This is a genomic window from Vibrio cortegadensis, assembly GCF_024347395.1.
GTDB classification, from domain to species: Bacteria; Pseudomonadota; Gammaproteobacteria; order Enterobacterales; family Vibrionaceae; genus Vibrio; species Vibrio cortegadensis.
In genome coordinates this window covers 2,125,955-2,183,625 of sequence record NZ_AP025472.1, presented here as the reverse complement: position 1 = coordinate 2,183,625, position 57,671 = coordinate 2,125,955, and the positions used below count along the sequence as shown (strand labels likewise).

Here is a 57,671-nt window from a genome sequence, read left to right as displayed (position 1 = left end):
CTGTTACGAGCAAAGTTAAAATGCGCGGTTTGGTTCTCATTCTGTTGAGTTTCTCTTTTTCTATCTTCATTGCCCCGATTCTTTGGGTGAAATTTACCCTGATTGCTATGCTTGTGGTGCTGATCACTTGGTTTGTTCGTATCCCAGTGCACGAGCCAGTTGCTAACCGGCAAGAAAATCACTAGCATTACGTAGAAATGTGCCTGCTTTTCGAAGTGGGCGTTTGTTTTTTCAGCATTATGAATATTCAGCCTTATTGATAACTGTTGAGAACTAACCGTTCTTTACCCCTTGCGATAAAAAAATAATATTTAGGATGTAATGAGCCAATCTAAGTAAATTTATTATTATGACTACAGAAACAATTTCTCTGATCAAATCAAGTATCAAAAGCATCCAAGATTACCCAAAAGCGGGCATTTTATTCCGTGATGTAACAAGCTTGATGGAAGACCCAGCGGCATACCGCGCAACAATTCAATTGCTGGTAGAAAAATACCAAGGCATGGGCTTTACCAAAGTGGTAGGAACGGAAGCTCGTGGGTTCCTATTTGGTGCTCCTCTTGCTTTAGAATTAGGGGTTGGTTTTGTCCCAGTTCGTAAACCTGGAAAACTGCCTCGCAACACTATCGCGCAAACTTATGAGCTAGAGTATGGTGTTGATACACTAGAAATTCACACAGATGCGATTGTGGAAGGTGATAAAGTTCTTGTTGTTGATGACCTGCTGGCGACTGGTGGCACTATTGAAGCGACAACTAAGCTTATCCGCCAATTAGGTGGTGTAGTGGAGCATGCTGCTTTTGTTATCAACTTGCCAGAAATTGGTGGTGAGAAGCGCCTTCAAGGTTTAGACCTGAACGTATACAGCATTTGCGAATTTGAAGGGCATTAATCTGCCAATCGTAAGAATGAAAACGTTGTTATATACAAATTCGTTGGAAATTAGTTAATGAGTTATCTTGCCTTAGCGCGAAAATGGCGTCCAACCAAATTTAATGAAGTGGTTGGTCAAGCCCATGTTCTTACAGCATTGGAGAACGCACTTAGCCAGAATAGGTTGCACCATGCTTACCTGTTCAGTGGCACTCGAGGTGTGGGAAAAACCTCCATCGGTCGCCTCTTTGCTAAGGGGCTAAACTGTGAAACGGGAATTACTTCCGAACCTTGTGGTGAATGTTCTACATGCCGTGAAATTGATGAAGGGCGATTTGTTGATTTATTAGAGATTGATGCAGCGTCTCGTACTAAGGTTGAAGATACTCGAGAACTACTCGACAACGTTCAGTATAAACCGGCTCGTGGTCGATTTAAGGTTTACCTGATCGATGAAGTTCACATGCTCTCAAGGCACAGTTTTAACGCGCTTTTAAAGACGTTAGAAGAGCCGCCAGAATATGTGAAATTCCTTCTTGCGACCACAGACCCGCAAAAACTGCCGGTGACGATTTTATCTCGTTGTCTTCAATTCCATTTGAAGCCAATCAGCGTTGATAATATTCACCAGCAGTTAGACCGAATTTTAGAACAAGAGCAAGTCACAGCAGATGCTCGTGCTCTAGGCATGATCTCGCACGCTGCTGACGGCAGTATGCGTGATGCGTTGAGCTTGACTGATCAAGCGATTGCTTTGGGTAATGGCAGTATTATCACTGATACGGTTGCTCATATGTTAGGTACGCTTGATACCGATCAAGCGATCCATTTGTTAGAGGCGATTAGCAGCAAGCAAGCTCAAGTGGCAATGGATAGTATCCAAACGCTTGCGGAAAATGGTGTTGAGTGGGATGGCTTACTGCGCCAGTTGTCTACTCAGTTGCACCGTGTTGCTATGTACCAAGCTTTACCATCAACACTGGATCAAAGCCAACCTGATGCGGCTAAAATTGAGTTGTTGGCTAAAAGCTTAACGCCGCAAGACGTACAGCTCTATTATCAGATTGCACTTAAAGGTCGTGAGGATTTACCTCTCTCTCCAACTGAACGTGTTGGGTTAGAGATGATTGTCTTACGTATGATGGCATTTCGCCCCGCACAAAGCGTCGAAGCAAGTGCTATTACGAGCAGCGACAATACCGCAGCTTCTGTACTGGAAACTGCGCCAAGTCAGCAAGAGCTACGCAGCAAACCTGAGCCTCAGCCGAGTGCTTCTCAAAGAGCACCGTCTCAGTCTGTTGGTCAAGATCAGCCAGCTCCTGTTACTCCTGCGCCATCTAGTCCACGACAGGCTGTGCCAACGCCGCAATCGCAAGCTCAGTACAATCAAGCTTCGCAAGCCCCTGTCTCTGATCCGCATTATGATCAGATGGTTCCGCAGTATGATGATGTTCCTCCGAGTGACTACCATCATGGGAACGTACCACCAGAATATGGAAATAGTCCGTACCCTGATAGCTCGTATTCTGATGGCAAGCATGCGAATGAATCCTATGCGAACTCAGGTACAGCACAAGAGTCGCCTGTAACGAGACCGGCTGAACGACCTGTTCAAGCGCCCGCGAGCAATACGCCTGCGTCCCCTGTGAGTAGCCTTCGTCATCAGTTACGCTCTCAGCGTCGCAATCAAAGCGGCGACAAGCCAACGTCTGGTTCTCCAGTAAAAAAGGCTAAAGCGGCATCAGCAAAAACGTCAGTATTAGACCGTGTAGCGCAAAAGCACGGTAATTCTGAGTTGGTGTCGCCACTTTCTCAAACTCATGCGCCGCAAACAGATAAAAAACCAGATGATGAAGCATATCGCTGGCGTCCATCTAAACCTATTGTGGCTGAAGAGAAAAAAGAGCTTACACCGACTCAGATAAAAAATGCATTAGAGCATATTAAAACCCCAGAAATGGTGGAAAAATTACTGCAAGAATCTGTGGGGGAAGATGCTTGGTCTGCAACCATTCAAGGGTTAAACATTCCTAAATTGGTTGAGCAGCTCGCATTGAATTCGTCATTTAAGAAAACAGATTCGTCGATTGAACTTCACTTAAGGGCGACACAAGCCCACTTGAATACCGATCGTGCACAGAGTGAACTACTACAAGCACTGAACACTGCGTACGCTGAAGAGTGTCATCTAACGGTGACGATCAGTGACGAAGGTGAAACACCTTTGGAACTACGCGAAAAACTCTATCAAGCGAAGCTTCAACAAGCATTTCTCAGCTTAGAAAGTGATTCAGTCGTACAATTTATTGAAAAACGCTTTGCGGCAGAGCTTGATCGCGATAGTGTTCGACCAATTTAACGCAGAATGCGGGTTGAATAGTCGATGATTCAACCCCATCTATTTGAACATAACTCAATAAACCAGAGAGATTAACATGTTTGGTAAAGGCGGTATGGGCAACCTAATGAAGCAAGCCCAGCAAATGCAAGATCGCATGCAAAAGCTTCAAGAAGAAATTGCAAATATGGAAATAACAGGCGAGTCAGGTGCTGGTCTAGTTAAAGTTACTATCACTGGTAGCCACAGCGTTCGCCGTGTTGAAATCGACGAAAGCTTGATGGAAGACGACAAAGAGATGCTTGAAGATCTTATTGCTGCTGCATTTAACGATGCTGCTCGTCGCGTTGAAGAGACTCAAAAAGAAAAAATGGGCTCAGTAACTGGCGGTATGCAATTACCACCAGGCATGAAGATGCCATTCTAAGAGTAACGATATAAATAATGCGTACTAGCCATATGCTGGAGCATTTGATGGAGGCCTTACGCTGTCTACCTGGGGTTGGTCCCAAGTCGGCACAACGTATGGCCTTTCATTTGTTACAGCGAGACAGAAAAGGTGGTCTGCAACTCGCGGATGCACTTTCTCAAGCAATGACTGAAATAGGGCATTGCAATGAGTGTCGAACTTTTACAGAAGAAGAAACATGCCATATTTGTACGAATCCAAAGCGTCAAGAAAATGGACAGTTATGTGTGGTGGAAAGCCCTGCTGATATCGCAGCCATTGAAGCGACAGGCCAGTTCTCAGGCCGATTTTTTGTTTTAATGGGGCACCTATCTCCATTAGATGGGATTGGTCCGAGCGATATTGGTTTAGATACGCTGGATTATCGCTTACGTCGTGGAGATATCTCAGAAGTTATCTTAGCAACCAACCCAACGGTTGAAGGGGAAGCGACGGCTCACTACATTGCTGAGCTTTGCCATGCCCATGAAGTTGGCGCAAGTCGAATCGCTCACGGTGTTCCTGTTGGTGGTGAGTTAGAGTTGGTGGATGGCACAACATTGTCTCATTCGCTACTGGGTCGACAACGAATCTAAAAATGCCGCTCAACGAGAGCGGCATTTTTTTAGGTGATTCGTTCGAGTTCCGTGATGTTGTCTAGCGCTTGTTGATTGGTTTTCCCGCAAACATCCGGACAAGCTTTAAAAGCGTGACACACCTTTGGTCGTTCCGGCTTACCAAAGAGTTTGCACAAGTTGTCATCGTTAAGTTGAATACAACGAACTCCTGCCGGCTTTCCTTTTTCCATCCCTGGTATAGAAGAAGATATGCTAGGGGCGATACAACAAGCGCCACATCCGAGTCTGCAATCCATAATAAGTACTAGTTGAAATGATTAAGGGGCGCGATAGTAGCAGAAATTATCCATGCGCACAGCAAGGAGGATAACTTTTTATCCTTGCACTTTGTGTGTCATGGCGGTATAAATCGCCTCCCACGTAATAAGTAAAGAAGTAGACTGATGAGCACTCCATTCTGGCAAGAGAAAACCCTAGGACAAATGACTGAACAAGAGTGGGAATCTCTTTGTGACGGTTGTGGGAAGTGTTGCTTGCATAAATTAATGGATGAAGATAGCGATGATGTTTACTACACCAACGTTGCGTGCAGCTTACTCAATAGCAAAACCTGTTCATGTAAAGATTACCCAAACCGATTTGAATCTGGTGAAGAGTGCTTGAAGCTAACTCGCGATAAAGTTGACGAGTTTAACTGGTTGCCTGAAACCTGTTCTTACCGAGTGCTAGCGGAAGGAAAACCTTTACCTGCATGGCATCCACTGATCACAGGTTCAAAATCTGCAATGCACGCAGAGGGTGAAAGTGTACGAAATAAAGTAGTATACGAAATTGATGTGGTTGATTGGGAGGACCACATTTTGAATCACCCAAATCGTAACTAAAGACATGCACTAAGATATATCGTAGCCCAATAGATAGCCAAATTTCTAAAATAAAGCCAGCGGATAATTCCACTGGCTTTATTTTTTCGATTCATACCAGTTCTCGTCCACCCAAATACTATTCACTAAACTCTAACGAATATTCACCACTTATTTAGAACTCGTGGTGTACACTTAGACTATCTATATGAAACAAAGACTTGTCATAGGTGAGGTTGTCATGGAACCGTTTTTCCGTCGCTATTCAATTTTCTCTTTTTTTAGTTTGTTGGTGTTACTTGCCACTTTTGTTATGCCTAGAGCCTTAGCCGAGGAAGAGGTTGAGGTTGAGGTTGAGGCTCCGGTTTTATCGAAAGTGGAGCAAAATATTGCGCAAGTTAATCAGGATATTCAAGAGTTATCGAATGCATTAACTACCGCAACAGGTAATGAGAAAGACGCGATTCAACTTCAACTGTTCCAAAAAAATGATGATCTACGCTCTTTTTTGGCTGGAGCGGTTAGCCGAGGAACCATCCCTAAAGATAAACTGATTTCTCAAGTTAAAATGCAGCAAAAATACTCCCAAGGCGCTGCGATTTATTTAGAAGAGAAAATCCGAGCGCTTAATGACAAAATAAATGCCGCCACGGATGAACAACGGCTTGCAATGCTAAACGAGTCTCAAGAGTTGCAAACCTATCTTGATACGGTTGTGGAGGCTAATTGGCAAAATATCGAATGGCTTAAATCCCTCGGGGTGGACGAAAGCAAACCGGAGAAAATGTATCGGGAGTTGGTAGTAAAGCGGCTGAGGTTGACTTATGCATCTGTTGAATATTTTAACCAGCAGGTCAAAAGTGTCGGTAAACAGTTAGCGGTGAGCCCTGAATCAGAAAAAGCGTCGCTTCAATTGAGCCAGTTAGTCATCAATCAACGACTTGATATTGCGGTTGATAGTTTGCGCTCCATACTCTCTATTGCCGATAAACTTGATATTGATACTTCAGAATATAAGCGTTTGATGTTTGAAGTGACGGGAAGTATCACTCAGGATTTACTCGACAGTAAAGTGCTCTGGTCTTTGGTGACAAATTGGTCTTCGGACCTTTGGAGTTGGGTGGCGAACAATGCGCCTCAGCACGTCTTCCAGTTATTTGTGTTTGTATTCATTCTGTTTGCAAGCAGTGTTGCGGCAAAGTTAGTACGTAAGATCACTAGCAAAGCGGTTGTATCAAAAAACCTGAAATTATCGCAATTGATGCAGAACTTTTTTATCACCATATCGGGCAATGTGGTGTGGGTTCTCGGTATTTTAGTCGGGCTATCTCAATTAGGGCTTAATTTAACACCAGTTCTGACCGGTTTCGGTATCGCGGGTGTCATCATCGGTTTTGCATTGCAAGATACGTTATCGAACTTTGCAGCAGGTATGATGCTGCTGATTTATAAACCATTTGATGTTGGCGATTTTGTTTTTGCTGGTGGAGTCGATGGTAAGGTGAGCCATATGAGCTTGGTTAACACAACGATCAAAACCTTTGATAACCAAATTATTATTGTGCCCAATAGTAAGATATGGGGTGATGTGATTAAGAATGTGACGCATGAAAGAGTTCGCCGAGTCGATATGATTTTTGGTATTGGCTATGGCGATGACTTGCTAAAAGCGGAGTCTGTTTTGACTGACATTGTTACCACCCATCCTGCTGTGTTACGAACGCCTGAGCCCGCAATTAAAGTACATACGTTGAACACTTCTTCTGTGGATTTCATAGTCCGCCCTTGGGTGAAAACTGAGGATTATTGGGATGTGTATTGGGACGTAACGAAAGAGGTTAAACTGAGGTTTGATCGTGAGGGGATCTCGATTCCATTCCCACAGCAAGATGTTCATCTGCATATGGTGAAAGGTCAGCAAGAATCCTGAATAGGTGTGTAACAGACACTTTCTTCCATATGATCTGTATGACTACTTTATCGGTATGGCTACTCTAAAGTAAAAAGCGCTCCGTTCAGAGCGCTTTGACCTGATTATTTTACTTGGTCTTTAATATATTGCCCCAGTTCAGAGTGGTGCATAATTTTTGACACTGGGATAATGTTTTCTGCTGGTCCCCACGCAAAAACGTTCACTGGCGTGTGCGTATGAGTACCAGTACCCCAAACGGTGTTTTGGCCAGTTGCTTGTTCTCTTGCGAGTAAATTACCACGGTCGTTGTAAGGGAAAAATGCATCAAAGTCGTTTATCGCTGGTACATTCTCGGCATCTAAATATTTATGGCCAGCAAGTCTATATGGGTTGGGCTTACTCTTCATTACTTTTGCCGCTTGAGCTTCTGTAATTGGGAATTCACTATTTTGGTTCACTATCTCTGCCAGTTTTGCTGGTGTTTGCTGGGCTTTATCGAGTTTTTCAAATGCGCTGATCATGCCGTAATAACTCTGTTTTTGATTGTACAGGCCATCTAAAATTTCAAACTTTCCGAAATTGAAGTTAGGGGCATAACTGCGTTTCTCAAAAGCTTCGCCAGTGCGTTTTTCTGGTTTTGGTAACTTATCTGAAGAGTAACTAAAGCCGAATGAGCCTGTCTCATGGTCGGCAGTGACGATAATAATGGTATCTTCACGACCTTGAGCCCACTGGTAGACCGAGTTTACCGCCTCATCAAACTTAATCATTTCGTGCAGCATTGTTCCTGCATCATTGCTATGACCTGCCCAGTCGATCTGCCCACCTTCAACCATCAAGAAAAAACCATCCTCATCTTTTGATAAGACATTGAGTGCTTTTTCTGTCATCTCTTTAAGCGAAGGTTGAGTGCGGTTCGGATCGCGTTTCGAGTTGGTATAAGCGATGCCGTCATTCATTCCTGAATAGGCGAAAAGACCTAATAATTTATCGCCTTGAGCACTGTCTAACATGGTTTTGTTAAACGCTAAGCTGTAGCCATCAGTTTGGGCTTCAGCGAGTAGATTTCGCTCATCTTTGCGTTTTGATTTAAGGTATACATCACCGCCTGTCAGAGCTTGTAGATCTTTATAAGTTTGTTTTTTGTCATTCGTCGACTTCGGGATCCAGTGACGTAATCCGCCAGACAACATGACATCAACACCAGTATGTAGCATATCTGATGCAATATCATTCTCTAAAGAACGATGAGGTTGATGAGCCGCAAAAGAGGCTGGAGTGGCATGAGTTAGACGTGTATCTGACACCAACCCAGTCGCTTTCCCCATGCGTTTTGCCTGTTCTAATACGGTTTCAACATGATCGCCATTTGAGTTGATACCGATAACCTCTGAACCCGTATAGATACCCGTTGCTAGCATTGTAGCTGAACACGCGGAATCAACCACAATCGCATCTTCTGGATGAGTTAATGATGATCCAATTACGCCTTGTTGAGCGAGCTTATAGATAGCCGTTGTTTCTCCTTTATATACGGAGTGCGGCGCTCGATTAGCGTATGTTTCAAGTAAACCAACTTGTTGCGGTCCCATGCCATCACCAATCATTAGGATGACATTTTTTATCTCAGCAGATAGAGCAGAGAAGGAGAGCGTATAGGTTGCTGCGGCTAAGATAAGTGGTTTGATTAACGGCTTCATTTTCTATTCCTTATTGATAAAAGCGGGCTTAGTTAATCATTGATATGTGACAGTTTTAATAAACTAATAGAAAACTATTATGACAGAAAAGAAAATTCAAGGAGTGGGTTATCGGTTTGTGCTATTTACAAGTAAGGTGATGGCTGCCGTGTGAGATTGTTGTTTTTGAGGGAGGAAGCTAAGAAAAGGAAGAGTTTACGTTCACGGCAAATTCTGGGTGAGATACCCATTAACGAAATTAGCGTATAAGGTTGTGTAATAGATCGTTCGAATCAGTTAACCCGACTTAGCTGAGTTACGCTAAAGCTAAAATTATGCCGCCAACGGTTACCGCTGCGGAAAGATATTGCCCTGCCGAATATGAGCTGTCTTTCTCCTCTTCTATTTTTTCAGGACTATCCATACCAAGTGCGCCATGTGTGAATGCCTCCACTTTTTCTCCAACCGTTTTATCTTCTGCTGGTTTAGTGCTCTCTTTATCAATTTCTTGTAAAGCAGCAAGGAGAGCCTTACCTTCATTGGATAGCGTGACAGTATTTTTCTCTACTTTCAACGAGGTAGCAACGGCACTGGCTTTATCGCTGTCTATTTGAGGCTTGATCTGTTGCTGAGTGTTAACTGTTGCTGAACTCATACCTACAGGTGTCATGGTGCTCTCCTTTCCTAACCTTCAGATAATATATCGACAGGTTCGTGAAAAACTTGTGTAAATTAGATTCAATTTGGATAAAAAACGCTCGAAAGGTAATGTGCAAAAAATGAGCCACCTTGAACGTATGGGTATTAGGTAAGAGGAGGGGATTTGAGTTTTAGAAAGGAAATAGATGTATCTCTTGGCCCTGTTACTTATTAAGTGAATAGGCACCAAGAGAAATATCATTAAGGGCTAGTCACACTTCAGATCTTTGTTGCGTTGGCTGAGAGCTTTATAAGCTTTCATTCTATTTTCAGGTTTAACAAAACGGGTTGGGGGATCAAGAACAAGCAGTTGATAATCTGAACTGTTGGGTTGAAGCTGAGTAACTGGCGTGATCACCACAATGTTCAATGCTGAGTTACGATTGAGGATTGAAGTTGCGGTGCCCAATCCACCCTCAGTATGAAACTTTCCTGCAATGTGCATCACTTGTTTGTCAGGGTTTTGAGCTAAGTAATGGGTGATACTTTCTGCCATCGTTTCATCCCAGCTAATCTGTGCGGAGTACTGCTTTTCTGTCTGCTCTGGTGTTCCGTGGTGCAGTGATGCCATGAATTTTTCTTTATATTCAGACGCAGAATTATCGACCGTTTCGGCAATGTCGCGACGTTGTTGAACGGGAAGCGTTTCTAAATACTCTAGCCCAACTCTCCCTATGCACTGAACGATGGCTTTTGGCGCGTTTGCTGCGATCACATCGACCTGATTCGACTTAGCATATTCGATGAGAGGACGGTAATCACTTTCATAATTGGGCCATGCATTCGCTTGCTTCGTGAATGGTTGTTCGCCAATCTCTCCTGCAAGATACTGATTAAGTACAGGTTGTGAATCTCGTGAGAATTGCTCCATCGACAGAGTGATATTGGCCTTTTGAGTATTTAGCTGTTTGAGCAAATCGGTTTGAAAACGGTGTATCGCTGAGTGCGTATGCCACTCGCCAATTAAAATGACATCGGCGTCAGTAATGTGCTCAGTAAGCGCACTTATTGACAGTATTTGGCCAGTCGGAGTGGCAAGTTGATAGTCGTAAAATGTGTCGACTTGCTGATTTTGAACCGCAGAGACGGAAGCCGAGTGGAGCACGTTTTCAGATTGTGGGCTAAAAATAGACGCTGCCGAGCAACCTGTGAGTAGGGTGGTGAGAAAAATAAAAATAATACGCATATGCGCCGCCTCCAAAAAATAAGATGGTGATAATAATGGAGGCGATTATATTTATCAATAGTAATGAGTATCATTCTCGACAAATAATAGCAAAAGCCTTTTTGACTTTTTGATAAAAGCCTTACTGTTTGCGGTAGACTCTAAGCATAAAATCAGCTTCGCACTGAAATAGTGATGCTGATTTAAGTTCTTGTCGAAGTTCATCGCTGGCTTTCCAAGCAAAAGGGGTCATTTGTAATAAGTCGAACGCCTCTTGGCCTGGCAGATCCATCATGTAGTTCAATTTTTGCTGATGCTCCAGCGCAAAGCCTTCAATCTCTTCTGCTTCTTCACTGTGTAGCTTTACTCCATCATAAATACGCTCTCTAAGCTGATATAAATGACGGCCAGCAGGTGTTACGGTGATAACAACACCATGATCAGACACGCAGCGTACAAGCTCATCTGCTTTACATGGGGCATAGATACGTAAAATGGCATCCAGAGAATGATCTGCGAAAGGTAAGCGATGGCTTGAGGCTACTGAGAAGTGACAATTAGTGTAGCGTTTAGCTGCATAACGAATGGCAACTTTAGAGATGTCGAGTCCAAATACGCGAGCATTTGGCGATTGAGCCGTGATGCTTCGTTCGATCTGATCGGTGTAGTAACCTTCGCCACAACCTATATCAAGAAGTTGATGGTTGGTATCTGCTAAATATGATTGGCATAGGCGAGCGACTTCTTGACGCATAGGATCGTAGTGATTTCCTTCCAGAAAACGTCGACGAGCTTGCATCATCTCCTTATTATCACCTGGATTTTTACTGTGCTTATGATGTGCCGGCATCAGGTTTACATACCCCTCTTTTGCCAAATCAAATTGATGGTTCTTGACGCATTTAAAGGTTTTGTCTACTTGCGAAAGAGCCTGTTGGCATAGTGGGCATTGATAAGCCATAACGATCCTTGGGAGTTATATTGCTACTAAAAAATAAGGCGCAAGTTTACCAAAACCGCGCCTCATGTCACCAATAAATACGGCGACGCTCTCTCGCCGAATTCATTTTATTCAATTAACATTTTTTATGCTTATTGAGTTATTCAATTGGATTATTTAACTAAAATTTCAGTAACGAGTTGGTGGCTTTCACCTGGCTGCAATGTCTTACCCATTTCGATGCTTGGGGCATGTAAAGCCGATTCTACACATAACATGGTCAAGTAGCCGTCATCAGTCATATCACCCATACCTTGAGCGCCTTGAGCCCACGGGTTCCATAATACTGCTGAATTATCGCCTTGGTTTTTAACCACAAGAGTTCGTTGTAGTTGGTCATCTTGAACTTCAATCTGATCCGTTGGAGAGGTGTAAACGCGATCAATGGTATCGGTGAGTGTTAGCACATCTCCACCTTGGCATACTTTCGCATCAAGTAGGCTATCAATATATTCAGAACCCATACCGGTAGTTTGAGTTTGGTGAATATCACCAACATTGAGGTAGGTATGGAGGGCTCCTGAGAAAACCCATGGCTTGGTATCGGTGTTGCTGACATCCAGAGTGACTTTCAGTGTTTCTGTTATTTCGATGTTTACGCGGGCTTGGAATTGATGCGGCCATATGGCAAGAGTGCGCTCATTTTGTTCGAGCCCTAGGCTAACGATGACGCCATGATGGTTTTCTCGGTGATCGATCAGTGTCCATTGGCTCGTACGTGCAAAACCATGAGCAGGTGCGGCGATGCGACCAAACCAAGGCCAGCAGATAGGAATGCCTCCACGAAATGCTTTTGCAGTATCGAATTCTGCATTGTCACTTAGCCAAATGACATCATCTTGTCCTTGAGGTTTGAACCATAAGACGTGCCCACCGTGCAAAGAAATACCTGCTTCTGCTTTTTCGTGGATCACTCGAACAATTTTAATACCGTTTTTTTCAATGATGGTGACGTTGTCAGATAGAACTGACACTGTTGGAAAGTGGCGTAAAGTCATTAGATACTCCTTGAGTAAGATTGCATTCGATTGCCGACGTGCACATGGGCAATCGAATGCATTTTAGTAAATGTGTGTTTGCAGTATTGAACCGAGATATTGCAAGACGATCCTAAGCTTTAAAATGTGCAGTTAGCAGTTAGCAGTTAGTTCTGATTTCTGAGGTTAATGCTAAATAGCAGGTACAAAAAAGGCGACAATTAAGTCGCCCTTTATACTTAAAAGATTCGAAAACCTTTCAAGTTAGCTTTCAAAGAAAGTCTAAACTAATGCTTACTTAGAGATGTGAGCGATTAGGTCTAGAACTTTGTTTGAGTAACCGATTTCGTTGTCGTACCAAGATACAACTTTAACGAATTTGTCAGTTAGTGCAACACCAGCTTTAGCATCGAATACTGAAGTTTGAACTTCACCGATGAAATCTTGTGATACAACTGCGTCTTCAGTGTAACCAAGAACGCCTTTAAGTTCGCCTTCAGATGCTTCTTTCATAGCAGCACAGATCGCTTCGTAAGATGCAGCAGTTTTTAGGTTAACTGTTAGGTCAACTACAGAAACGTTAGCAGTTGGTACACGGAAAGCCATACCAGTTAGAAGGCCGTTTAGTTCTGGAAGAACAACGCCTACAGCTTTAGCAGCACCAGTTGAAGATGGGATGATGTTTTGAGAAGCACCACGGCCACCGCGCCAGTCTTTAGCAGAAGGGCCATCTACAGTTTTTTGAGTTGCTGTAGTAGCGTGAACTGTAGTCATAAGACCAGATTCGATACCGAACTTGTCGTTAAGAACTTTAGCTACAGGAGCTAGACAGTTAGTAGTACAAGAAGCGTTAGAAACGATATCTTGACCAGCGTAAGTGTCTTGGTTAACGCCCATAACGATCATAGGAGTTGCGTCTTTTGAAGGACCAGTAAGAACAACTTTCTTAGCACCAGCAGTGATGTGCTTACGTGCAGTCTCGTCTGTTAGGAAAAGACCAGTAGCTTCAGCAACAACGTCTACGTTGATTGCATCCCACTTAAGTTCTTCTGGGTTACGCTCAGCTGTTACACGAACAGTTTTACCGTTAACGATTAGGTTACCGCCTTCAACTTCAACAGTACCGTTGAAACGGCCGTGAGTTGAATCGTATTTTAGCATGTAAGCCATGTAGTCAAGATCGATAAGGTCGTTAATACCTACAACTTCGATGTCATTACGTTCTTGTGCTGCACGGAATACGAAACGGCCGATACGACCAAAACCATTAATACCAACTTTGATAGTCATTATGTTGCTCCACAACTTAATTTCTGATTTAAGATAACTGGTAGTAAAATTACAGAACCCAGTTACCATCTGCAATAGATAATCCGTCTTAACTTGTTTAAAGTCAAAAAAAAGCACCGCTTTTCTTAACATTCTTATGCAAATGATTACTTTTTGAACGTAAACGCCTGTTCGGGGCTCTTCCAGTTGGGGTAAAATGCCCTAAAATGATAAAGCAATTTAAATGTTTTGTGTCCAATGTGTCACGGAAAGAAAGTATGTGCTACAAAAGGCCGTTGGTGCAAGTTTTTATGCAAAATAATGAATGAACTAATTGCAGATATGGAGAGATGTTAACATGAATAATGATGTTAATAAGATGCGAAAGCCTGATGAACACTGGCGTGAGGCCTTGTCTGATACCGAATATAAGGTTTGTCGGGAACAAGGAACAGAAGCGCCTTTTTCTGGAAAATTATTGCACAATAGAGAGACGGGTATCTATTGCTGCACCTGCTGTCAGTCGCCACTGTTTATCTCAGATAATAAATACGATTCTGGTTGTGGTTGGCCAAGTTTCGATGCGCCGATCAATGATGAAGCGATCCGATATTTAGAGGATACAAGTCACGGAATGAAGCGACTCGAGATCCGCTGTGCTGCATGTGATAGCCACCTAGGTCACGTTTTTCCTGATGGGCCTCCAACAACAAATGAAAGATTTTGTGTCAACTCGGTGTCGTTAGTTTTCAACAAAAAAGAAAAAAGCGGTGAATAATTCACCGCTTATTGTCTCATTCTTTCAATGCTTTATTAAACGATAGGTTCAACTGATCGCATAGTATTTATTGCAGCTTGTCTATTTTAGGCAGCATGTTTCGAGAATAGTTACCGTCTTTTATCTCGTCTGCGATATTTTCAGCGATGGTGTTGAGTCGGTCGACTTTTTCTTGATCAAAACCATACATTCGCTGTAAGTCGCGTTCAGAAGCAATGGGAACTTCAAATTCTTTACCGACAATGGCCCAAATGTAAGAGTGCTCAGAATACCCAAGAGACTGGTTAATGCTCGCAAGCGATTTTACGATTTCGCTATTTAACTTACCTGGCTTGGTTAAGACGAGGGCATTGTGCAGCAAAGAAATGGTTTTCGGTTTATCACGAGTCGTGTAGAAGGTCGCAAGTGCGTACTGTAGCTCAGCGGTTTCGAGTTGTTTTGTCCCTTCTAAGCGCAAAAATTTTCTACGGGCATTGTCACTGCCAATTTGGCTCCATAAAAAATAGAGCGTGTTGGGCGCGGTAGAGTTTGTTAACTCTCCGGCAATACGTTCTTTTTCCGCGATGCTGTGTATCAGAGCGTTAAAACGTTTTTGTTTCAAAAGAGTTTGATCGATAGGGGCGATTTGAGATGCGAGTTCTAGACACTTACTGTAAGCAGCGACAAATTCATACTCTTTGATTTTATTGTCATCCGTTGGGTTTTTCTTCACTTCAAATCGGTGCCAGATAAGATCCGTTCTCGGTAAACGGCATTGACCATCATTCATATTGAGTTGGTCACAACGTAGATCTGGGTTGTTATTACACAGTTTTTCTGTGGTGTTATTATTTTCAAAGCAGCCACTAACGATGAGTGGTACAGAAAGAGCGACTAGCCATTTTAGAGTTTTCATTGTTACTCTCTTGTGATCGAATAGACTTATTTTTTTAACAATCCTTGACTCAGTTTATCAACGGGTTATGTTCTGTCTGCAAGTGGTCAATATAAGGTGCATTATGAACCCAGAACAATTACTCGACGCGATGACTCCTGAAGTTTACGAACGTTTAAATTTTGCTGTAGAAACAGGCAAGTGGCCTGAGGGTACATCACTTTCTAAAGAGCAGCGAGATTCATGTATGCAAGCTGTGATGTTGTATCAATCTAAGCATAATGTAGATGCGCAACATATGACAGTTGCGGCTGGTGGTGATATTAGCTTTAAGTCGAAAGCTGAATTAAAAAAACAGTTTCAAGCCGATCAAAGTGATATCGTGAGAATGAACGTGAGTCGTGGCTAATACGCCATTTCTAATACTAAGCTTAATAAAAAAGGGTTAATGAATACGTTCATCAACCCTTTTTTGTGTGTCATGACGGTAGTGTGGGTACTATTTTATAGGCTCATTTCACCACGCAGAACTTGCTGCATTTTGGTTTTAATTTCGTCATAGCTCAAGTTTTGGCTAAGTAAAAAGTGTAACTTAGCCAACGCCGCTTCTGGGGTCATGTCGAAGCCGCTAATCACTCCTGATTCTGCAAGAGCACAGCCTGTAGCGTAACCCCCCATATTGACTTTTCCTGCCAAACATTGCGTTAGGTTGACCACAATCACGCCACGCTCAGACGCATCTTTTAAGTGGCTTAGCAACTCAGGGTTCTGTGGTGCATTACCTACTCCAAAAGTCAGTAAGATCATCGCTTTTACAGGCTGTAGCAATGTATTGCGAATGACTTCGTGTGAAATGCCTGGGTACATTGTAATTACACCAATAGGTTGAGGTGTAATATCGTGAACCTTAAAAGCGCCTTCAGGTTGCTGGTTGACCGTAATGCTGCTGTTTATCTGGATGTTAATCCCTGCATCTAGTAGTGCTGGCATGTTTGGTGAAGTAAATGCGCTGAAACCATCTGCGTGAGATTTAGTACTACGATTACCTCTCATCAATTGATTATTGAAAAAGAGCGACACTTCATTGATAGGATAGTTGGCTGCAATATGAAGCGCATTAAGCAAGTTAGCTTGACCGTCAGAACGTAACTGAGCCAGAGGGATTTGTGAACCCGTTACGATGACTGGTTTGCCTAAGTTCTCAAGCATGAACGATAAGGCCGAAGCGGTATATGCCATGGTATCAGTACCATGAAGAATAACGAACCCATCATACTTATCGTAGTTTTCTCTAATGTCATCAGCAATTTGTTGCCAATCCATTGGTGTCATATCTGAAGAATCGATCAGAGGTTCGTATTCGTGGATCGTGTAATCTGGCATTTCTGGTCGATGAAACTCAGGCATGCTTTGTAATTGTTTTTCCATGAAACCAGCGACAGGAACAAAGCCATGATCTGATTTTTGCATGCCGATGGTTCCGCCTGTGTAGGCGATATAGATATGTTTTCTAGCCATAGCTTGAAATCACTTAATGTTATGTAGGGAACAGGGCTGCGATTATATATCCAATCGTCACGCAATAAAAAGGGGAGCCTCACATAGAGGCCCCCCTTTTATTCAATAGTTGATACTCAGTTAACTATTATTGAACTTGGCAGTTTAAACAAAAAGCATATTGCCCTTTAGGGTCGTTAAAACTGTTGAGTAATTGAGCGTCTTGAGTTAATTGTTCTGAGATAGGGCGAATGCTCGCAGGAAGCAAAGAATTAACATCTAGCCCAACGGATATCTGAACTTGATTGATAAACTCCTGTATAAATTGCTCTGCTGGTGAAAGTGGCTCTTCCACCCAGTAAATATTGTATTCACTTAATTGTGCTAGCTCAGCAGCAAGCGCAACAGCATCATCGAAATCACCCATTTTATCGACCAGGCCATGTTTCAATGCATCTTGGCCTGTCCAAACTCGGCCTTGAGCGACAGAGTCCACTTGTTCACGGGACATGTTACGGCTCTCACCAACTAACCCAAGGAAGCGATTGTAGCCATGTTCAATTCCTAGTTGGAAGGCATCGGCTGCGCCTTTGGATAAACCTTTCGTGATCCCAACGTCGGAGAATGGTGATGTTCCTACGCCATCAGTGTATACCCCTAGCTTATTAAGGCCTTTTTCGAACGTCGTGATCACACTGAAAATACCAATCGATCCAGTCAATGTTGTCGGCTGAGCCATAATTTGATCGGCCCCCGCGGAAATCCAGTAGCCACCAGAAGCAGCAAGACTAGACATAGATACAACTACGGGTTTTCCAGACGCTTGAATCGCTTGAACTTCGTTGCGAATAACTTCTGATGCGAACGCACTTCCACCCGGGCTATCAACACGTAAAACCACCGCTTTAACTTTGTCATCATTTCGAGCCTGACGAAGTAGAGCGGCTGTTGTGTCTCCACCGACAGTACCGCGTGGTTGCTGGCCATCAAGAATAGCGCCACTTGCAATGATCACTGCAATATCGTCACTCGCAGTATTGAGCTGTGGTGCAAGTGTGGTGCGATATTCGTAATACCCCATAGCGTTGTAGCTGTCGTTACCATCACTGCCAAATACATCAGCCATTGCTGCTCTAACTTGTTGTCGAGTCGCAAGTTCATCCACTAAACCTAGTTTCAAAGAGAGAGCTGCAAGATCACCATCGACGGATTTCATCAGAGCAAGGAACTCTTTCATTGAAGGGTTCAGTGTTTTGACATCTATTTGGCGATTATTGGATACGTCATCAACATACGCGCCCCATAATTGAGTCAACCAACGTGATGCAGATTGTTTCGCTGCCTTTGACATATCATCGCGAATGAAAGGTTCAATGGCTGATTTATATGTACCGACACGGAAGACATGGGTATTGACGTCTAACTTTTCTAGTAAGGTTTTGTAATATAAGGAGTAAGCACTATACCCTTTGATCATTACGCCACCATCAGGAGACAGATAAACCTTATCGGCATAACTGGCTAAATAATATTGGCTCTGATTATAAAAATCGCCAATGGCGTAAATAGGTTTACCTGAAGATTTAAACTCATTGAGTGCTTTAGCGATGTAACGCAACTTCGTTAAATTGGTTTCTGGTAATTCACGCAAGGCGAGCACAATACCTGTGATTTTTTCATCGTCTTTTGCGGCTCGGATGGTTTCCACAATATCGAAAAGCACATTCTCTTTTGGAAGATCTTGTCCAAGCAGTGAGCCTGTGACTGAATCCATTGGATTGATTTGGCGACTTTGCTCCACAATCGGCCCAGAAAGATTAAGAACCAGTGCTGACTCTTTCTGTACTTGCGGTTGTTCGGCATTACCATGGAAATAGACAAAATAAACAATGGCAATACTGAGCAAAAAGAGCAGGTTAGCCAGAGCAAGACGAATAAAAGTAATGGCTTTCCAAATACCTTTAAAAATCATGCGTATAAAGTTAAATACTGTTTTCATCGGGTCCCCACAACTCATATGGATGAGTGCTGATGATTAGTTGGAGAGTAAACTCAATAATATTAGTTACTTATCCTACGTTAATTGTTTGAAGCAAACCACCTCAAGATTGACACGCCAGCGTTGATTCTTATCTATGTGATTATCAACCATTACTTTTTATTTTAGCTTCTCTTTCAATGTTTTGTTGCTATTTGAAAGTAGAACAAGATGATCGGTGTTACAAAATTGTAAACGAATGTTTGATTTTTTGTCTTGTGAGTAATATTGTGGTCAGACCACAAAAACTAGAATGAAAAGTGATGTCAGCCATGTACCCACATTTATTAGAGCCATTAGATCTTGGATTCACTCAATTGCGAAATCGCGTTTTGATGGGATCAATGCATACAGGTTTAGAAGAGCACAAAGAAGGTTTGCAAAAACTCGCAGCGTTTTATGAAGAACGCGCTAAAGGCGGTGTTGGACTAATAGTGACTGGGGGCTTCTCACCAAACTTACGTGGACGTTTACATCCATTAAGTGCGGAGTTTAGTAAGCCAAAACATGCGCGAGCTCATCAAGTGGTCACTGAAGCCGTGCATAAACATGGTGGGAAAATAGCACTGCAAATTTTACATGCTGGTCGTTACGCGATGCACCCTTTTGCTCAAAGTGCGTCTGGCATGAAAGCGCCTATCGCTAAATTTTCTCCAAGCGAAATGAGCCCTCGTCAAATCAGAAAAACCATTGATGCCTTCGCAAACAGCGCCGAACTTGCACAGCTTGCAGGGTATGACGGTGTAGAAGTGATGGGATCAGAAGGGTATTTGATTAACCAATTTATCTGTAAACGCACCAATATGCGATATGACGATTGGGGCGGTAGCTACAAAAAACGCATTCGATTCCCATTAGAGATAGTGAAAGCAATTCGTGCCGCCGTCGGAAAAGATTTCATCATTATTTTCCGTTTATCCATGCTCGACTTGGTTGAGCAGGGCAGTACATTTGAAGATGTTGTTGAGCTTGCGCAAGCACTAGAAGAAGCAGGTGTCACCATTATTAATACGGGCATTGGTTGGCATGAAGCACGAATTCCAACGATTGCCACGCAAGTACCGCGCTCAGCATTCTCTTGGGTCACTGAAAAAGTAAAACCTTATCTAAAAGTACCAGTGATCACATGTAATCGAATCAATACGCCGGACGAAGCCGAAAAAATATTAAGCACTGGGCAAGCCGATATGGTGTCAATGGCGCGTCCATTCCTTGCCGACCCTGAATTTGTATTAAAAGCTGAGCAAAATAATGCGCAATTTATTAATACCTGTATCGGTTGTAATCAAGCGTGTCTCGATAATGTATTTAAAGCGAAACGAGCCAGTTGCCTAGTCAACCCGAGAGCATGTCATGAAACCGAGATTGTCGTTCAGCCTGCTGAAGTGAAAAAACGTGTCGCGGTCATTGGGGCTGGCCCAGCGGGGCTCTCTTGTGCAACCACCTTATCTGAACGAGGGCACCAAGTGGATCTCATTGAGCGAAATGATCGAATTGGTGGTCAATTCCGCTTGGCAATGCAGATCCCAGGAAAAGAAGAGTTCAGAGAGACCATTCGATACTTTGCTAACCGTATTGATGAGACAGGTGTGAACTTGAAGCTGGATACTGAAGCAACGTTTGAGATGCTTAGTGACTATGATGAAGTGGTGATGGCGTCTGGGGTTGAACCGCGTAAAGTGAAAATTGACGGTATTGATGATCCCGATAAAGTTGTTGATTATCAAACATTGATTAAAGAAAAAACACCAACGGGTGAAAAAATTGCGATTGTTGGTGCTGGAGGCATCGGTATTGATGTCGCAACCATGTTAACTGAGCCTGCCGGACATAATTTAGATGACTGGTTGCATGATTGGGGTATTGATAAAGAGATGTCACATCCGGGGGGCTTATATCCATACCCAGATTCATTCAGTGATAAAACGGTATGGGTTTTACAGCGTAAAGTAGGACGAGTAGGAAAAGGGCCGGGTAAAACGACAGGATGGATCCATAAGCGCACATTAGAAAAACGTGGTGTGAATTTAATGGGCGGGGTCAGTTACAACAAAATTGATGCCGAAGGGTTACACATTTCGATTAAAGGTAAGCCGCAGTTACTTGAGGCTGATAAAATTGTCATTTGTGCAGGTCAGGAATCGGTGCGTCCGTTTGAAGACAAATGGCATGATTTAGGGGAAAAACTTCATGTAATTGGTGGGGCGGATCATGCCGGAGAACTGGATGCCGTAAGAGCAATACGTCAAGGGGTTGAGTTGGCGATTAAGCTGTAAGACATTGAAATAGTATTGAGGTTTAAAGTACTCATATTGAGACTTATTATCGTTTATGTTCTATGCTAGAGTGAGGGAAATCGGATATTTCCTAATAAAAAGAAAAACAAAGCGATAAATAAGGATTCACTATGGATGCGTTAGATCTCTTGCTAAATAGACGTTCAATTGCCAAATTGTCATCACCAGCACCAGAAGGTGTTGTGCTTGAAAATATCATAAGAGCAGGGTTGCGAGCGCCAGATCATGGAGCGTTAACCCCTTGGCGATTTGTGATTTCACAAGGTGAGGCGGGGCTACAAAAGTTAGCGGATATTTTAGTGAAAGCGGCAGTTTCTGATGAAAGTGAAGATGCGGTGATAGAAAAGGTAGGGAAAGCGCCTTTTCGTGCACCCATGGTCATTACCGTGATCGCGAAAGTGACGGAGCACGATAAAGTGCCTGCATTTGAACAACATCTTTCTGCTGGCTGTGCGGCTCAAGCGATGCAAATGGCTGCTGTAGCACAAGGTTTTCAGGGATTTTGGCGCTCGGGAAAATGGATGTTTCACCCTCAAGTTCGCGCAGCTTTCGGTCTTGAAGGGGAGGACCAAATCGTTGGTTTTCTCTACTTAGGCACGCCGGGCTGCACACCAATGCGAGTTCAAGAGCGAGACTTGGATAAATATGTCGAATATTTATAACTATTATTAGCAATAGCTGTATAAAAAAACAGTTTTTCTTGATTTGTTGAGGCCACATTAGATAATGTGGCCTTAATTGTTTCTAACCTGTCTCAAAAATAGAATTTCATTACTATGCCTCGTCTTATTATCGCCGAAAAACCAAGCCTTGGCCGTGCAATTGCAGCGGCACTTCCTAATCCTCAAAAGAAAGATCAAGGTTTCATTCGTTGTGGTAATGGGGATATCGTGACTTGGTGTATTGGACACCTGTTAGAACAAGTAGAACCAGACTGCTATGAAGAGAGATATAAAAAGTGGAACTTAAATGATTTGCCTATTGTACCGCAGCAATGGCGATTAAGAGCTCGTAAAACATCGAGTAAACAACTTACGGTTATTCGTAAGTTACTCAAAGAGGCGACGCATATCATTCATGCGGGTGACCCAGACAGAGAAGGGCAGCTATTAGTTGATGAGGTGATTGACTACTGCAAAGTGAGTAAGACAAAAAAATCGGCGATGGAACGGTTGTTGATCAGCGACTTAAATTTACCTGCTGTGAAAAGAGCACTCACACAACTTCGAAGTAACAGCGAGTTCATTCCATTATCAGTGTCCGCATTGGCACGCTCCCGAGCGGATTGGTTGTATGGCATGAATATGACTCGTGCTTATACTCTGCTAGGACAGAAAGCGGGATATCAAGGGGTACTTTCCGTTGGGCGAGTTCAGACTCCAATATTAGGGCTAGTCGTTCGTCGAGATGAAGAGATAGAAAATTTTATTCCTAGGGATTACTTTACTTTACATGCTTTGATCCCTTACCAGGATGGCAATCAGCAATTTGATATTCGGGCCCGTTGGAAGCCGAGCGAAGCCTGTTTACCGTGGCAAGATGAAGAAGGGCGTGTGCTGAATCGTAAACTTGTGGAAAATGTGGCTCAGCGAATAATGAACCAACCAGCAACGGTAACTGAGTCTGAACAGAAGCAAACCAAGCAATCTGCACCATTACCTTATTCGTTATCTGCACTGCAAATTGATGCTTCTAAGCGATTTGGTATGAGTGCTCAACAAGTGCTGGATGTCTGTCAGTCACTATACGAAAAGCACAAACTGATCACTTATCCACGTTCTGATAGTCGTTATTTGCCAACGGAACATTACTCGCAAGCTAGGTCGGTGACTGAGGCGATAGGCAGTAACAGTAAAGAGTTAACAGAAGCGGTTCAAAACGCTAATTTATCCCTTAAATCAAAAGTATGGAATGATAAAAAAGTCGATGCGCACCATGCCATTATTCCAACGCCTAAGAAAATGTCGATGAATAGTTTGTCTGCCGATGAAATGAAAATTTATCAGCAAGTGGCAAGGCAATATCTGATGCAATTTTATCCAGCAGCCGTTTATGCAGAGGCTAAATTGGTGTTTGATATTGCTGGTGGTGTGTTTATTGCGAAAGGCCGTCAACTGGTGTCGCCTGGCTGGAAAGCCTTGATGGGAAAAATTGAAGATGATAATGCAGGAGTGGATAGTGTTCCACCCTTAACAAAAGGTAGCGTATTAACATGTCGAGAAGGTGAGATTAAAGACCGAAAAACTGAACCGCCAAAGCATTTTACTGAAGCCACTCTATTACAAGCAATGACAGGTATAGCTCGATTTGTCGAAGATAAAGAGTTGAAGAAAATTCTTAAAGAGACGGATGGATTGGGCACCGAAGCGACACGAGCAGGTATTCTTGATACCTTGTTTAAAAGACAGTTACTCAAGCGCCAAGGAAAAACCATTTTAAGTAGCGAAGCAGGTCGTGGGTTAATTCATGCTTTACCTTCTGAGTCTACCTATCCCGATATGACAGCGCATTGGGAACATCAACTTCAAGGAATGGCAGAAAGAAATCAAGCCTATCAGCCATTTATGCAAGCGTTAGAAACTCGAATCGACCATTTAATGCACACCGTAAAAACAGGTGATATTCCAGAATCATTGAGGCAGCTTCCTAAGGCTGAACGCCCTGCTTTTAAAAGAAAGAAGCGAGCTTACAGCAAAAAGAAAAAGCAGTAAGGTTCATAGGTAGAGAGGAAAGAGAATAGAACGGTTTCTTTGATCTCCGTATTCACTTCATTAATAAAAAACCCGACTAATGTCGGGTTTTTTAGTCTCTAACGGTTAGATATTAGTTTAGTTCAAATTGTAATCCGTCAACTAACCAACCATTGGTCCATACATTCATCTGTTGTATTTGCTTTCCTTGAGGAATAGTGAATGTTTCCACGACTTTGTTTGAAGCGTAATGTTTAGATCCCATGAGAATTGATGAGCCATTTTTGAAGGTGAACTTTAAGGCAATAATATGATTGCCACCCCAGTAATAATCACCAGAGGTTACTTGGATAGATTCAACTTGAGCTAAATTGACAGGCGAACGCAATGCTCCACCATCCCCACCAGCTAAATGATCAAGGCTTGTACCTAAAGCGTCAATCGCGAAACCAGAACGTACAAATAACGTTTGATCGTTTAATACATGATGGTTAGAGATCTCTCCTGTTTGGCGACCAAAAATGGGAGACTTCGTATTGTTTACAACGCCACGTAAGGTGCTTGAACGATAAGTATTGTGTGTTAACCAGCTAGATGTTGCACTGTTTGGGATCGACCCATCTTGACTGATATTCGAGAAATGGTAAGAGTGTTGGTTCCAAATACGTGTGGCATTTTTCCATGGCTTATCATCGTCCGCAGATTCATACACATAGACACCATGATTTATTGCATAAGGACGGTCATAATCATTAGCAACGACAATTAACTCTGCATTATCGTCACCTGCAAGATCGACAACAATTGGATATTCCCACAATGTACCTGAAGAGTTATCAATAGAGCTTAATACACGACCTGTTTGACCATCAAGAATACGAACGGTTTGACGATCTTGAACTAACACCTCATCAATGCCGTCATTATCGAAATCGAAAGCGGATACCCCAATTTTGCCACTATTTATGTCATCATTTGGTACTGACCACACTTTTTCCCCTTTGAAATTATACATATCCACGGCTGAATAGCCCGCATAAACGATGCCTTTGACATCGTGTTTGTCAGGTACTGATGCGATTTGAAACTGCAAGCCATCGACCAACCAATATGATGTCCAGACATTGATACTTTTGATAAAGGAGTTGTGTGGCACGGTCACTCGCTCAGTTTTGATATGATGAGAGTAGTAACGTTTTGAGCCCATCGATACTTGGGAGCCATCTTTTAAATAGAAATCTAAGGCAAGGACATGATATCCCCCCCACCAGTATCGACCTGAAGTAATATCTATTGCTTCAACTTGAGAGAGATCTATTGGGCTATTTAAATACCCGCCGTTACCTCCTACTACTGAACTAGGCGCAGTCCCAATCGCATCGATAGCTGCTCCAGAACGAATCCAAAGCTTATCACTCTCTTCAATGGTAATGGTTGCTGAAGGTGAGCTGTGGTAATTGGCGTAACCGAAAATTTTTGACAAGCTTGTTGTTATTGGAGTTTCACGACCTAAAAAATTTGATACAGCTTGAACACCTCCCCCTGAATTTTCGAGGTTGGTCACTTCCCACTTTGTGGTTCCATCATGTTCCAAGACAGTAAACACACTATTTTCAGCTGAATTATACGTTGCTGGTACAGACACGATAACTTCTGGTTGCTTATCGTCATCGAGGTTGACTAAAGATGAGAACCAGACTGTATCATTGGCCTGGTATTGCCAATCGAAAGAACCGTTACTTTGATATAAAGCACCACCAGTAAAGACTTCTGCTCTTGAGTCGCCATTAAAATCACCACTAATCGATGACGGAGCCCAAGGGTGACTGAACACTAAACCAGTATCGTAATTGTATACAGCATTGGCTGAGAGAATCTCAATCGAGGCATCACCATCTAGATCGGCTAAAGAGATATCACCGACAGATCTCCACCCACTTTCCACCTTTGGAATTTGTTTTTTTATATTGCCGTCGACATCAAGAATATTGATAAAGTTGCTAGAGCTACTGGTTGTGACAATTTCCACAACGCCATCACCATCAAGGTCAGCAACTGCAGGAGAATAACGAGCATCAGCGATAATAGCACCGTTATTGTAAGCCCACAGTTCAGCACCGTCCGTGCCACTTAGAGCTCGAATTATACCGCCTTTCGCGTAATCTTTGTTCTTAAAGGTGATGATGATGACATCAGCGACATCATTATTATCAATTATATTGTCGCTATTATCGTCATTGAGTTGAGCGACAACAGGGGTTGCCATTACCTGAACCGAACTTGGCTCAAATTGACTCTGATTCCACGACCATTTTAAATTTGTATATATTTCATTCGAGTGAATCGTATCTGCGTGTGCTGTGGATAGGGCTGACGATATAGCGCCTATGGTAAGAACAAAATACTTGAGCGACATGAAAGCTTCCTTCTAATTCGCATGTTTGATAATTATTAAAATAATATAGGTGTGTCTGAAATATTAAATTAGTACTGGTAGTTATGAGCAAATCAGGTTAGGGGATGCTCTAGGGGGAATTGTCTATATCAGGTAGATAAAGTTCAACTGAAAAGGAGGATAACATTGACTCATTAATGAGATGTTTCATAAATAAGAATTAAATTAAGAGGCTCTCACCATTAATAATAAAAATTAAATACGGATTGATATGCTACTATTCTCTGTTGGTTGGTATGTTTTTTTTGAGGCTATAAATTATGAAAGGATTAATTTTACTATTTGCATCTCTTAGTCTACCGATCATGAATGCACAGGGTAATATATACGATGTGACCTATTTTGGTGCCATAGCAGATGATGGTAAAGATGACAGTTTAGCTTTTCAGTCAGCGTTAGCAGAATTAAATGATGACGATACGCTAATGATCCCAAATGGGCTTTATGATATTTGTCGAACTATTTCGTTGTTCAGTAAAAGAAATATATCGATTATAGGGGCAGGAAAAGCTGAACTAGCAAAGTGTGATGACTTTGTTGGTGAGTATCTGTTGTATATTAAGCACACGACAGATCTGATGATCTCTGATGTCGTATTTACTGGATTGAATAATGGAAACAGTAACCAAGTTTGGGGAGAACAGGGGCTGTACTTAGCCAGTACCAAAAACAGTATGATAGTAAATAACGAGTTCTATCATTTTGGTGATGCGGCATTAAGGATAACGACAAGTCCTGACGAAGGAAAATATGCCGTTGGTTCTGAAGACATAATAGTAATGAAGAATAAGTTTCAGGGATGTGCTCAAGTAACAACGACTCAAGCAACAAAAAATACATTTGTCGGAGGGAGTAATGATATTTCTATTATCGAAAACCAATTTGTTGAATGTTCACTTAAATTATCATCAAGAACAGAAGTGTCGAATGCAAAAGTTATAAATAATGACTTCAATAATATTAACGGAAGCGCCGTGGAGTTAAGTTATTACTCAGACGTTCTTTTTGAAAATAACAATTTATCAAACATTGATGGATTCTTGTTGAATATCTACCCAAACTCTAGATCAGACAGAAAGGTTAGTTGGGGTGGATTGAGAATTAATCATAATCAGTTTAGCTATTCTCAGCAAGGAATTAGATTGCAGAGTTATTCTGATTGGGAACAAGCAACTAGCCCTATTGAAAATATATCTATAACAAACAATGAATTTCAAGTCATCACATTTGATGGTGTGAGTAACCCTCAATATCAAACAGCGATCCGTACAATAACAAAGGATGAGCGCTGGTCATTTTCTAACGTCGCTATAAAGAATAATTCATATAGAGATGAATATACGTTTTTATTCATCGATAAAAACGTAATTGATATCGATATTGAGGGAAATAATAGTATTCCAGTTGAGGCTAGTATCGATTAGTCTTTGAATACGCTTAGAGAATACTCTATGTGCTGACCAGATGCTACATCATACATCTGCGTAGTGAGCACATACTCACCTTTAGGATAACTTGCATCGAATCTGAATCCACGAGCTTTAGTATACGAGTCTTCCCCGCCAATAGTTAGAGCTTGTCTAGAGTTAATTGGGATGTTGAGTCCGTCAGGGCCTTCTGCGGTTATCCAAAACTCAACACTAGCAGGGATTTCTCTGGCATTTTGAACATCAATATAAAGAGGTAGGTAACCGCCATCACTTGGAATACTCGACGCAATAGATAAAGAAACTTGTAAACTTAGACCGTCAATAACTGCTGGATTTAATAAATCAACGCCCTTAACAAACTGGCTTGACTCTTTAAATATTACCCCGGTGTCAGTATTTACACCTTCAATAGATACAGTATATAAGCCATCTTCCATATAATCACGAATCCAAATTCCTCGACTGAAACTGAGAATACTTCCAGTTTCTACCGTCTCAATATTAGAGTTATCGCCTTGCACTACTGATTTAGCAGGGAAAGATAAACCTTTTGGGCCTTTTACTGATAGCCAATATTTAATGTTTTCGAAGTCATTGCTTTTATTATTTATGAATATATCCGCAGATAAGTAGCCACCAGTTTCTTGGATATTTTGGGTTGATAGTTCAATGTTTGCAGATGTTTGTTGAGTGGTTTCATCGGCACTAACTGACATTGTCGTAAATAAAGAGGTAAAGCTAATCAAGAGCGAAGAGTATAATTTGTTCATCTTAACACCATAAGTTATTTAATAAGGGGTGAATTTATTTCGAAATGAGTCTAGCAAGCAAATATTCAACGCACAATAGGCGTTGATTTATCAATAATAGAGTCAGAATAATAAATTAAAAAATTTTATTTCGATGAGAAATTTATCAAGGAGATGATAACCAAGGCTCACTTTTTACTTTAATAGTAGGCGTTTTTGAAAAAATGAACTTGTTATAACTTACTGTAAATAAAGCCTTTTAATGTTATTTAAGAATGGATGAGGCGGGTGAGGGCAGATGACTGAGTCAGATTGCAAAGCTGATGGTTAAATTTTGAACACAAGCTGCTTCTAAGTCTTAGAGCATGAAATTGTCAGCATAAAATAACTTTATATTTAATGTTAGTTGCAATTATGAGACAAACTCAGGTCGCGTCTTAAGATATTATCCTTGCCATCAAAAGACACAGGATATTCAAGAAGCGATTATCATCATTTAGGACCTTGTTATTTGTCATGGAAAGAAAAAATCTATCAATTCTTGTCGTATGTGCTGGGAATATATGTCGTTCTCCAATGGCGGAAGCCGTTTTGAGGCAAAAGGCGCAGCAGAGAGATTTATGCTGGAAAGTTGATAGTGCTGGTGTCTTAAAATTTATTCAAGGGAAGGACCCCGATCCTAAAGCTATATTGGTTGCTAATAATCGTGGTTACAATCCTTTAGTTTCAAAGTCTAGGAGAATAATAAATGATGATTTTGAAACGTTTGATCTGATTTTAGCTGTTGATAAATCAACGCTTGCAGACCTTTTTGATATTTGTCCATTTGAATATAGATATAAATTATCTCTGTTTTTATCCCATAGTCTCATTAATGAAACAGAAATTCCCGATCCATACCAAGGTGGGATATCACTTTTTGAACAAGCATTTGACTTAATTGATGTTGGTTCTGAAGGGATCTTTAATAAATTTACTGCTTAGCGTGAGCCCTAATATCACGCAGAGCGCGAAAATATAAGTGTTTATAAACAATGATTATGTTGTTACTGCTGTAAATAGCACTCTAGAGGCGATATCTAGTGGCGGTAGCGTGCTCAAAATTTGTGATAACTACTGATTTCAATGTTGTGAAGTGAATCTCGACCTTGAGTAGGTATTTTAATTGGAATAACAGGAAGTCGATATTGTGAAAAAGGTTCTAATAGCATTTGGTACACGGCCTGAAGCGATAAAAATGGCACCATTGGTTCATAAAATGAAGCAAGACAGTCGTTTTGAAACGAAAGTATGTGTGACAGGACAACATAGAGAAATGCTTGATCAGGTCTTGGCATTGTTTGAAATTATGCCTGATTTTGATCTGAATATTATGGAGCCTGGTCAAACGTTAAGTACCGTGACAACTAAGATTTTAAATGGAATGGAGGGCGTCTTAAAGACGTTCAAGCCTGATGTAGTTCTCGTTCATGGGGATACAGCGACGACTTTTGCTACATCACTAGCCTGTTATTACCAACAAATAGCGGTTGGCCATGTAGAAGCGGGTTTGCGAACTGGAAATATTTATTCGCCTTGGCCTGAAGAAGCAAATAGGAAACTAACCGGAGCACTGACTCAATATCACTTCGCACCAACAGAGACGTCAAAGCAAAATTTATTAAGTGAAAATTATAGCGCTGACACCATTCACACAACAGGTAACACTGTTATTGACGCTCTATTTATGATCCGCAATAAAATCAACAGCGATTCATACTTGAAAGAGACGTTGGACCAACAATTTTCAATGCTCGATAAAGAAAAAAACCTCATTTTAGTCACAGGTCATCGACGCGAAAGTTTTGGCGGAGGTTTCGAACGTATTTGTGAAGCATTGTTGAAGACCGCTAAACAGCACCCTGAATGCCAAGTTCTTTATCCTGTCCATCTGAACCCAAATGTGCAAGAGCCAATCAATCGGTTATTGCGCGACGTTAACAATATCTTCCTCATTGATCCGCAAGAGTATCTCTCTTTTATCTATTTGATGGATAGAGCACACATCATTTTAACGGATTCTGGTGGTATTCAAGAAGAAGCGCCATCGTTGGGTAAACCTGTTTTGGTTATGCGAGATACAACGGAAAGACCAGAAGCGGTACAAGCCGGTACCGTTAAGCTAGTCGGTACAAATACACAAATTATTTATGAAGAGCTAACTCAATTGCTTTTAGATGGAAAGGCTTATGAATCGATGAGCCAAGCGCACAATCCATACGGTGATGGTCAAGCAAGTCAGCGTATCGCAGATATTTTAGCAAGATAAAATTTGAGGAAAAAAATGTTTAGTAAAGTTTCAGTTATTGGTTTGGGGTATATCGGGTTACCGACTGCGGCAGTGATTGCATCACGAGGAATTGATGTAATCGGAGTTGATGTCAATCAACACGCTGTCGACACCATTAATAAAGGTGAGATTCATATTGTTGAGCCGGATTTGGATATTGTCGTCAGAAGTGCGGTGATGACAGGAAAGCTGAAAGCTACGGTTACACCAGAATCTGCGGATGCATTTTTGGTTGCCGTACCTACTCCATTTAAAGGGGATAATCACGAGCCTGATCTTAGTTATATTGAAGCCGCGGCAAAAGCGATTGCACCAGTACTTGAGAAAGGAAACTTGGTGGTTCTAGAAAGCACGTCACCTGTAGGGGCAACAGAAAAACTGTCAGGTTGGTTGGCAGAGGCAAGGCCGGATTTAACTTTCCCGCAGCAGAAAGGCGATGGGGCCGATATTAAAGTGGCTCACTGTCCGGAGCGCGTATTACCTGGCTATGTATTGCAAGAACTCGTGAGTAACGACCGCGTGATTGGTGGCATGAGCAAGTCTTGCAGTGAAAAATCGGTGGAGCTGTACAAAACGTTTGTTAAAGGGGAGTGCATTGTAACCAACTCTCGTACAGCTGAAATGGCGAAACTGACAGAGAACTCATTCCGAGATGTGAATATTGCTTTTGCAAATGAGCTATCTCTTATTAGCGAAAAACTTAAAATTAATGTGTGGGAATTGATTAAGTTATCCAACCGTCACCCACGCGTTAACATCTTGAACCCTGGTCCTGGTGTAGGTGGACACTGTATTGCGGTAGACCCGTGGTTCATAGTCAATAGTTGCCCAGAAGAGTCAAAACTGATTGCCGCCGCACGTAATGTTAATGATGGCAAACCACAATGGGTTGTTGAGCAAGTTAAGCAAGCCGCGGACCAATTTAAAAAACCAGTAATTGCATGCCTTGGTGTTGCATTTAAAGCGGACATTGATGATCTACGTGAAAGCCCTGCATTAGATATTACAGCGAACTTAGCTCAGGATGATATTGGGCAGATTCTTGTTGTTGAACCGAATATCTCTGATTTACCGAACCAATTAGCAGAAGCGGGTGTTGAATTAGTGACACTTGAGCGAGCGATGGAAATTGCCAATGTTGTTGTTGTTCTTGTTGATCATAAAGAGTTCAAAGCAGCAGATAAAACCTCTTTTGCAAAGAAAGTGGTGATTGATACTCGAGGTGTAGTCGCTTAACAAACAGATGGTTTTCACTGATCTGCACTGTCTTATTGCGGTGTGATGCAAACTTAATTAAGGCAGCGTTATTTCTTAATGTTGCCTTAAAGGAAACGTAATGAAAAAGATATTGCTTATTGTTCCTCTCAGCACAGTCAAGTGGGGAAGCGAAAATGCAGGAGGAGTAGATAGTGTTTGTCAGCAAATCATTCGTTCGTTAGCAGAAAAACCGCCAGAAGGCTATATGTATGAAATAGTTGCAATTAAAGTGGGTACGACGGATGTTGAATTATTTGAACAGTATGCTTTACATGAAAGGGTAACGCTTACATTTATCCCAGAAAAAGAGACGTTATTTGGGATTACGGTGCCTGGGTTTGTTTATCATAATTACTTTCTATACAAAAAAATAAAAGAATCTCAGCCGGATATAGTACATAGCCATTTAATAAGCCTCCCACTATTTTCGTCCAATAATGTTAAATCCATACTAACACTTCATTCTTTTGGGAAAATAGCGAGAAAGTCACGAGGTTTTTTTAACAATATAATTTTTGAGTCAATCTTGCCAAAAATGACTCTGTCAAAAGCAAACATGATCACATGCGTAGGCGATATCATTTTTGATGAAGTGAAGGGAGAACACCTTCATAAGTTAGTTAAAATCGGCAACCCAATTGATAGCTCGTTCTTCCATGCGAAAAATAGTCGTTCATATGGTGACTCAGTAATTCGGTTAGTTACTTGTGCCCTGATAACACCTCGTAAACAAATTGATCTAATCATTGAGTTAACTAAAACTCTGAGTAGTTCAATTAATGTAGAGCTAACTATTATTGGCCCAGATGATAATGAATACTCGAGAGAACTAAAGATAAAAACTGAAAACTTAAATATTAGCGAAAAAGTTCATTGGATGGGTGCGATGTCTCAAGCCCAGATAATTGAACAATATGAACTTGCGGATTTAGGAGTTTTCTTATCAAAGGAAGAGACATTTGGGCTAGCACCGTTGGAGATGTTAGCTGCAGGGTTGCCGCTGATATCGACGTCTGTCGGTATCCTGGATGAGAAAAATTCATTTTTCAGAGGATTAGGCGTTTGCTTTATTGATGTAAATAGAATGGATGATGAAGTATCTAGAATATTAGCGTACATAAACAGTGTGAAGACAATTGATAGAGACGAAATAAAATCCATTTTTTCAATAGACAGCGTCGTTGAGAAGTATCAAGTGGCATACGGAAATATTAATAGTGATAAGTAAGCTTTTTAAATATGCGCCGGTTCAAATACTCTCTGCATTTAGCCTGTTTTTACTCATCTCAATTCAGACGAGGTATTTATCTCCAAATGAATACGGTCTGTTAGCAATTTTCTTAGTATTTACAGAAGGCGCTCGCTCTGTACTAGTTCAATGGATTAATAACTGCTTAGTGAGATTCTATTCAACATCATCATCAAAGTTGAAATTTGTATCACAGTTGTCATTTTGGTTGTTGGTTTGCTTGTTTTTATCATCACTTGTTATTCTCATATGCATGATGATGTTTAATGTTTTCACCGTAACAAATTTTGCAGCCATTTATCTGTTATTAATATCAAAGAGTTTATATTTATATTTAACGGAATGTGCAAGGGTTGAAGAGCGAGTGACTCATTATCGAAAAGCTGTTTTTGTTCAATCAATGTTGTCTGTAATAATAAGTTATATTACCCTTTTGTATTATGAGAATATTGTGTCAGCTATATTTTCATTGATTGTAAGCTATACAATTTCATTAGTAATTGTTGGATATCATGGGACAATATCTAATAAATATAATAAATCGATGAAAACTACACTGCTTAGTTTTGGCCTTCCATTAATGATATCTGGATTACTAGGTATACTAGCATCACGTAGCGACCGGTTGCTCATTGCATCATTAACTGATCTTGAACAGGCTGGGTTATATTCTGCGGTTTCTAATTTGTTAATGGGAATTATGTCACTAGTATTTATGGTCGTAGCATTACCACTTTTCCCTGAGTTGACTAAAAAAGTTAATGACAAATCAGAACTGTATAAGAAGCATCGATACTATGGAGGTGTTATATGCGCACTCAGTATACCGTCGACAGTTGGTATATGTTTGCTAGCACCACATTTAGTTAAATTATTCTTAGGTGAACCCTACCAAGGTATGGATCTAAAGATATTTTACGCTTTATCTATTGCTACTTGGTTTTTTAATATTAAGTGTCATTTTTTGGACCATGGATTTCAATTCGTAATGAAAACAAAGTGGATGCCAATTTTAACCTTAAGTGCATTTGTCATTCAGGTCGGAATTTCTTTGGAACTAATTCCGGTGTATGGAGCGATAGGTGCTGCAATCAGTTTTATGTTAGCGTTTTTTGTAGTTTCAATTTTCACTTTAATCGTGGGGACGCGCCTTGGGTATCGGTATCCGTGTCCTCAACATCTACCTGAAACTTTATTGGCAACCATGATGATGGCTATATCTGTAAATGTTACTGGCATGTATACAAATATACTACCGAGTTGGCTTGTTATTATTATCTTTATCAGCGTTGGATTTTTATCATATGGGTCAGTGCATTTTATGTTAAATAGCTTTTCTATCAAAGACTACATAAAGGGCTTAACTGTCAATGAAAAGCACTAGTATCTATCTCTATGTTGTAATTTCTATTATCTCGTCGGTAACTCTTGGTGGGTATTTTCTTGAAAATATAGGGATTCCTTATGTATCAAATGGTGGTCCCGCATTTGTAAAAATACATATTTATGCATATACAATTATGTTTTCCTTTGCAATTGTTACATTAAAGTTGGGGCCTCGATGGTTTGAATTACCATTAGGGAAATTGAATAGTATTTGGTACGTAAGTATTTTATCTTTACTATTTGTTGTGGTCTATGGGTTTGTTCGACATGGAACATCAGGGATGGCATATTTGATTAATACATTCCTCTCACCACTGTTGTTAATACCATTGCTTTCAATAATAAGTAAAGATCAAGCAAGTAAATTACAAAAGTTAATAGCTTATTTGATACTCATAAACTCAATTATAGCAATTATTGAATACTTACTGCATTTCCGTGTGGTCAATGTTGAGTTCAATTCTTTTTCGTTTTTTCGTTCAACAGCTCTGCTCACACATCCGCTAAACAATGCACTTATTACTGCAAGCCTTGCAATTCTTATTTTCAACAGAAGTGTAGTGCCAAGTTTTCTGTATGTGTTGATTATTCTTTTATCTCTTTTTTCTTTTGGAGGAAGAGCAGCTTTAGTCATATTTTCTGTCACAGTTTTTCTTTATTGTCTTCCTGTGTTGTGGCGATTTTGTACAACTGGTGTCAATGGGGACAAGTTTAAAATCTCGATGCTGTTGCTTTTAGGCTATTTTTCACTGCTTATATTTATATTTGTTTTGATTGATTCAAATATTTCAGATCGAATCATGTCAAAACTCTATATAGATAGCAGTGCTTCGGCTCGGATTGATGTGTTTTATTTATTTGAACAGCTAAGCATTTCCGAATGGATCTTTGGCGCTAGTGATAGACTTCTTGAATCGATAGAATTGTATATTGGGATAAAAGTTATTGAAAATTATATTATTGGTTGGATTTTTACATTTGGACTATTAGGGATGATACCTTTAACAGTATGCGTTTTTCTTCCAATGTTTTTCTTCGCTATAAATGGAAGGTATTCGGACAAGTTAGCGATGATGACATTCTTCGTTATAAGCCTAACAAATAATTCATTAACAACTAAAACACCAGTATTACTGCTGTTTTTATGTATTCTCTATTTGAGGTATAAAGAATGTCAGGACGAAACAAAAAGTATAAATTATTGATGAATGGGTATTGTAACAAATGTTGATAAACTTAATGTTAATTGGAAAATGGTGTAATAGTCATCATTTGAGTTTTGTGTCTAAGATAATTTACGCAATTCAATTTTTTCTTTTCAATTCGTCTCTTCCTCATAGTGCCATTATCGGGAAAGGTAGCAAATTTGCTTATGGCGGTATTGGGTGTGTTATACATAAAAGAGCGCGGGTCGGAAAAAACTGCACCTTTGGGCAAAACATTACTATAGGTGGTCGGTCTAAACATGTAGATGTCCCAATTATAGGGGATAATGTTTATATCGGTGCAGGTGCTCGCGTCCTTGGTCCAATAAATATTGGTGACAACGTGATTATTGCACCAAATGCAGTGGTTATCTCCGATGTACCACCATCAACCATTGTTGGTGGCATACCTGCAAAGGTGATCAAATCTGATATTGACCCTAGCAACTTTATTTAGGACTCGAGACATGTTTTTAAGTGGAATCTATATTAACTCTCCAATCTTTGTTCAGAATACATTGTTAAGTGTACGGGCATTAATTAGAGTTGTTATTCGTGAAGGAAAAAGTCAACAAGGCTTAACTAAAAAATTACTAGCACATGATAAAAACCTTAATCAGTTGAAGAAATATTCTGAATTAGAGTTAGATTCGGTGATTAAAAAATCAGAAACAGTACCAGCTTATAAAAAGTCAAAGTTAGAGTCTGATGGATTAGAGAGTTTTCCTGTCATTAGTAAAGACGATATCAAATCGAATAGTGAAAACTTTGTTTCGGATGCAAAAAAGAAAAATGTTATTCATGGTGCAACAAGTGGCACTACTGGGACTCCTTTGTCCATCCCTCAAGATATTGAGTCGGTTATTCGCGAGCAAGCATTTGTTGCTCGCCACCTCGATTGGGCAGGTTATCAAAAAGGTGACAAGCGCGCGTGGATTCGAGGCGACATGATTGTTCCTTTAGAACAGAAGACCGTCCCATTTTGGCGATACTCATGGTTCGAAGATATGATTATGTTGTCATCCTTTCATATGACAAAAAATGCGTTACCACACTACATTAAAGCGATGGTTGATTTCGGTGTTGAAATTATTCAAGCCTACCCGTCATCAATCGTTACCCTTGCTAAATATCTAGAGTCGCAAGGCGAATATTACCCATTAGGCCTTAAGTCCATAATTACTTCTTCAGAATCGCTATCAGATGAAGACAGACGAGTAGTAGAAGACAGGTTCCAATGTACAGTTTTTGATTGGTACGGGTTATTTGAACGAGTGGCGGCAATCGCTAATTGTGAGCATGGTCGTTATCACGTGTTAACTGATTATTCTCATGTAGAGTTTTTTGACGCTGGGAATGGAACTCACGAAATCGTTGGAACCAATTTTAACAATAAGCATTTTCCCTTAATTCGATATAAAACGGGTGATCATGTCGTGTTGTCTGATGAGACCCACTGCCCATGCGGAAGAGTCTTCCCCATCATTAGTAAAATTGAGGGTCGTGTGGGTGATTATCTTATCGGTGAAGATGGTCAGAAGGTTCATATTTTGAACCACATTCCCAAAGGGGTAGATGGCTTACTTGCATGTCAATTTATTCAAAATGAACCGCGCTCAATCGTCATTTCGGCGGTCATAGATGAGACTGTGTTTGACTCAAACCAGGAATCAAAACTTATTGCTAACACCAAAGATAGATTGGGGCAAACAATGAGTGTGGGCATTAAATTGGTTAATTCTTTAGATAGAACACGAAATGGGAAAATAAGACAAGCAATATGCACAATCAAGGAATAGATGTGAATAAAAAAATTAATATTACAGTGGCAACCGATATTCATGGTCAAGGTGGTGTTGCTACCGTTTTAAGTGTCTATAAAGAGTGTGGTTTATTCGAAAATAATCGAGTGAAATTAATTGCTAGTCACTCCTCTAACAATAAATGGGGACACCTTGGCGCAGCGCAGTTGTTCGTCATGTGCATATTCAAGTTAGCTTATTATATTTTATTTCATGACGTTGGTTTAGTTCATATCCATATGTCTTCACGTGGAAGTTACAAGCGTAAATCTCTGTTAGTCAGAATGGTAAAAGCATTAAACACTAAAGTGATTCTTCATCTACATGGTGCTGAGTTCAGAGAGTTTTACGCCAATGAATGTGATGAAAAGAAAAAAACGCATATCAGAAAAACTTTTGAAATGTCAGACAAGGTTATTGTTCTTTCGTCACACTGGCTTGATTGGGCGTATCAAACACTTAATAAAAGTGATCATGTCAATGTTATTTATAATGCAGTTCCAACTTTATCGATAAAGAGATCCGAAGTCCAACCTGGAACGATTGCTTTTTTGGGAAGGATTGGCCCACGTAAAGGTGCACTCGATCTCATTCATGCTTTCAAGCAAATTAAACATGCTTTACCACATGCAACATTAATGATGGCAGGTGATGGAAATATATGTGAATACAAGGAAGAAGCAAAAAAGCTGGGTATTGACGACTCAGTTCACTTCTTAGGTTGGGTTAGTGGTCAGGAAAAATTAGATATCTTGAAAAAAGCGGACGTGTATTGTTTACCTAGCTACAACGAAGGGTTTCCTATGGGAGTCCTAGAAGCTATGTCTGCTGGTATTGCTGTCGTTTCAAGCTACGCAGGGGGTATTCCAGATGCCATATCTGATGGTGTTGATGGCCTGCTAGTTGATGCTGGAGATATCAAAAATTTAGAGCAAGCCTTGATCACTATGATTTCAGATCGTGATGCAAATAGAGAGTTTGTTAACGCGGCAAAGACTAAATTTGATGATAATTTTTCTCTTGATGCAATTATCCCTCAGATGCAAAAAGTTTATGATGATATGTTGGGCTCAGAAAATGAATAACATTGTTGATGTAAAAGATACTATTTTTCAACAGGCGAAGTTACGAAACTTTGCTGGATATGATCCATTTGATGGTTTGAATGCCCGTTTTTTCTGTCATTTCCCAAGCTTGAAAGATAGCATCGTTGGACTAGCTTGGATCCAATTATTTAAGCGTTCACCTATCAACTTTCGCCCGTTATTTGGGGTGCCTGAAAAAAGGAATCCTAAGGGGATCGGTTTATTTATTTTAGGGATACTAGAAGAGTACAAAAGTACAAAGGACTCGAAATTACTTGCTGAAGCTGAAGAGTTAGGTAATTGGTTACTTGAACAAAATTGTGCTGGTGATGAATGGACCTCTTCTTGTTGGGGTTATCATTTTGACTGGAAAGCGCGTGCTTTTTTTGTTCCTAAAGGTAAACCTAACGTGATCACCACAGTTTATGTGAGTCGCGCATTATATCAACTCGGGCTCCAATTAGGACGCGACGATATGGTCAATACCGCCTTAAGCAGCGCTGATTTTATTGTGAACCATCTCTATACAAACATTGATAATCAGGAATTTTTTGCCTATATACCGGGTGAGACCGCTTTTGTTCACAACGCTAGTCTTTGGGCTGCTGCTTGGGTGGCATTTTCTGCCAGTCAAACAGGAAACAGGAAATACCGAGACTTGTCTTTAAGGATTGCTGCCCGTAGTGCTGGGCAACAATCTATAGATGGTAGTTGGGTTTATGGTGAACGGCACCATCACCAGTTTATCGATGGGTTTCATACTGGATATAATCTAGAAGCGCTGTATGAAATTAAAGCAGCGTTAGATACTGATGTTTTTGATGCGACGATAAAAAAAGGGCTAGACTATTACATCAATAATTTCTTCGAAAAAGATGGTACTGCGAAATACTATAATACTAATCGATATCCAATTGATCCTCATTCTGTCGCCCAAGCTATCATCACATTAATAAAAGTTGACCCTACATCAGAACATATCGCTTTGGCGAAAAAAATACTGAATAACTCTGTTGATACTCTGTACTCAGCAGAGAAGAAACAATTTATTTATCAGAAGAATAATCGGTTCTCTATTGGAATCAATTACATTCGTTGGACTCAAGCTTGGATGTATTATTCATTTTCTGTTTATTCTAACCAAAATCATAACCACTCATGGCCATCCGAAATCACCAAGTAACATCGAAAAATACTGTTAGAGAAAAATTATGGAAAGCGAATTAGTTAACAAAGAAATAAATTTTTTAAATGTACCAATGCATGTTTTGTCTATGAAGGAAACGGTTGAAACAATAAAGCAGCGGGTTGCGGATCAGGTTTTTACTCAACATGTCGTTGTCAATGTCGCAAAGATAGTGAACATGAGAACGGATGTTGAACTTGCTGATTCGGTCACTGAGTGCGATATCATTAATATTGATGGAATGGGGGTTGTCTGGGGGGCTCGTTTTATGGGCCATAATGTTGGGCAACGCGTGGCTGGTGTCGATCTGTTCCATGAACTTAATGCTATGGCAGAACAAGAAAAATTTCCTGTTTTCTATCTAGGAGCGGAGGAGCAGGTTGTCGACAAAACAGCACAAGTCATGCGAGAAAAACATCCTAACTTGGAGATCGCAGGTTTTCATCATGGGTACTTTTGGGATGATGAGCTTGCTTTGGTTCATTTAATTAAGGCATCTGGAGCTAAGCTACTTTTTGTAGCCATTACCTCTCCAAAAAAAGAAAATTTTATAAACAAGTGGAAAGATGAGCTTGGCGTCGACTTTGTTATGGGGGTTGGTGGAACATTTGATGTTGTTGCTGGAAAAGTTTCGCGAGCACCTTTATGGATGCAAAATTCTGGCTTGGAATGGTTATATCGAGTAATTCAAGAACCACGTAGAATGTGGAAGCGATACTTGATAACAAACAGCAAATTTGCTTGGCTACTTATAAAAGCTAAATTAAGAAAATCTTAAGAAGTATGCCAGTGTACTTAGGTGCTTATCAAATTTAGGTAATTGCTCCTTATCATTCATGTTTTATTATAATTTATGCGTCATTGTTTAGGGCTTCCATGCATATCAACTCTTTTACGCAATTTAGAGCTATTGCAATCTTGTTTATCATTTCAGGGCACTCTTTTTCAGTGGTTGGGATGAGTTTTGATAGTTTATTTGATAAAGCTGTAATGAATTTTATATCGGGTGGGACATCACTCTTTGTTTTTATCTCAGGGTTTCTGTTTCATCATGTATTTTATTCAAAGTTTAACCATAAAAAGTTCATCATTAAAAAATGTCAAAATGTGCTGTATCCATATTTAATCATAGGATTAGCTCCTATTACACTCTATGTGGTAACACAGAGTAGTGCCTTTGACGGATATTTCCTCCCCAATGGTGAGGGGATTTTAAGCGAATATATTGTACCCATTATTAAGTATTATATCTCTGGAAGATTTATTACTGCTTACTGGTATATCCCATTTATCATGATAACCTTTTTTCTTTCTCCCATACACGTGATGTTTATTCGTTTAAACTTAAAGTTTCAGATGATGATTATCATATTATTATCACTAGTTGCGGTTTTCATCCATCGCCCAATTGATAATATCAATGTCATTCAGAGTTTTGTCTATTTTACACCAGTATACTTGATTGGAATGGTGGCCTCGATTCATAAAAACCACATATACAAATACCTAGGAAGTAAAGAAATTTATATCTTTGTTTTTATTTTCTTAGTGCTTTTATTGCAAATCTATTGGGGATGTGAGGGGAGTTCTCATAAACAGCCTTTTGAATTTGTGGGCTTAGATTTAATGTTTATTCAAAAGATTGCATTGTGTTTCTTCTTTATGGTACTTCTACATCGATTTGAGGATGTGGACAACAAATACATAAATGTTATTGCATCAACTAGTTTCGCTGCATTCTTTATCCACCCATTTGTTATCAGTATCATATCAAGGCTTAATTTACATTATATTCAATTAGACTCATGGTTGTTCTTTGTCTTTTTCGTTGGGTTGCTGCTATCAGCTTGTATTATTGCATCGTTATCCGTGAAAAAATTAATTCCTAATCATAGTAGGTATATCTTAGGCTATTAGCTTTGTTGACAAATATGTGGCATAAAAACCCTCTATGATGATGTTATAGGGGGTTTTTAGTTATTAGGATGCTAATTTATTGTTTAACCTATCAGTGGTTAACTGTGGCAACTGTAGTTCCCCGAGTTTTGTAGGATGAACTCGGAATCTTTAATGACCAATGAGCCATCATTAAACATAGTATAAAATACATTGCTGTTGCTGGTGCTTGTAGAGGGAAATCTACACTCATGTGAACAGTCATGCCTATAATTGCCATTAATGAAGACAGACCAATTCCACGCATTAGTCGGTTCTTTCTTCTTTTGAAGGCTTTAAGACCGTGGCGTGCGGAGAGCACAATCATTCCCCCTAACAACATGACATTAACTAGGCCGTACTCTAATGTAAATTGGATATAATCATTATGTGTATGATCATAGAATAATTGGACATTACCTTGGTTATACGCCGGAAAAGTTGAATAGAAAGTACCAGCGCCAAAGCCTGATAATGGTCTTTCTTTAACAGCAGCAAGTGAGTATTCAATCACATCATCTCTGGACTCTGTTTCTAAACTCGTCGCCACAAGCCTTTGCTTTATTTTCTCAAGTCCAAACCAATTACTGACGATAAATGTATCCACAATGAATAGACTGAAAATTAAAATATAAACACTTTTTGATTTCAACTTATAGTGTTTTAGCAAGAGGGCACACCCTACAACTAGTGCAATAAAGAAAGACACATTTCCCATCCTTGAACGTGTCAAAACCAATGCGATAACCATTATTATTAGCCCGAGGCGCACAAACGTTTTGTCATTGAGTAGTACAGACAAAAAATGCGCCATATTGTTTTTGATCCCAACGGATTTTGAGTCTGCTAGCTGAGCTGTCAACAGACCAAAGCCAATACAAAGGTTTAGCATTAAGAAGTTAGCCAGATGATTATGATAGACAAAACTGCCTGATGCTCTACTTCCAAGTGGCAATTCAAATATTAATGAATGATCAAGATGGAGTAGGTTGATAACGCTTGCATAAAAAGCCTGAGTGATACCGGCTGCGAGCATGACAGTGGCAAGCAATTTTAGTGTTGTTGAATTATAGATAAGCACTGAAGATACTAAACAAAGTTGCAGATAGTGAAATCCCTTAAGCGCAGAGACTAACACTAACCCAGGATCTTGAGATAAATGCAGGTTCGGAATGCTTTGAATGAGTGACCATGTTGCTGTTATCAGAAGTGGTAATACAATGACAATTGTTCGTTTTATGCAGTTGACCCAATGCTTTAATGGGAAGATAAACAAGCAAGATAGCATTATCAGAGCAAGCCATATTTCGTTGAAAGACCAAGCAAGTGGGCGGTTGCTTCCTAGAGGTATGGGGAGCCAGAAGATGAAAATTAAGAACAGGGTAAAGGTTATTTTTTCTATAAAAGGCATACGATAGTTCATCAAATGACGAAGGTTAGCTTAACCAACCTCCGGGGTAAGGGGATTATAATAGAGTGCTAATTCGTTGATGCGGTACCGCCGCCGCTACCACTACCCGTTCCTATAGTGGATGTGTTTCCAGGGTTTGTCAGAACAGGGGGGGTTGGTAGTGTCGTAGGTACATCCGTAACCGGTAAGTTAGCAATAGGTAAGTTTCCGTTTTCGGGAGCACTAATTGCAGGTGAATTATTCACTGGTGTATTACTCACAGGTGCATTGTTTGCGATAGGAGTGTTATCGGCAGCCGGAGAGTTGATCGTTATCGGAGAACTAGCAACTGCAGGCGTATTCGTCGTTAAAACTGGTCTGTTCGCCGCAGGTGTATTAACTGTTTCAGAAGTTCCATCTGCTGTCGGGGAGTTGACAAGGATAGAGTTATCGTTTGTCACAGGTAAATTATCAGCGGCAACTAATGCTCCAGCGGTCGGTGTACCTGCGGCTGTTGGTTCAGTAATGCTTGCCGGGTCAGCACCGCCACTAATTGCAGCTAAAATTATATCTGTTGGATCCATCGCTCCTATTTTAGCCACAGCATCAACGATCTCTTGCGCTAGAGCTGGATTTACTTCTACAGCAATTTGTACAAGTTCAGCTTGTAAATTTTTAGGTGCGATTTCAACAAGCATTGCTGTTAATTCTGCAATATCACTATTAGGAACAATTTCCAAAACCGACTTTAGGATTTCTGCCATTAAAGTGGGTTGTATTAAAGAAGCCAGTTTAGCTATTTCTTTTGCCATTTTAGGGCATTGTGCAGACAATTTCTTGACTAAGCCTACAAGGTCATCTGCCTGCTCTAACTGTTCTTTTATTGCCTCAGTGCTTGAACAAGCCGTGTTTGTTTTATTGTTTATATTAGGTAACGTTAATGCAACGGTTAATCCTAATGAAATTGTGATGAGTAGTACTAGCCAAAGTGTTTTTTTCATGTCTGTATCCTATATTCCAGATAGACAAATTATAATTATGTTATTGCTGCTAATATAGGATGGCTAGAGTAAAAACCGTCTATTTCTCATTTTTAAGGCGATCTGATTATGTCTATTTTCCAGATAATTAGGTTTTTTCGACAATATATTTTTTCGTTCGATATTTTAGTTGACCATGAGCATGATTGAGCATATAAGCGATAACAACAGCAAAAGTTATACCGGATAAACTTGCTGTAATATCTAGCCAAGAGAATGTCCTCGTACTTGAAAATATTTGTAAACTTTCATCAATCAAGCAAAATGAAGAAATTGTAATAAAAGCGAAGATCGTACTGAATTTAACGCCATGCAATGCTGTAAGTACCCTAATAAACATCAGTGCAATGAGCAAAGCGCAGATAAAATGTAAATATAAATCTCCCCCGAGGTAGTACTCCAACAAATATGTGCTATTGCCATGGCTATTCAATGTTTTCGATAGAGAGAGTAGAGCGGTGCCCAGTGAGATTAAGGTCAAAACGAGCAGTGCTATCGGGCGTCTATTAATCACTTTATTTATTGTGGAATTCATTGTAGAAACCTATCGCAAAGAGGAACATTCTTATTATAGTCTCTAGAGTGTTTAACAATAGCAGTACATACAGAGTGTAATTGGCCTTGTGATTTAAGGTAACGATACATGTCACCCCTGGTTTTGGGATGAGTTAAAGCTCGTGCTGCATGATCTAGCGCTAGTTTTTTTTGTGGTGAGGTAAATAATTGCCAGTTTATGAGTCCAATTTGTGAAACGGTTTGGTTTACTTTAGGCGTAAATGGCCCATATTTATCGGCTTTATTTATATATTGCACGATATTTTTACTATCTAATTGCGAGTCGACTACAATCAAATCGGCCCAAGTATCAGGCCATATTGGTCTTAATGATGTGCTTTCTAAATAAGCATTTTTAGCGTGGATCAAACTATTTTTTCTGTCAGTTGAATTCTTGAGAAAGGCTTCCCACTCATAGATCTTACCTAGTATATTGAAGTAGTGAGGATGAGAAGGTTGGAGACTAATTGCTTTTAATGCGATTGTTTTTGTTTCTGATACGTTTTCTAATGTTACGCTATCTGGACGAATGGACCAACGCTCTATATTTTTCTCGGCAGCAGAGGCGTAGACAGATGCTACGCCAAAGCAGAATGAGAAATATACCATCGCCAAGGCCCCAAAGATGGCAAGCCATCTAAGAGGTTTGAAATAAAAATTATATTGTACTTTTGAATTGGTCATTAAGAGTTTTCAGAACCATAGTAGGATTGGTACTGATGATATCCACCATAATGTGCTGCTTTCTTGACGTTTAGTTTGTTTAGAATAACGCCATCAATTCTGACGCCTTGCTGTGCTAATTTTCCGACCACATCACGGACAACTTTAGTTCTAGTATGTGCCGCATTAATGACTAATATCGTCGAGTCGACATATTGAGTCAGCATAAAGCTATCACTTACTGCAAGGCAAGGTGGTGTATCAATAACAATCCTTGTGTAGACAGTTTTTAGCTTATTTATTAATAATTTAAATTCCTCTGAAGAAATAAGCTCTAACGGGTTATTGGTTAAAACACCTGCCGTCAAAATATCTAAATTCGACTCTTCATCTGTGTATATGCAATCTTTATAGCTATGAGTTCTCGTGAGCAAGTTGGTTACACCAGGTTGAGACCCTGGAACATCAAAGCGATGTGCAATAGATGGTTTTCTTAAGTCGCAATCTATAAGAAGTGTTTTTTCCATTTGTGAAAGCGAAAAAGCTAAGTTGATGCTTGAAGTTGTCTTTCCTTCTTCTGGCAACGATGATGTGACCATCACAACATGGGCTTCTTTGTTGGTGTTGGCGAGCAAGTATCCTGTTCGAATTGTTCTGATCGCTTCTGTTAAATCTCTGAATTTACTATCAAAGTAGGACTTAAGCTTTAACTGACCTTTCACTTTTATTTCTGGAATTACGCCTAAAATGCTTAATGAAAGCTGTTTTTCTACTTGTTTGATATCAACGAACGTGTCATTGACTGCATCGGCCATGAATGCCATGACACAAGCAAATCCGAAAGAGGCTATAAAAACCAGTACCACAATTAGTTTTCTGTTTGGCTTGCTTGGTGACAATGGAGGATTTGCAAAATCAGTAAAACGCGCAATGGTCGCATTAAAGTCACTGGATGCGCTGGTCTCTTTCTGACGACTAAGAAATAGGTCAAATAGCTCGCTATTGGTTTGTACTTCGCGTTTTAATTCAGAATATTTTGCATTTTTTACAGTGAGTGTTTGAAACTCTAGTTTTCTTTTCTTTAATTCTCTATGTAATGACTTTTCCGCCTGCTTCGCTGCTTGAAGTTCATTATTGATACCATTTAATAACTGTCTGAGTTCAGAGTTCAGGTTTCGTTTTACGGATGTTAATTCTGCTTGTGCTGACTTGAGAGATGGGTGTTTAGGACCGTAACGTTTAGATAAGTCTGAAACCTTTCTTTCAGCTTGAACTTCAGCGAGTTTTACATCACGTATAATAGGGTGATTGGATATTTCAGGAATAGAGGCGAGCGAAGACAAATCACTATCTTTACGGCTGTATGATTGAGCGACTAAAAACAGAGTTTCAGCTGCAACTCTGCGATCTCTGGTTTTATTGAGTTGTGATGTTAGCTCGGCAAGTTCTTGAGATGCTAAGCTCTCTACACCTTTGATATCAACCAGACCTTCGGTTTTTAAGAAGTCTTGCATTTGTGCTTCAGATGTTCTTAACTTTCCTCTTAACTCTTCCATGCGATTGTTTAGCCATGTATTGGCTTTCAACTCGACTTCCAGTTTTGCTTCAATGTGGCTATCCATAAAAACACGACCAATTTCATTGGCAATGTTTGCTGATAGTTTTGGATCCTTGCTTGTATAAAGAATACTCACGAGCTGAGTTTTTCTGATAGGCCTAATTTCTAGGCCCCGCTTGAATTTGGCAAGAACCAAGCGGCTGTTGCGATACGCTGCCGCTTCTATTGACGCAGGAACCTCTTCTTTTTTGAAGGCTTTCAAGACTGGAAATTGTTCAAAAATGTCAATATTCAATCCAAACATTGGTTTTTTTTCAACGGTTGGATCAAATTCTGGATTACTGTTTAAATTTAGACGAGCAATAACCTCTTCAGCAATTCGATCTGACTTCAAAATTTCAATTTGAGTAAGGTAGTATTCCTGGCTTTTTGTATCAATACCGTAAACGTCTTCGATGGAGACCGCTTTTGCTTGTTTTGATTCAATGAGCAATGAAGCTTTTGCGGTATATTGTGATGGTATTGATAGCACAATCAGAACTGCAATTGCTGTCATCATTATTGAGAATAGGAGAATGCGCCATTTGTAGTTCAGTAAAATGGTAAAGTAGTGGCGAATATTCAGAGGTTCATCTGTATTCAATTTATTGTTAATTAATGAGTTTTCCATGGGAGACCTAAAAAAAGCTTTCTTCGATAGTGAGAATGTCACCGGGCTGAATTTTGTGAAGCAAGGTAACTTTTGTTGCCTTGATATTTGGATCATCACTTGACGAGATATAGATATTCTTTTTAGATGCTCGTTCGGTAAAGCCGCCAGCAATTGTAATGGCTTTATTTACTGTTAAACCAGGGTTGTATGGGTAGCTACCCGAATTCTCGACTTCACCATTAATGTAATATGGGCGATATTCAACCACACTTACGAATACATTCGGGTTGATCAAGTAGCCGTCGAGTAACCCATCGTGAATATCTACTTTTACTTCTTCTATCGTTTTGTCTTTGAGTTTTACTTGCCCTAAGAATGGGTAGTCTATTTGCCCGCTATCACTGATGCGAATTTCCATAGAAAGCTCAGGTTCATTATAAACTTGAATTTTTATTTGGTCGCCAACACCTAACTTGTATAGCGCTTCACTTGCCAGAACAGACAAGGACAGACAGCTTAAAATAATTACTAGCACGTACTTCATCGTAAGTTACATCACACCTTCAATGGCCAAATAATAGATATTCTGATCATAATTCATTGTATTTATATTGGAGTCTTTGGACTCAATACCATAGCCTAGTCTGAGAGTTAGCCATCGGCGAAAATCATAGTCAAAATTTAAAGTAAGGTTGGTCGTTTCGTCTTTTCGTGCCGATCCAATATAGTCTTCGTCCAATCGTGATATTTCAGCTTTAGTTGAAACTTTTTGATTCCAGTTATGGACCCAATTGACGTTATAGTTTTTCGCATCAATAGCATTACCAATCCCATCAGCATCCATAGAGCGTCTATTGGTGATGAGTTGGATGGCTGAATATGATCTAATGAGATAAGTGACATTAATATCCCAGGAGAATGATTTAAAATCATCTCGTAAGGATGAATCAAAGTTCTTATATTGCGCACCAAGTTTTGCACTACCTTGTAGTTTCTCTGTCGCGTCCCAAGATGTGCCCAAATAAGTAAAGTAGTGCTTACTGTCCTTGGATGATGAACCTGGAGCCGTAAGGTCATAGGTTCTATCGTTCGCTATGATTTGAAACAGCAGAGATGTTTTTGGAAGTGCATCGTAATAAAATGTGCTATTGAAGCGTAGCTCTTCCCAACTTTGATATTGGGTGACTTGTTGATTATTTTTGTAATCAAGCTCTCCCCATCCTAGATTTGTTTCTAGTTTTCCTTTGCTATTGTCGCCACCGTAGATGTAACCAATGTTCACTTGAGTACTGTGGTATTTGTTGTATAAAAGGTTGAGAGTTTCTTCGTTATCACCGCGGCTTTCATGAGCTAATGCAAGTGAATAGTTTAGGTTCACTTTGTGTTTTGAATGAAGATCCCACTGACTTGACCAATCAAAGAAATGATCGGTAAAGTTATCTTTACTTGAGCTAAAAAAATCACCACGCTGTAGGCGGTAAACGGCTACATGTTTTTGCCCTGTTGGTTCAAATGCGACGCTTACTCCAGGCTCTACAATGGAAAAGCTAGAGCGATCAAAATTACTGTCTGATTTAGCGATATTATCATTGTAACCTGTTGATAAATTGAGAAAGGGCACGATGGCGATCCCTGACTCAGTTATGATGGGATGCGACTCTGGCTTAGCAAGTACAGCCGTTGCGCTAACTAGTGTTAAGCTGAATAAAACCGCTGGCTTCACGTTGGAAAATTTCATTTGAGTACACTTAGTCCATTTCTAGTAGGCATTTTTGCCAACGAATCCTTTAAAAATCGTTAAGAAAACAATTTTAATGTCAAACCACAGAGACCAATGGTGTATGTAGTCCAAATCAAATTGAACTCTTTTTTCCATTTTATCGAGCGTATCTGTTTCGCCACGCCAGCCATTAATTTGGGCCCATCCAGTGATGCCAGGCTTTACTTTATGTCTTAGCATGTATCGATTAACAATGGTGCGATACTCTTCATTATGGGCAACGGCATGTGGACGAGGACCTACAATAGACATCCCTCCTTGAAGCACATTAATGAACTGTGGTAATTCATCGAGCGATGTCTTTCGAATAAATGAACCAAATGGAGTAACACGTGGATCGTTCTTAGTTGCTTGCACTACTTTAGAACCGTTATCCGTGACACTCATACTCCTGAATTTCCATACTTTAATCTTCTTCCCATCTAATCCATATCGCATCTGCTTAAAAATAATGGGGCCTGGTGAGCTCAATTTTACGCCAATAGCCACGGCAATGAGTACAGGACTTATAAGAATCAGTATCAAAGTGCTTAATACAAGGTCTTCAAACCTTTTTAACCATGTTGCGAGTTTATTTCCATTGAATGGTGTGTCTGAGATACTAAAAGCATTAACGTCACCAATGGTATACCAACGAGAGTGAAGCAAATTGAAAGTGAAAAAATCAGGAACAATATAAGTGTTAACTGTACTGTCAGAAAATGCATCTAAAATAGTACTGATTCTATTCTGAGCCTGCATTGGCAACGCTATATAAACACTTTTTACTTTGCCATTTTTCGCTAACTTCAAAGCATCATTGACTTTACCCAAAACAGATGTTTGGCTATTTAGTCGATCAACTTTTCTATCATCATAGAATCCAGCCATTTTTATTCCAAATTTTGGATTATTAGTAAGGCTTTCAGATAATCTTAAACCTTGGGGAGTCATACCAATGATTACAGCATCAGTAGTATGTATTCCTTTCTTGTGTAAATAATAAACAAAAGTAAAGGCAATTGAACGCCAAAATAAGAGGAAAAATAGCGATCCTATAAACCAGAATCCTAAAATTAAGCGAGAAAAATCGTGACCAGTTTTTGTGAAATACCCAACTAATGCTAAACAACAAACTGAAAATCCCCAGCAACATGCGGTATGTAGTGATAAATCGCGGATCTTTGTTGTGTGCCAACCACTATATATATCAAGGCTCTCGGCTATAAAGCTATAGAATAAAACACCCAATAATCCCATTGAAACATACGACATATTTACAACATGATTATGGTACTTTATTGCTACATACATAGTAACCAGTATTACAAAAGCATCAATTAACCGATAGAAAACCTTACCTTGATAACTCGTAATACGGATTTTTCCTTTTTCACCCATAAACAAGATCTCCTACCTGCTATTGGTTAAAACATAAATTAAGTAGCGCATTCTCATATTAAGTAGCAGTGATTACAATAGTAGGTAGTGCATCAAAAATAAGACAGTGATGATATTTGTTGTTTATTTTATTATTGATGAAGCTTGGTGAGATTAAATTTAATTTCAGTGTTTATTTTCTATCCATGTTCTTAATATATGTCGTTCTTTTTATAAGTGACCTATGGTAAGTCAAATATATAATGAATCATTATTGAGATGTCTCAAGTTAGAGAATATTTCTAGGAATCTATTGCAATGTAAATGATCTAGTATTGCTTTATGAGCCATATCGAGATTCACTTTATTCTGAGAGGGGGAGTGACGAGGAAAGGTGTCTGAACTTTGTAGATATATCCTGATAAGTCGTTGAATAGCGATACACAGGGTTTAGGTTAAAATACACAACGAAAAGTGGGCACTAGTCGCTATGTATTTTAGTTAAGTGTATTAAGAGCTAAGTCTTAATTATTCGCGGCGAAGTAGAGCGTGCTCGACCACCAATTTGCACCGTTATGGGATAGAGCTAAAATTGATGACACTCAGTTGTCCATCAGTAAGGCTGACTTCGAATACCTGATTCACTGGAAGCGGAATACTTAAACCATCGTATTGCTCTGAGTCATCACCACTGGCGTCGCAACTGAGCGCCACTGTGTACTCTCCTGGTTCCAAAAAGCCAAATGCGTATTCATTCTGTTCATTGACCGCAACCGAAGCATGAGGAGCGATGCTTCCTTGTGGAACAGGATTATTCTGTACTATGTCACCATCAAATAAGTCAACGAATAACGAGCTATCGAGTTGATGGCCTTGATAGAGATAAACGAATCCTAAACCATCCACGTTGCATTCATTGCCAAGGAACAAATTGGGTTCAACAGCACCAGCAAGAGAGGAGGATATATCATTATTCATAATCGTCACGCCATGTGGTTTTAAAATGTAGCCGTTATTATTGTTTGAGTTACCCCTCATCACCAATGCTTGGCGTAAATCAAACTCGATCACATAACTTTCATCGCTACCTTCAATAACCAATTCACCAAGACGTAACTTATTACTTGGTTGTTTCAGAGGCAGTTGGCCAAGAGTGTCATCCACGACGTAATTTAACCCAGCATCTGGTGATATATGTAGGATCACATTTTGGTAAGTTCCTATTGGGACTTGCTGATCTTCCACTAAAACAAAAGTATCGGTATTTTGATATTGAATGAGATCGACTTGTGCGTAATCTTTTGCGCCGTTCTCCGAACTAATATCGATAAAGATCGAATCATCTTCTTGTACTAGCTCAATTTGATGAAAGGCAATGACAACTTCTGATGCAGTGTCTACTGGCGCATCAGACACAGCGACAGTGACATTTGAGTAGTGTGGTGTTGAACTCTCCCCCCCGCAGCCAATGAATAGCACAGGGCTGCACAGTAACAATGCTGAAGTGATGTATCTCATAATGAAAGCTCCGTGAAGTACCTTCCATTAGTATGGGATAGTTCAGTCATGCTATTCGGGTTAGGACAAGTAAGTGCTGAAAAACGGCAGGAAAAAGCAGAAAAGTACAAACGAAAACTAAAATGAGAGTATTTAGGAAATATGACAATCTGAGAAGAGTAGATCTTGATACAAGAAACCCCAGACGAAAAAAAACCGCTAAATAATTAGCGGTTTCTTCAAAAGTGGTGGAGGGATAGGGATTTGAACCCTAGAACCGCTATTAACGGTTGCCGGTTTTCAAGACCGGTGCTTTCGACCACTCAGCCATCCCTCCAGTGCGTTGAATAATATAAGGACTCTAAAAACTTGTAAAGCCCTAATGAGTTCGTTTGGCCAAATTATGCGCATTTATAGCAAAAAAAATTATTCGCACATTTTAAAGGTAAACATTTTGTTATATCTATATGGATTTTAAAGGGTTTGTTAACTAAATGCTGAGTTCTACTTACTCATTAATGGGCAGATATTTTGCTAGGAAAAAATAAAGGGGGAGCTCAATAAGCTCCCCACTTTAAGTATCTAAATCTTGATGCTACTTACTTTTGGTGTAAAACCTTTGCAGCTCAGTTAACCCTTGCATTAAGACGGGTAATTTAGGGTTCTGATCTTTCAAGCGATTATAGTTGCTGTCGTAAAGCTTATAGTTACCAAACTTATCAATCACAGTTGTTTTGTTGCTGGTAATCAGTGCTAACTCTCGGCTATCACCCGCCAAAATCCACTTACGTTTGTTCTCATCAAATAGACTTTTACCGCTGCTAAAATCATTTGGGTTGGAAGAAACACCTAGTAGATCTTGCAATAGTGTGACTGAGAAATCTAGGTGGCTAGATTGATGAGTAAATTGAGCGGCAAGCTTGCCTGGCCAATGAATGACCATAGGTACCTGTAGTTGGTAGCGACTGTAATTACCGTTAGAGCCCCAGCTATTCGTTTGGGTTTCATTGAACTCGCTACCGTGATTTGAAGTAATAACGACAATAGTGTTTTGCAATAGCTCTAAATCATTAAGAGATGAATAGAGCTTGCTTAGTTCAATATCAGCCGCTTGAGCCGATTTTGCGTAATCAATCTGGAAGCGATCACTTGCTTCTAATGTATCGGTATGATCACCATAATCACTAAAATTGTCTACGGTTGTCAGTTCGATGAAGCTAAACCAAGGAGAAGAAGCTTGGTTTTTAACCCAGATATCCCAGTTATTAATGGCTGAGCTATCACTATGAGGCTCATTATCACTATTCTCTTGTTGATTCGCTAATTGCTGGCTGCGGAAAATAACTTCTGAATAGAGAGTGTCATCGAAGTTATCACCACTAAATAGTCCAGTGGAATAACCTTGATCTTCTAAAACCGAAAGAAGAATAGGACTTGTGCCTTGCGCTTTAATGCTACTTGCATAACTGCTTGGTAGGCCATAAAACAACCCAAACATACCGTACATATCATTGCTAGAGCTGTAGTGGTTGGTAAAGTTCAAGTTATCTTGAGCAAATTGATAGCTGTTAGGCATCGTCTCTGCATTTAACATATCCGCCCGAAGATTATTGACGCTTACGATCAATACATTCAAGTTCTCGCCACGACGGTTAAACTGGATCGTTTCAAGCGGGTATCGAACTAAATCAACATTATTCTCATTTTGTTCTAAGCGTTTTAAGTATTCATCACGGTCCAGCAAACCATGTTTTTCCATAAAACTTTTTGCTGTCATTGGGTAAGACAGTGGAAAGTTGGCTTTCTGGCTTGTTATTGGGCCATAAAAATAGGCGTCGGCCCAAATATAGACAACATGACTGGCCATGAAGCTCAAAAAGAAGACGGCAGCCAAAGGGCGACCAATATGTTTATGCGACAGTTTTCTCTGCTTACGCCAAACCCACTCTGACAATCCAAGTTCTAGTAGAAATATCAAAGGTAGAACAATGAATAAGTGTTGCAGTTCTGAACTTACCGCACTTTTGTCATCGGTGAAAAGTAACTCCCAGACGACAGGCGTTAAGTGTAAGTTGATACTCTGGTAGGCTTGTGTATCGACGAGTAAAACGGTTAATCCTACCGTAGCAAAACAGACGGCGATTAATCTGAACAGTTTACGGGAGGGGATCGCAAACGTAAGTGGAAAAAGAATCAATAGGTAGAGAGCGAAAACCAAGAACCCAAAATGCCCAACCCAAGAAAAAGCCAAATAGCTTTGTCCTAAAAGAGTTTCAGGCCAAGGTGATTGGGTGATATAACGTGTACCAACAAGCATCGCCGCTATGATGTTGAAAAAAGCAAACCAATGCCCCCATCCAACTAGTCGTGATACTCGTTCACCGTAAGAATTTCCGCTATCTACCATTTATTGTTCTTTTATCCGTTCTGAAATTAGTGGGTTTTTGTTTCAGCTAGTGAAGACACTAAGGCTTGAGCAAATTTTTCAGCAATTGCTACACGTTGTGAAGCAGCAACGTTCTGATTTAAGACATTGGTTGCGATATTTCCCGCAATCATCAGTGAAAGCTCAGGAGTAGCATTGTGTTTCTCAAGTACTGCAGCTACTTCTGCTAGGATAGTTTCAACTTGTTGATCGCTGTATTTAGATGTAATCGGCATAAAGACTCTAATAATGATAGTAAAAGCGGCTTATAATAACCTACTATTCACTACAACTGAAACCTGAACGATAATATTTTCTATGAGCCTTAATCTATCCAATGTTATTTTACACCAACTTCGCAAAAACGATCAGGAAGAACTGGTCGTTAACTACCGTGCAGAATCCTTAGCGAATGATTCATCAGCAGAAAGTTTAGTTGCTGAACTGCATCGTGTATTCAACTCCAAAGCAGGCAAGGGTTTTGGTTCTTTTAAAGAGGACAGTGATTTTCAGCAATGGTTGCAAGAGCTTCGTAAAAATGAGCGTAGCTTCTACGATTTTTCTCAGGCCAGTGCTTTACGTCTCAAAGATGAGCTGTCTAAATACCCATTTGCAGATGAAGGTACCCTCGTTTTAGCGGAGTACCAATCACTTTCTACAGACTACCTTTTTATTGCGTTATTACCTTCGAATGAGAGCCTAAAAGTCACCGAAGGCCTTGATATCAGCGCAACTGATTATCTTGATATTTCGAAAATGGACATCGCGGCTCGTATTGATCTCTCTAGCTATGAAACTGATAAAGATTCCAATCGTTACTTGGCCTATATCAAAGGCCGTGTTGGTCGCAAAGTCGCTGATTTCTTCTTAGATTTCTTACAAGCTGAAGTTGGGCTTGATACTAAACAGCAGAATCAGGTCTTGATGCAAGCTGTTGAAGATTTTGTTTCAGATTCTAAACTAGAGAAAGAAGAAGCAGTAAGCTATAAAAAGCAGGTTTATGATTACTGTAATGAGCAGCTTAAATCGGGTGATGAAGTTGAAGTGAGCGAATTGTCCGGAGAGTTGCCAGCAAGCACCGATGGAACCAGTTTCTTAGATTACACTCAAGAGCAAGGGTATGAACTCGAAGAGAGTTTCCCTGCAGATCGTTCTACCATTCGCAAGCTAACGAAATATGTGGGTGCTGGTGGCGGGCTAAATGTGAGCTTTGATAGCTTACTTTTAGGAGAGCGTGTTTTCTACGATCCAGAAACGGATACATTAACCATTAAAGGAACCCCTCCAAACTTGAGAGATCAATTAACTCGAAATAAATAAAGGGGTAAGATGAAAGGTGAGTTTTGAAAATGCTCACCTTTCTTATATGCTTGTTATTCAAGCATTAAAATATGGACATGATTTATGCAACGGCAGATGGGATATAGTCTTCAATTTAAAATTATTCTAGTTACTCTTGTTTTGTGGGGGATTAGCTCGGTATTTCTTGTGTTACAGAGCCGTACTGCCCATCAAAATTTGGTTGCAGTTGAAGAGTTGGGGAACCGAGTCAATGATCTTCGTAGTACATTATACTTCCCAGAACCGTTTCGAGCCGTACAGGTTGATGACATAGCCCTTGATGTTCAACTCATTTACTCATTACGACTGCAAGTTGAATCGAATTTCAAATCTAAACCATTTCTGCCTGATGTGAACCAACTGCTGTATGTTACCGATCGCTTTTTAGAAGATGTTCGAGATTTTCTGTCAGTTGAAATAAAAGTTAAAAATTTGGCACAAGATATCAATGAATCAAGAGCGCATAGCGATAATTCGGAGCAAGTGGTAAACCTATATAACGAAATTTCGGCATACACTTTCCAAGCGTTGTATGCGGAAAGTCAATCGAATTCAGAAATATACCGAGCATTTGATCGTATTTTAATTGCTTCGCAAGCTTTAGATCAGGATGAGCGGAAGCAACTACAGGTACAATTATCAAGTGCATCGGTGCTATTAAGTGAGTACGCGCAGGTAAATTATTACGTAGAGAAATTAATTAAACATTCAGTTCACGATCAGCTTTCTGCTTTTGAAGATGAACTTCATGACATGCAAGGCATGTATATGATGTTGGCAATAGTGTTAAGTTTTATTGCTCTTTCAATGCTTACATTTATCCGATTTTTTGTCCAAACATCGAGTGAAAGTGCAAGCGCTGTCCAAAATGGAGAGCATGAGTTGATTGAAGGTGGTGATGGTGAGCCTTTGAATGATGCAGAAGTTATGGCATTCTCTGAGGAGAGGGCAACGGAGGCTGTTCGAAATACTCACGATATTGATGAACCAGCATGCCATCAGCCACAGAGTACCGATGTTCTCGATAGTGATGTACTGGGTGATTCTGAGCAAGATCGTATCGAGAAACAAAAAGCGATAGATGCACCAAATGCTTCAGCAGTCATTGATATAGAAGCAATGCTTGCAACCATGAATGGTGATGACGAGTCAGTCGCAATGTTATTAGAGGTGTTTGTTCAAGATCACACTAATGATGCCATTTCACTAAGGGAGTTGCTTGATACCGACCTAGAGGCTGCGCAACGTAAAGCACATAGTTTGAAAGGGGTGGCGGGGAGTTTGGGTGCTATGCCTTTAAGAGAAATTGCGACTGAAATTGAGATAGCCCTAAAACAGTCAGAACCCGTCAGTGAGGCTCAGCTG

General features: G+C 40.2%; 50 protein-coding genes and 1 tRNA gene (2 of these 51 running past the window's edge). 27 read left to right on the top strand and 24 right to left on the bottom strand.

From position 1 onward, the window contains the following. The 5 genes from OCV39_RS10250 to recR form a co-directional block, all read left to right on the top strand. Positions 1-185, top strand: the 3' portion of a protein-coding gene (locus tag OCV39_RS10250) for a YbaN family protein (RefSeq protein ID WP_017053075.1). 181 nt of this gene lie to the left of the window's left edge; only the last 185 of its 366 coding nucleotides appear in the window; its start codon lies beyond the left edge, outside the window; it ends in the stop codon at positions 183-185. A gap of 164 nt (positions 186-349) precedes the next feature. After that, the gene (gene apt, locus OCV39_RS10245) at positions 350-895 is read left to right on the top strand and encodes an adenine phosphoribosyltransferase (protein WP_017053076.1); all 546 of its coding nucleotides are present in this window, start codon (positions 350-352) and stop codon (positions 893-895) included. A 57-nt stretch (positions 896-952) separates the two neighbouring features. After that, entirely contained in the window at positions 953-3,235 is a 2,283-nt protein-coding gene (dnaX, locus tag OCV39_RS10240) for a DNA polymerase III subunit gamma/tau (RefSeq protein ID WP_261888423.1), read from the top strand. A 76-nt stretch (positions 3,236-3,311) separates the two neighbouring features. Continuing rightward, on the top strand, positions 3,312-3,641 hold the full coding sequence (locus tag OCV39_RS10235) for a YbaB/EbfC family nucleoid-associated protein (protein ID WP_113799868.1): 330 nt from the start codon (positions 3,312-3,314) through the stop codon (positions 3,639-3,641). A gap of 17 nt (positions 3,642-3,658) precedes the next feature. Further along, a complete protein-coding gene (recR, locus tag OCV39_RS10230; protein WP_029203426.1) occupies positions 3,659-4,258 on the top strand; it encodes a recombination mediator RecR in 600 nt (199 codons plus the stop codon). A 29-nt stretch (positions 4,259-4,287) separates the two neighbouring features. Here recR and OCV39_RS10225 read toward each other — a convergent pair whose 3' ends face one another. Next, positions 4,288-4,536, bottom strand: a complete 249-nt coding sequence (locus OCV39_RS10225) for a YkgJ family cysteine cluster protein (protein WP_084654963.1) — start codon at positions 4,534-4,536, stop codon at positions 4,288-4,290. A 147-nt stretch (positions 4,537-4,683) separates the two neighbouring features. Here OCV39_RS10225 and OCV39_RS10220 point away from each other — a divergent pair, with 147 nt between their 5' ends. After that, a complete protein-coding gene (locus OCV39_RS10220; RefSeq protein ID WP_017053080.1) occupies positions 4,684-5,124 on the top strand; it encodes a YcgN family cysteine cluster protein in 441 nt (146 codons plus the stop codon). A gap of 220 nt (positions 5,125-5,344) precedes the next feature. Next, entirely contained in the window at positions 5,345-7,033 is a 1,689-nt protein-coding gene (locus OCV39_RS10215; RefSeq protein ID WP_390903249.1) for a mechanosensitive ion channel domain-containing protein, read from the top strand. A gap of 104 nt (positions 7,034-7,137) precedes the next feature. Here OCV39_RS10215 and OCV39_RS10210 read toward each other — a convergent pair whose 3' ends face one another. From OCV39_RS10210 to gap, 6 genes are all read right to left on the bottom strand, one after another. Beyond that, a complete protein-coding gene (locus tag OCV39_RS10210) occupies positions 7,138-8,715 on the bottom strand; it encodes an alkaline phosphatase (RefSeq protein WP_261888422.1) in 1,578 nt (525 codons plus the stop codon). Between the two features lie 295 nt (positions 8,716-9,010). Beyond that, the gene (locus tag OCV39_RS10205; RefSeq protein WP_017053083.1) at positions 9,011-9,364 is read right to left on the bottom strand and encodes a hypothetical protein; all 354 of its coding nucleotides are present in this window, start codon (positions 9,362-9,364) and stop codon (positions 9,011-9,013) included. Between the two features lie 237 nt (positions 9,365-9,601). Beyond that, the gene (locus tag OCV39_RS10200) at positions 9,602-10,579 is read right to left on the bottom strand and encodes a ChaN family lipoprotein (protein ID WP_261888421.1); all 978 of its coding nucleotides are present in this window, start codon (positions 10,577-10,579) and stop codon (positions 9,602-9,604) included. Between the two features lie 121 nt (positions 10,580-10,700). Continuing rightward, complete coding sequence (gene rlmA, locus OCV39_RS10195; RefSeq protein WP_113799880.1) at positions 10,701-11,519, bottom strand: 23S rRNA (guanine(745)-N(1))-methyltransferase; 819 nt, start codon at positions 11,517-11,519, stop codon at positions 10,701-10,703. Positions 11,520-11,671: 152 nt separating this feature from the next. After that, the gene (locus OCV39_RS10190) at positions 11,672-12,556 is read right to left on the bottom strand and encodes a D-hexose-6-phosphate mutarotase (RefSeq protein ID WP_017053086.1); all 885 of its coding nucleotides are present in this window, start codon (positions 12,554-12,556) and stop codon (positions 11,672-11,674) included. 273 nt (positions 12,557-12,829) lie between these two features. Further along, the gene (gene gap, locus OCV39_RS10185) at positions 12,830-13,825 is read right to left on the bottom strand and encodes a type I glyceraldehyde-3-phosphate dehydrogenase (RefSeq protein WP_029203427.1); all 996 of its coding nucleotides are present in this window, start codon (positions 13,823-13,825) and stop codon (positions 12,830-12,832) included. 319 nt (positions 13,826-14,144) lie between these two features. On the opposite strand from gap, the gene msrB reads away from it, so the two are divergent. After that, a complete protein-coding gene (gene msrB, locus OCV39_RS10180; protein ID WP_261889506.1) occupies positions 14,145-14,582 on the top strand; it encodes a peptide-methionine (R)-S-oxide reductase MsrB in 438 nt (145 codons plus the stop codon). A gap of 67 nt (positions 14,583-14,649) precedes the next feature. On the opposite strand, the gene OCV39_RS10175 is transcribed toward msrB, so the two are convergent. Then, positions 14,650-15,477 (bottom strand): DUF2989 domain-containing protein, encoded by an 828-nt coding sequence (locus OCV39_RS10175; RefSeq protein WP_261888420.1) that lies wholly within the window; start codon positions 15,475-15,477, stop codon positions 14,650-14,652. A 103-nt stretch (positions 15,478-15,580) separates the two neighbouring features. Here OCV39_RS10175 and OCV39_RS10170 point away from each other — a divergent pair, with 103 nt between their 5' ends. Continuing rightward, on the top strand, positions 15,581-15,865 hold the full coding sequence (locus OCV39_RS10170; RefSeq protein WP_017053090.1) for a YeaC family protein: 285 nt from the start codon (positions 15,581-15,583) through the stop codon (positions 15,863-15,865). A 95-nt stretch (positions 15,866-15,960) separates the two neighbouring features. Here OCV39_RS10170 and ansA read toward each other — a convergent pair whose 3' ends face one another. Together ansA and sppA are read right to left on the bottom strand one after the other, a co-directional pair. After that, positions 15,961-16,974, bottom strand: coding sequence for an asparaginase (gene ansA / locus OCV39_RS10165; protein WP_113799886.1), 1,014 nt, complete (start codon positions 16,972-16,974; stop codon positions 15,961-15,963). A gap of 127 nt (positions 16,975-17,101) precedes the next feature. Next, a complete protein-coding gene (gene sppA / locus OCV39_RS10160; protein WP_136994325.1) occupies positions 17,102-18,952 on the bottom strand; it encodes a signal peptide peptidase SppA in 1,851 nt (616 codons plus the stop codon). A gap of 302 nt (positions 18,953-19,254) precedes the next feature. Between sppA and OCV39_RS10155 the strand changes: the two genes are divergently transcribed. The 3 genes from OCV39_RS10155 (at position 19,255) to OCV39_RS10145 (ending at position 23,999) form a co-directional block, all read left to right on the top strand. Continuing rightward, the gene (locus OCV39_RS10155; protein ID WP_261888419.1) at positions 19,255-21,267 is read left to right on the top strand and encodes an NADPH-dependent 2,4-dienoyl-CoA reductase; all 2,013 of its coding nucleotides are present in this window, start codon (positions 19,255-19,257) and stop codon (positions 21,265-21,267) included. A gap of 131 nt (positions 21,268-21,398) precedes the next feature. Next, positions 21,399-21,950 carry an NAD(P)H nitroreductase gene (locus OCV39_RS10150; RefSeq protein ID WP_017053488.1) on the top strand — a complete coding sequence of 184 codons (552 nt, stop codon included), beginning with the start codon at positions 21,399-21,401 and terminating at the stop codon, positions 21,948-21,950. Between the two features lie 114 nt (positions 21,951-22,064). Next, positions 22,065-23,999, top strand: coding sequence for a DNA topoisomerase III (locus tag OCV39_RS10145; protein ID WP_261888418.1), 1,935 nt, complete (start codon positions 22,065-22,067; stop codon positions 23,997-23,999). A 112-nt stretch (positions 24,000-24,111) separates the two neighbouring features. Here the strand turns inward: OCV39_RS10145 and OCV39_RS10140 are convergent, their stop codons facing one another. After that, on the bottom strand, positions 24,112-26,394 hold the full coding sequence (locus tag OCV39_RS10140; RefSeq protein WP_261888417.1) for a beta-prism lectin domain-containing protein: 2,283 nt from the start codon (positions 26,392-26,394) through the stop codon (positions 24,112-24,114). 299 nt (positions 26,395-26,693) lie between these two features. Here OCV39_RS10140 and OCV39_RS10135 point away from each other — a divergent pair, with 299 nt between their 5' ends. Further along, positions 26,694-27,857, top strand: coding sequence for a glycoside hydrolase family protein (locus OCV39_RS10135; protein ID WP_261888416.1), 1,164 nt, complete (start codon positions 26,694-26,696; stop codon positions 27,855-27,857). On the opposite strand, the gene OCV39_RS10130 is transcribed toward OCV39_RS10135, so the two are convergent. Further along, positions 27,854-28,633, bottom strand: coding sequence for an RbmA family biofilm matrix protein (locus OCV39_RS10130; protein WP_017053492.1), 780 nt, complete (start codon positions 28,631-28,633; stop codon positions 27,854-27,856). The two genes, OCV39_RS10135 and OCV39_RS10130, sit on opposite strands and share 4 nt — an antisense overlap. A 495-nt stretch (positions 28,634-29,128) precedes the next feature. On the opposite strand from OCV39_RS10130, the gene OCV39_RS10125 reads away from it, so the two are divergent. The 12 genes from OCV39_RS10125 to OCV39_RS10070 all read left to right on the top strand — a co-directional run bounded on the left by OCV39_RS10125 (position 29,129) and on the right by OCV39_RS10070 (position 42,028). Further along, a complete protein-coding gene (locus tag OCV39_RS10125) occupies positions 29,129-29,596 on the top strand; it encodes a low molecular weight protein-tyrosine-phosphatase (protein ID WP_261888415.1) in 468 nt (155 codons plus the stop codon). Between the two features lie 205 nt (positions 29,597-29,801). After that, complete coding sequence (wecB, locus tag OCV39_RS10120) at positions 29,802-30,920, top strand: non-hydrolyzing UDP-N-acetylglucosamine 2-epimerase (protein WP_113799900.1); 1,119 nt, start codon at positions 29,802-29,804, stop codon at positions 30,918-30,920. A gap of 15 nt (positions 30,921-30,935) precedes the next feature. Continuing rightward, a complete protein-coding gene (vpsB, locus tag OCV39_RS10115; RefSeq protein ID WP_113799902.1) occupies positions 30,936-32,177 on the top strand; it encodes a UDP-N-acetyl-D-mannosamine dehydrogenase VpsB in 1,242 nt (413 codons plus the stop codon). A 100-nt stretch (positions 32,178-32,277) separates the two neighbouring features. Beyond that, on the top strand, positions 32,278-33,426 hold the full coding sequence (locus OCV39_RS10110) for a VpsD family glycosyltransferase (protein WP_017053496.1): 1,149 nt from the start codon (positions 32,278-32,280) through the stop codon (positions 33,424-33,426). Then, complete coding sequence (locus OCV39_RS10105; protein ID WP_261888414.1) at positions 33,416-34,831, top strand: oligosaccharide flippase family protein; 1,416 nt, start codon at positions 33,416-33,418, stop codon at positions 34,829-34,831. Before OCV39_RS10110 ends, OCV39_RS10105 begins: the two co-directional genes overlap by 11 nt. After that, the gene (locus OCV39_RS10100) at positions 34,818-36,038 is read left to right on the top strand and encodes a VpsF family polysaccharide biosynthesis protein (protein ID WP_017053499.1); all 1,221 of its coding nucleotides are present in this window, start codon (positions 34,818-34,820) and stop codon (positions 36,036-36,038) included. The genes OCV39_RS10105 and OCV39_RS10100 overlap by 14 nt, the downstream gene beginning before the upstream one ends. 34 nt (positions 36,039-36,072) lie before the next feature. Further along, complete coding sequence (locus OCV39_RS10095; RefSeq protein WP_253825327.1) at positions 36,073-36,495, top strand: serine O-acetyltransferase; 423 nt, start codon at positions 36,073-36,075, stop codon at positions 36,493-36,495. A 10-nt stretch (positions 36,496-36,505) separates the two neighbouring features. Continuing rightward, a complete protein-coding gene (locus OCV39_RS10090; RefSeq protein ID WP_261888413.1) occupies positions 36,506-37,837 on the top strand; it encodes a phenylacetate--CoA ligase family protein in 1,332 nt (443 codons plus the stop codon). 2 nt (positions 37,838-37,839) lie between these two features. After that, positions 37,840-38,925, top strand: a complete 1,086-nt coding sequence (locus tag OCV39_RS10085; RefSeq protein ID WP_261888412.1) for a glycosyltransferase family 4 protein — start codon at positions 37,840-37,842, stop codon at positions 38,923-38,925. Further along, positions 38,918-40,108 carry an aspartate-semialdehyde dehydrogenase gene (locus OCV39_RS10080; protein WP_261888411.1) on the top strand — a complete coding sequence of 397 codons (1,191 nt, stop codon included), beginning with the start codon at positions 38,918-38,920 and terminating at the stop codon, positions 40,106-40,108. Before OCV39_RS10085 ends, OCV39_RS10080 begins: the two co-directional genes overlap by 8 nt. Positions 40,109-40,136: 28 nt before the next feature. Beyond that, on the top strand, positions 40,137-40,889 hold the full coding sequence (locus OCV39_RS10075; RefSeq protein ID WP_261888410.1) for a WecB/TagA/CpsF family glycosyltransferase: 753 nt from the start codon (positions 40,137-40,139) through the stop codon (positions 40,887-40,889). A gap of 98 nt (positions 40,890-40,987) precedes the next feature. Then, positions 40,988-42,028: an acyltransferase family protein gene (locus OCV39_RS10070; RefSeq protein WP_113799991.1), complete on the top strand. Its 1,041-nt coding sequence runs from the start codon at positions 40,988-40,990 to the stop codon at positions 42,026-42,028. 91 nt (positions 42,029-42,119) lie between these two features. Here the strand turns inward: OCV39_RS10070 and OCV39_RS10065 are convergent, their stop codons facing one another. The 12 genes from OCV39_RS10065 to OCV39_RS10010 form a co-directional block, all read right to left on the bottom strand. Next, complete coding sequence (locus OCV39_RS10065; protein WP_261888409.1) at positions 42,120-43,457, bottom strand: O-antigen ligase family protein; 1,338 nt, start codon at positions 43,455-43,457, stop codon at positions 42,120-42,122. A 68-nt stretch (positions 43,458-43,525) separates the two neighbouring features. After that, positions 43,526-44,437, bottom strand: coding sequence for a hypothetical protein (locus OCV39_RS10060; RefSeq protein WP_261888408.1), 912 nt, complete (start codon positions 44,435-44,437; stop codon positions 43,526-43,528). Between the two features lie 127 nt (positions 44,438-44,564). Continuing rightward, entirely contained in the window at positions 44,565-45,011 is a 447-nt protein-coding gene (locus OCV39_RS10055; protein ID WP_017053508.1) for a VanZ family protein, read from the bottom strand. Further along, positions 45,008-45,715 carry a VpsP family polysaccharide biosynthesis protein gene (locus tag OCV39_RS10050; protein ID WP_261888407.1) on the bottom strand — a complete coding sequence of 236 codons (708 nt, stop codon included), beginning with the start codon at positions 45,713-45,715 and terminating at the stop codon, positions 45,008-45,010. Before OCV39_RS10050 ends, OCV39_RS10055 begins: the two co-directional genes overlap by 4 nt. Next, positions 45,715-47,922: an exopolysaccharide regulatory tyrosine autokinase VpsO gene (vpsO, locus tag OCV39_RS10045; protein WP_113799922.1), complete on the bottom strand. Its 2,208-nt coding sequence runs from the start codon at positions 47,920-47,922 to the stop codon at positions 45,715-45,717. Before vpsO ends, OCV39_RS10050 begins: the two co-directional genes overlap by 1 nt. Before the next feature lie 7 nt (positions 47,923-47,929). Further along, positions 47,930-48,448, bottom strand: a complete 519-nt coding sequence (gene vpsN, locus OCV39_RS10040) for an exopolysaccharide export protein VpsN (protein ID WP_017053511.1) — start codon at positions 48,446-48,448, stop codon at positions 47,930-47,932. A 6-nt stretch (positions 48,449-48,454) separates the two neighbouring features. Continuing rightward, entirely contained in the window at positions 48,455-49,642 is a 1,188-nt protein-coding gene (locus OCV39_RS10035; protein WP_261888406.1) for an outer membrane beta-barrel protein, read from the bottom strand. Positions 49,643-49,663: 21 nt separating this feature from the next. Next, on the bottom strand, positions 49,664-51,064 hold the full coding sequence (gene vpsL / locus OCV39_RS10030) for an exopolysaccharide biosynthesis glycosyltransferase VpsL (protein WP_261888405.1): 1,401 nt from the start codon (positions 51,062-51,064) through the stop codon (positions 49,664-49,666). A gap of 552 nt (positions 51,065-51,616) precedes the next feature. Further along, positions 51,617-52,561 carry a DUF4382 domain-containing protein gene (locus OCV39_RS10025; protein WP_261888404.1) on the bottom strand — a complete coding sequence of 315 codons (945 nt, stop codon included), beginning with the start codon at positions 52,559-52,561 and terminating at the stop codon, positions 51,617-51,619. Positions 52,562-52,786: 225 nt separating this feature from the next. Next, positions 52,787-52,877: transfer RNA gene (locus OCV39_RS10020), tRNA-Ser, on the bottom strand. A gap of 258 nt (positions 52,878-53,135) precedes the next feature. Beyond that, a complete protein-coding gene (locus OCV39_RS10015) occupies positions 53,136-54,947 on the bottom strand; it encodes a DUF3413 domain-containing protein (protein WP_171757054.1) in 1,812 nt (603 codons plus the stop codon). Between the two features lie 26 nt (positions 54,948-54,973). Beyond that, complete coding sequence (locus OCV39_RS10010; protein ID WP_261888403.1) at positions 54,974-55,201, bottom strand: YejL family protein; 228 nt, start codon at positions 55,199-55,201, stop codon at positions 54,974-54,976. Between the two features lie 82 nt (positions 55,202-55,283). On the opposite strand from OCV39_RS10010, the gene yejK reads away from it, so the two are divergent. Together yejK and OCV39_RS10000 are read left to right on the top strand one after the other, a co-directional pair. Next, positions 55,284-56,285, top strand: a complete 1,002-nt coding sequence (gene yejK, locus OCV39_RS10005) for a nucleoid-associated protein YejK (protein WP_261888402.1) — start codon at positions 55,284-55,286, stop codon at positions 56,283-56,285. Positions 56,286-56,369: 84 nt separating this feature from the next. Further along, positions 56,370-57,671, top strand: partial view of an Hpt domain-containing protein gene (locus OCV39_RS10000; protein WP_261888401.1) — the 5' portion only. Its footprint extends 66 nt past the window's final position; the window shows 1,302 of its 1,368 coding nt (coding positions 1-1,302); it begins with the start codon at positions 56,370-56,372; its stop codon lies beyond the right edge, outside the window.

Excerpts from the sequence above, each read along its gene's own strand:
- sppA (WP_136994325.1), bottom strand. The coding sequence starts at position 18,952 with ATGAAAACAGTATTTAACTTTATACGCATGATTTTTAAAGGTATTTGG.
- OCV39_RS10225 (WP_084654963.1), bottom strand. The coding sequence starts at position 4,536 with ATGGATTGCAGACTCGGATGTGGCGCTTGTTGTATCGCCCCTAGCATA.
- yejK (WP_261888402.1), top strand. The coding sequence starts at position 55,284 with ATGAGCCTTAATCTATCCAATGTTATTTTACACCAACTTCGCAAAAAC.
- OCV39_RS10215 (WP_390903249.1), top strand. The coding sequence starts at position 5,345 with ATGGAACCGTTTTTCCGTCGCTATTCAATTTTCTCTTTTTTTAGTTTG.
- OCV39_RS10110 (WP_017053496.1), top strand. The coding sequence starts at position 32,278 with ATGAAAAAGATATTGCTTATTGTTCCTCTCAGCACAGTCAAGTGGGGA.
- OCV39_RS10235 (WP_113799868.1), top strand. The coding sequence starts at position 3,312 with ATGTTTGGTAAAGGCGGTATGGGCAACCTAATGAAGCAAGCCCAGCAA.
- vpsN (WP_017053511.1), bottom strand. The coding sequence starts at position 48,448 with ATGAAGTACGTGCTAGTAATTATTTTAAGCTGTCTGTCCTTGTCTGTT.
- apt (WP_017053076.1), top strand. The coding sequence starts at position 350 with ATGACTACAGAAACAATTTCTCTGATCAAATCAAGTATCAAAAGCATC.
- OCV39_RS10150 (WP_017053488.1), top strand. The coding sequence starts at position 21,399 with ATGGATGCGTTAGATCTCTTGCTAAATAGACGTTCAATTGCCAAATTG.
- ansA (WP_113799886.1), bottom strand. The coding sequence starts at position 16,974 with ATGGCTAGAAAACATATCTATATCGCCTACACAGGCGGAACCATCGGC.
- OCV39_RS10155 (WP_261888419.1), top strand. The coding sequence starts at position 19,255 with ATGTCAGCCATGTACCCACATTTATTAGAGCCATTAGATCTTGGATTC.
- rlmA (WP_113799880.1), bottom strand. The coding sequence starts at position 11,519 with ATGGCTTATCAATGCCCACTATGCCAACAGGCTCTTTCGCAAGTAGAC.
- vpsO (WP_113799922.1), bottom strand. The coding sequence starts at position 47,922 with ATGGAAAACTCATTAATTAACAATAAATTGAATACAGATGAACCTCTG.
- OCV39_RS10130 (WP_017053492.1), bottom strand. The coding sequence starts at position 28,633 with ATGAACAAATTATACTCTTCGCTCTTGATTAGCTTTACCTCTTTATTT.
- vpsB (WP_113799902.1), top strand. The coding sequence starts at position 30,936 with ATGTTTAGTAAAGTTTCAGTTATTGGTTTGGGGTATATCGGGTTACCG.
- OCV39_RS10100 (WP_017053499.1), top strand. The coding sequence starts at position 34,818 with ATGAAAAGCACTAGTATCTATCTCTATGTTGTAATTTCTATTATCTCG.
- recR (WP_029203426.1), top strand. The coding sequence starts at position 3,659 with ATGCGTACTAGCCATATGCTGGAGCATTTGATGGAGGCCTTACGCTGT.
- OCV39_RS10010 (WP_261888403.1), bottom strand. The coding sequence starts at position 55,201 with ATGCCGATTACATCTAAATACAGCGATCAACAAGTTGAAACTATCCTA.
- OCV39_RS10135 (WP_261888416.1), top strand. The coding sequence starts at position 26,694 with ATGAAAGGATTAATTTTACTATTTGCATCTCTTAGTCTACCGATCATG.
- OCV39_RS10015 (WP_171757054.1), bottom strand. The coding sequence starts at position 54,947 with ATGGTAGATAGCGGAAATTCTTACGGTGAACGAGTATCACGACTAGTT.
- OCV39_RS10075 (WP_261888410.1), top strand. The coding sequence starts at position 40,137 with ATGGAAAGCGAATTAGTTAACAAAGAAATAAATTTTTTAAATGTACCA.
- OCV39_RS10025 (WP_261888404.1), bottom strand. The coding sequence starts at position 52,561 with ATGAGATACATCACTTCAGCATTGTTACTGTGCAGCCCTGTGCTATTC.
- OCV39_RS10060 (WP_261888408.1), bottom strand. The coding sequence starts at position 44,437 with ATGAAAAAAACACTTTGGCTAGTACTACTCATCACAATTTCATTAGGA.
- dnaX (WP_261888423.1), top strand. The coding sequence starts at position 953 with ATGAGTTATCTTGCCTTAGCGCGAAAATGGCGTCCAACCAAATTTAAT.
- OCV39_RS10050 (WP_261888407.1), bottom strand. The coding sequence starts at position 45,715 with ATGACCAATTCAAAAGTACAATATAATTTTTATTTCAAACCTCTTAGA.
- OCV39_RS10200 (WP_261888421.1), bottom strand. The coding sequence starts at position 10,579 with ATGCGTATTATTTTTATTTTTCTCACCACCCTACTCACAGGTTGCTCG.
- OCV39_RS10205 (WP_017053083.1), bottom strand. The coding sequence starts at position 9,364 with ATGACACCTGTAGGTATGAGTTCAGCAACAGTTAACACTCAGCAACAG.
- vpsL (WP_261888405.1), bottom strand. The coding sequence starts at position 51,064 with ATGGGTGAAAAAGGAAAAATCCGTATTACGAGTTATCAAGGTAAGGTT.
- OCV39_RS10190 (WP_017053086.1), bottom strand. The coding sequence starts at position 12,556 with ATGACTTTACGCCACTTTCCAACAGTGTCAGTTCTATCTGACAACGTC.
- OCV39_RS10055 (WP_017053508.1), bottom strand. The coding sequence starts at position 45,011 with ATGAATTCCACAATAAATAAAGTGATTAATAGACGCCCGATAGCACTG.
- gap (WP_029203427.1), bottom strand. The coding sequence starts at position 13,825 with ATGACTATCAAAGTTGGTATTAATGGTTTTGGTCGTATCGGCCGTTTC.
- OCV39_RS10035 (WP_261888406.1), bottom strand. The coding sequence starts at position 49,642 with ATGAAATTTTCCAACGTGAAGCCAGCGGTTTTATTCAGCTTAACACTA.
- OCV39_RS10145 (WP_261888418.1), top strand. The coding sequence starts at position 22,065 with ATGCCTCGTCTTATTATCGCCGAAAAACCAAGCCTTGGCCGTGCAATT.
- OCV39_RS10090 (WP_261888413.1), top strand. The coding sequence starts at position 36,506 with ATGTTTTTAAGTGGAATCTATATTAACTCTCCAATCTTTGTTCAGAAT.
- OCV39_RS10125 (WP_261888415.1), top strand. The coding sequence starts at position 29,129 with ATGGAAAGAAAAAATCTATCAATTCTTGTCGTATGTGCTGGGAATATA.
- OCV39_RS10210 (WP_261888422.1), bottom strand. The coding sequence starts at position 8,715 with ATGAAGCCGTTAATCAAACCACTTATCTTAGCCGCAGCAACCTATACG.
- OCV39_RS10175 (WP_261888420.1), bottom strand. The coding sequence starts at position 15,477 with ATGAAAACTCTAAAATGGCTAGTCGCTCTTTCTGTACCACTCATCGTT.
- OCV39_RS10220 (WP_017053080.1), top strand. The coding sequence starts at position 4,684 with ATGAGCACTCCATTCTGGCAAGAGAAAACCCTAGGACAAATGACTGAA.
- OCV39_RS10095 (WP_253825327.1), top strand. The coding sequence starts at position 36,073 with ATGTTAATTGGAAAATGGTGTAATAGTCATCATTTGAGTTTTGTGTCT.
- OCV39_RS10070 (WP_113799991.1), top strand. The coding sequence starts at position 40,988 with ATGCATATCAACTCTTTTACGCAATTTAGAGCTATTGCAATCTTGTTT.
- OCV39_RS10080 (WP_261888411.1), top strand. The coding sequence starts at position 38,918 with ATGAATAACATTGTTGATGTAAAAGATACTATTTTTCAACAGGCGAAG.
- OCV39_RS10170 (WP_017053090.1), top strand. The coding sequence starts at position 15,581 with ATGAACCCAGAACAATTACTCGACGCGATGACTCCTGAAGTTTACGAA.
- OCV39_RS10140 (WP_261888417.1), bottom strand. The coding sequence starts at position 26,394 with ATGTCGCTCAAGTATTTTGTTCTTACCATAGGCGCTATATCGTCAGCC.
- OCV39_RS10065 (WP_261888409.1), bottom strand. The coding sequence starts at position 43,457 with ATGCCTTTTATAGAAAAAATAACCTTTACCCTGTTCTTAATTTTCATC.